This window comes from Methylobacterium sp. ME121 (genome assembly GCF_000974725.1).
GTDB classification, from domain to species: Bacteria; Pseudomonadota; Alphaproteobacteria; order Rhizobiales; family Beijerinckiaceae; genus Methylobacterium; species Methylobacterium radiotolerans.
On sequence record NZ_BBUX01000025.1, the window covers coordinates 1 to 53,443 of the forward strand.

Here is a 53,443-nt window from a genome sequence, read left to right on the forward strand (position 1 = left end):
CGGCACCGCAGGGCGCGGGCGCACCGGAGCGCGCGGCCGCGGCATCACCGCTGAGCCGGCCGGCCGGCGCTCAGGTCTCGTCGCCCGTCGCGCCCGGGGGATCCGCGCGGGCGCGCGCCCAGTCCCGGTCGCGCTGCGCCTGCCGGGCGCGCTGCTCCGCCACGTAGGCGTCCTCGTCGGCGCGTTCCCGCTTCCGGCGGCGGTCGGCGGCCGCCGCGCTCCGCTTGCGCCACGCCTCCGTCTCGGCCTTCTGGCGCAGCAACTCCTCGACCGTGATGGGGGTCACGGGCGCCCTGGGTTGCGCCCAGGGATAGGGCCGCCGCGGCGGAGGCGGGCGGGGCGCCCGGTCGGCGGAGGCCTGCCCGTCACGCCGGAGCGCCTCGGCCGCCTCGGCGAGGGTCATTCCGGCGCCCCGCGCGATGCGCTCGGCGGCGGCCCGGGCGGCCGCCCGCTCGCCCGCCGTGGCGCCCTGGGCGGCGAGCGCGAGGCATTTCTCGAACCGGTCTCGGTCGGCGGGGGTCATGAGCGGCGTCTTACCGCCAAGTCGGCCCGCCTGTCCCGTCGCTCCGATCCGTCAGTGCGGCGGCGCGCCGGCCACCGTGCCGGCGAAGCGGCCGAGCCTCTCGCAAACGATCCGGACGGCGGCCTCCGTGAGGTCTCCCGGCGGTGGCCCGCGGCCCGTGCCGCTACGTCCGGACGCGTCCGCTCCCGCGCGGTCCGATCGCCGGCAGGCCGGTCCCGTCCGGCAGTCCGCCGAGCGCCACGAGGATCCGTCCGAGGAGCGCCCGCGAGTGCCGCGCGCCGTTGCCGATGGTCGCGCGGTCCGGCCGGCCCGGATGGGCCTCGTAGGCCGCGCGCAGCCGGTCGAGCTGCCGCCTGCGCGTCTCGGGATCGCTGGAACCCACGGCCCATCCTCCCGGCGGGCCCTGGCTCGCGGTGCGCCCCCGCGAGCGAGCCTTCGACCATCCCGAGTCGGGGAGTTGGAAAACCGTGTCTGAACGGTCCCTACGACCTTTAGCGCCGGAACGCCTGGACATACGCCGCAGGCTCCCCGACCGTGTGGTCAAGGATACGGGTGCCGTTGTGGTCGGCACCGACCATCAGACAGGGGGTTCCACGCCCCAGGGCCGCGCGTACGGCCCCGCTGGCGTTCTAGTCGCGTCTAGGAACGAAATCCAGCCCGTCGTGCCGCTTCGCGCTCGAGGCTTCGGAAGCCGCCATCGATCAGCAGGGCCAGCGCGGACACGGCGAGGCCGCCCTGCAGCACGTAGGCGGTGTTGCCGGTGAGCAGGCCGGAAATGATCACCTCGCCGAGGGTGCTGGCCGCGACCGTCGAGCCGATGGTCGCCGTCGCCAGCCCGATGACGGCGGCGAGGCGGATCCCCGACAGGATCATCGGCAGCGCCAGGGGCAGCTCGACGCGGACGAGCCGCTGCCGGTCGGTCAGCCCCATGCCGCGCGCGGCCTCCATCAGCGCCGGGTCGAGATCCTCGAGCCCGGTGAGCGCGGTCTCGAAGATCGGCAGGAGTCCGTAGAGGACCAGGGCGATCAGGGTCGGAACCGCCCCGAACCCGAGGATCGGGACGGCCAGGGCCAGGACCGCGACGGGCGGGAAGGTCTGCCCGATGCGGGCCACCGACCGGGCGAACGGCAGCACGTCGCGGCCGGCCGGCCGCGTGGCCGCGACCGCGAGGCCGAGGGCGATCGCGGCCGCGATCGTGGTCGCGGCCGCGACGAGCAGGAGGTGGGTGACGGCGAGCGTCAGCAGCGGCGTCTGGGCGTAGATCGGCGGCGCGTCGCCGGGGGCGAAGGGCCGGAACAGGGGCGCGAACAGGCCCGGAGCGACCAGGAACGCCCCCAGCAGGGCGAGGAGCGCGGCCCGGGCGATCCGCGGGGCGCCGATCACGGCCGGGCACCCCGCGCCGCGAGGGCCTCCCGCGTCACCCGGCCCAGGACGACGCCGTCGCGGCTGACCGGCAGGGCCGGGCGCCGCGACCACAGGCTCTCGGCGAGGGCGGCCCGCACCGTGGTCCCGGCCGGGATGGGCGGGCCCGGCGCCGGGCCGGGCTCGACCAGATCGTCCACGACGCGCAGGGCCATGAGCTGGAAGGCCCGCTCGCCGCTGCCGAGGAGGGCGCCGACGAAGGCGGTGGCGGGTGCGCCGATGAGGTCCGCCGGCGCGGCCTCCTGCACCAGGCGCCCGCCATCCATCACGGCGACCCGGTCGCCGAGATGGAGCGCCTCGGTCATGTCGTGGGTCACCAGCACGATCGTGGTGCCGTAGCGCGCCTGGATCGCCAGCAGATTCGCCTGCGCCCGCCCGCGGATGATCGGATCGAGGGCGCCGAACGGCTCGTCCATGAGCAGGATCGGCGGCTCGGCCGCGAGCGCCCGGGCGACGCCGATCCGCTGCTGCTCGCCGCCGGAGAGCGCCGCCGGCAGGCGGTCCCGGTAGACCGCCGGATCGAGGTTGAACAGGCCGAGAAGCTCGTCGACCCGCGCGGCGATCCGCCGGCGCTCCCAGCCGACGAGCTTCGGGACCACCGCGATGTTCTCCGCGACCGTGCGGTGGGGGAACAGCCCGTGTCCCTGGATGGCGTAGCCGATCCCGCGGCGCAGGAGGTGCGGGGGCACCTCCCGGACGTCCCGGCCCGCGATCCGGATCGTCCCGGCGCTCGGCTCGATCAGGCGGTTGATCATGCGCAGCAGGGTGGTCTTGCCGGATCCCGAGGTGCCGACCACCGTCAGGATCGTCCCGGCCTCGACCCGCAGGGTGACGTCCGCCACGACCGTGCGCCCCTCGAAGACGCGGCTCACCCCGGCGAGATCGATCATGGGGTCCGCTCCGCCGCGCGGCCGCGGCTCAGGTCGATGACGGCGTCGAGCAGCACGGCGGCGCCGGTCGCCAGGGCGACGGTCGGCAGCGCGCCGAGCAGGACGAGGTCGCCCGCATTCTGGCTGATGCCCTGGAAGACGAACACGCCGAGGCCGCCGCCGCCCACGAGGCCCGCGATCACCGCGAGGCCGATATTCTGGACGAGGACGATCCGGATCCCGGTCAGGATCGCCGGGAGGGCGAGGGGCAGGTCCACCTGGAACAGCCGCTGGCGCAGGGTCATGCCGACGCCCCGGGCGGCGTCGCGCACCGGCCCGGGCACGGCGTCGAGGCCCGCGACGGTCGCGGCGGCCACCGGCAGGAGCGCGTAGGCGAACAGCGCCACGAAGGCCGGCGCGGCGCCGATCCCCGCGATGCCGAGGGCCGATGCGCCCGGGACCTCTCGGCCGATCCAGGCCAGGGGCGCGATCAGCATGCCGAACAGGGCCATGGACGGGACGGTCTGCACGACGTTGAGGCCCGTGAGCAGGCCCGCCCGCAGGGGCGGGACCGGGCGCGCCAGCGCGGCCGCCGGGATCCCGATGAGGGCGGCGGCCGCGACCGAGGTGAGGGCGAGGGCGGCGTGGGTCCGCAGCTCCCGGCCGAACGTGTCGGAGCGGCCGGCATATTCCCGCAGGACCGAGAGGTTGTCCCAGAACCCGGTGCGCAGGGCGAGCCCCGTCGCGGCGACCAGCAGGGCCAGCAGGGCGATCCGCGGGATCGGCCCTGGCCGCATCCGCGCCAGCGCGTCGCCGACCGCCAGGGCCGCCGTCCCGGAGGCGAGCCACCAGCCGGCATCCGGCGAGACCCGGCCGTAGCGGTCGCCTGGCGCGGTCAGGTGGTCGGCCGCCCAGCCGGCCGCGAGGCCGAGCAGCAGCAGGGTCGCGGCGGCGGCGGCCAGCCGCAGGGGCGGCGCCGACCGCAGGGCCAGCAGCGGCAGCGCCAGGGCGACGACGCCCCCGAGGAGGAGCGCCGCGCCGGTCGGGAGCGCCGACCACGCCGACAGCGCGGTGCCGGCCGCGATCCGGTTCGGCCGGGTCGTCATCAGCGGCAGGGCGAGCAGGCTCACCCCGAGCACGGCCGCGAAGGCCGCGCCCAGCGGATCGACGCCCGGGCGCGGCCGCCCGGGCGCGGACAGTAATCCCGTCCTCACGCGCCGACGGCGTCCCGGGACGCACAGGTGGACTGAAGCGGGACGGGTGTCATGAGGCGGGTCACCGGCGTCGCGACGCTCTCGGGCGCCCCGCCGCGCATCCTTGCCGACGGAGCCCCGGCTTGTCGACGCGGGATCCCGCGGGCGGCCGACGACCCCGCCCGCGGAGGCGCGGGTCGCGGCGCTGTCCGCGTGACCGGCTCAGCGCGCGAACCCGTTCCGCCGGAGGAAGTCCGCCGCGACCGCGGAGGCCGGCTCGCCGCCGATCTGGACCCGCCCGTTGAGATCCCGGAGCGTGGCCAGATCGAGCCTGCGGAAGATCGGGTCCAGCACCGCGGCGATCTCCGGATGGGCCTTGAGGACCGCGCCGCGGACCACGGGCGCCGGCTGGTAGACCGGCTGGACGCCCTTGTCGTCGTCCAGCATCACGAGGCGCGCGACCGCCATGCTGCCGTCGGTGCCGAACACCATGGCGGCGTTCGTGCCGGAGGTGCCCCGCGCCGCCGCCGCGATCGTGGCGGCCGTGTCGCCCCCGGCCAGGATGACGAGCTGGTCCGGCCGGAGGGTGAAGCCGTAGGCGCGGCCGAAGGCCGGCAGCGCCCCCGGGCTGGTCACGAATTCCGACGAGGCGGCGAGCCTGATCGCGCCGCCGCCCGCCACGTAGCGGCCGAAGTCGCTCATGGTCCTCAGGCCCGCGGCCCGCGCGATCTCCTGGCGCACGGCGATCGCCCAGGTGTTGTTGGCCGAGGCGGGCGTCAGCCAGACGAGGTCGTTGGCCGCGCGATCCAGGTCCCGGGCCGTGCCGTAGGCCGCCTCCGGATCCTTCCAGACCGGGAGATCGGCCTTCCCGAAGAAGAACGCCGCGTTGCCGGTGTATTCCGGGTAGACGTCGATCTGCCCCTCGATCAGGGCCTGCCGGACGATCGCGGTCGCGCCGAGCTGGATCTTGTCGACGGTCGGCAGGCCCCGGGCCTGCAGCGCCTGCAGGATGATGTTGCCCAGCACCCCGCCCTCGGTGTCGAGCTTGGAGGCGACGACGATCCCGCCCGCCGGCGCGCCGGGCGTGGGCGCGCACTGGGCGACCAGCAGCGCGAGTCCTGCCGCGACGAGCCCCGCCCGGATCCGCTTCACCATGGCCTCCGGGTCCGCTCCGGCGCCCGTCAGGTCCGGTCGGGCGCTCGCCTTCATCTAGGGCCGGTCCCGATCGAGTTGAGGCGGAGGCGCGCCGAGCCTGTGCCGCACGTGAGAGGGGGCATGGCGCGACTTTCTCCACCCGGATCGTCGTCCGTCCAGACCGCTGCGACACGATCGGGAGCAGCTCTCGGGCCGGTGCCGCGGCGTGATTCGGTGCTCGAGCCCGGTCGACAGCCTCGCCTCTCGCCCCGGACCGATCCGGCGTCGCGACCCGCGGAACCGCCGGGATGACCGCCGCGCTCGGCGAGTCCAACCGGGGCCGTATCAAATCAACACATTCCCGTTAACGTTGTTTAACCTTTACATGATCCTTCCGCGAACGATCCTGGCGTTGGAGATATAATCTTGAGTACATGCTTCGTGTCGAAAGGAGGGGGGGATATGTCGTATTCGATTCTGGTTCGCGATCTCACCCGCGAGACCGACGGTGCTCCGAAACTTCTGGCCTACGATATTCACGACCGCTCGGCGGCCGAGACTCTCGTGTCGGTGATCGCCACTTCGTACCAGGATCACGGTTTCAATCCAGCGACCCGCGTCCACTGGTTTCGCCACGCGGGCGGGGTGCGCGAGATCTTCACCTGGCCGCGGTCCTGACCGGCGGCGCCCGGGCTCAGGTGCCGCAGAAGGTCCGGTAGCCGACGCCGCCGCCCGCGGGCGCCTCGGCGAAGGCGGCGTGATCCGGCTGGTCGTCGTAGGGGCGGGCCAGCACGGCGAGGAGCGTCGCGAACGGCGCGAAGTCGTCCCGCTCCACGGCGGCCTCGATCATCGCCTCGACCCGGTGGTTGCGCGGGATGAAGGCCGGGTTCACCCCGCGCATCGCGGCGGCGGTCTCGGCCGGGTCGCGGGCCTCCTGCGCCAGCCGCGCGCGCCAGTCGGCCGCCCAGGCATCGTAGCTCGTCGGATCGACGAACCGGTCGCGCACGGTCGCGTCGGCGTCCGGGCGCTCCGCGGCGGCGCAGAGGGCGCGGAACGTCAGGGTGAAGTCGGCCTGGTTCTCGGCCATGCGCTTGAGGAGGTCGCCCGCCAGGGCCGGGTCGCCGTCCCGGGTCTCGGCGAGTCCGAGCTTGCGGGCGAGGCCGCCGTGATAGGCCGCCTCGAAGCGCGGCGCGTAGGTGGCCAGCGCCGCCTCGGCCTCGGCGACCGAGGCATCCTCGGCCTCGGCGAGGAGCGGCAGCAGGGTCTCGGCGAGCCGCGTCAGGTTCCAGAGCGCGATCCGCGGCTGCTGGCCGTAGGCGTAGCGGCCGTTGCGGTCGATGGAGCTGTAGACCGTCCGGGGATCGTAGGCGTCGAGGAACGCGCACGGCCCGTAATCGATCGTCTCGCCGGCGACCGACATGTTGTCGGTGTTCATCACCCCGTGGACGAAGCCGACGTGCAGCCAGCGGGCCACGAGGTCGGCCTGGGCCGCGACGACGCCCTCCAGGAGCGCGCGGTAGGCGTTGGCGGCCCCGGCGGCGTCCGGATGGTGCCGGGCGATGACGTGGTCGGCGAGCGCCCGCAGGCCCTCGACGTCGCCCCGCGCCGCGAAGAACTGGAAGGTGCCGACCCGGATGTGGCTCGCCGCCACGCGGGTCAGGACCGCGCCGGGCAGGAGCGTCTCGCGCACGACCCGCTCGCCGGTCGTCACGGCGGCGAGGGCCCGGGTGGTCGGGATGCCGAGCGCCGCCATGGCCTCGCTGACGAGGTACTCGCGCAGGACCGGGCCGAGCGCCGCCCGCCCGTCGCCCCGCCGGGAGAACGGCGTCGGGCCCGCGCCCTTCAGCTGGATGTCGCGGCGGTGCCCGCTGCGGTCGACGACCTCGCCGAGGAGGACCGCGCGGCCGTCGCCGAGCTGCGGCACGAACTGGCCGAACTGATGCCCGGCATAGGCCGCGGCGATCGGGTCGGCGCCGTCCGGGACGGTGTTGCCCGCGAGCGCCGCGACGCCGTCCGGGCCGGCGAGCCAGTCCGGGTCGAGGCCGAGCTCCTCGGCGAGCGGGCGGTTGAGCCGGACGAGGCGCGGCGCCGCCACCGGCGTCGGCGGCCGGCGCGCGTAGAAGCGCTCCGGCAGGCGGGCGTAGCTGTTGTCGAAGGGGAGTGCCGTCATCGTCGGGATCTATGGAGAGCGGGGTCGGGGGGCAAGCGGCGCCCGTCGGGGGTGCGGGGTCAGACGGTGCAGTCGACGCCCGTGAGGGCCTCGGATACCGACCAGAGCCGCGCGGCGGCGGCGGTGTCGCGGGCCTGCGCGGCGATGTCGGCCCGGGCCGGATGGCCGTGCAGCTCCCAGATCCCGTCGGGACCGTAATAGGCGCCGCCCTCGGCCTCCTGCGCGGTGGCGGCGAAGAGCAGCGGCAGCGCGCCCCGCGCCGCGGGCTGGCCGATCACCGCGAAGATCAGGTGCCCGGCGAGGCGCTGGACGGGGCCGGCCCGGTCGCCGCGGCGGAACACGTCCGTCCGGGCGGCGCCGGGATGGACCGGGATCGCGCGGATCGGCGCCCCCGCCGCCCTCAGGCGGCGGTCGAGTTCGAGCCCGAACATCAGCATCGCGAGCTTCGACTGCCGGTAGGCCTTCTGCGGCCCGTAAGCGCGCCGGAGCTGGAGGTCGTCGAAGTGGATCCGTCCGGGCCGGTGGGCGAGGCTCGCCACCGGGACGATCCGGGAGGTCACCCGCGCGGGCACCAGGGGCAGGAGCAGCCCGGTCAGCGCGAAATGGCCGAGATAGTTGGTGCCGAACTGGCGCTCGAACCCGTCCCCCGTCTCCTCGCGCCGCGGCACGGAGGCGATGCCGGCGTTGAGCAGCAGGATGTCGACGGGCTGCCCGTCCGCGCGGCAGGCCTCGCCGAAGGCGCGCACGGAGGCGAGGCTGGCGGTGTCGAGGCGGCGGAAGGCCAGCCGCGCCTCCGGGTGACGGTGCCGGATCGACGCCATGGCGCGCTGGGCCTTCTCGCCGTCGCGGGCGGCGAGGGTGACCGCGGCGCCCGCCCCCGCGAGGGCGAGGGCGGCCTCGTAGCCGAGCCCGCTGGTCGCGCCGGTGACGATCGCGTGCCGTCCGGCCTGACTCGGCATGTCGCGGGTCGTCCACCGGGTCCGGGTCATCGTCGCGCCTCTCCGCTCCTCGGCTAATCCGCCGGGCGCGGGGTTGTTCGCGGCCGGACCGGCCCTCAGGCGTCGGCGGGCCGGATCGTCTCGATCGCGTCGAGCGCCTCGATCCTCCGGGCGGCCGGACCGCGCGCGGCCGGATCGGCCGTCGGCCCGCGCCGCCGGGCCCGGCAGGCCAGGGCCGCGAGGGCCAGGAGCCCCCCCGCCAGCACGTCCGGCAGGTAGTGGCCGCCCGACCCGAGGGTCGCGACGATCACGGCGGCGTTGAGCAGGGCGGCCAGGGGGCCGAGGAGCGGCACCGGCGCCAGCGCCCAGGCCGTGAGGAGCGCGAGGCAGACGTGGAAGGACGGGAAGGTCGCGAGGCCGCGCAGGTCGCCGAGCGCCAGCGTGTGCAGGGTGCCGGCCCGCAGCCGCGCCACCGGCTCGAGGTGCCAGAGCGCGCCGACCGTCTCCAGGGGCTCGGACGGGACGACCCGCGGGGCGTAGTGGGCGTACGGGCCGAGCGCCGGCAGGAGGGCGGCGAGGCCGATCACGCACAGCAGCGTCGCGGAAAACAGCCGGATGTAGGTCCAGAGCCGGCCGAGCCGGCGGGTCGCGCTCAGCGCGATCACCACGAGCCCGACCTGCGGGCCGCTGGAATGGTAGGCGAGCGCCAGCCACCACGACAGGGTCGGATGCCGCGCCAGGAAGGCCACGTGGCCCGTCCAGTCGAAGCCGAGGGCGGTCTCGATGCGGGCCAAAGCCGGATCGACGAAGGGCAGCCCGATCCCGGCGGCGAGGAAATGCAGGACCGCCACCGGCACCGTGAAGGCGATGAGGAACGCGCTCGCCAGGGCCATGCCCCGCAGGGGCGGATCGGACTTCACCGTGCTCAGGCAGGCCGCGGCGAGCAGCAGGACGAGGACGGCCAAGGCGGCGAGGCCGAAGCCTAGGGGCTCGACGGCCATGCCGGACGCCGCCATCCAGACGGCGTCGACCGCGATGATCGCCAGGGTCAGCGCCCAGAGACGCGGGTCCGGCGCGGCGATGCCGGCGCTGTGCCGGCGCAGCAGGCGCGACCCAGTGCCGGCGGGGCCTCGAACGGGGACGATGGGCTCGCGGCCGGTGTGAACGACCCGGTCTGGACGCATGATCCGGCTCACCTCGCCCGACAGGGCCGATGCTTGGCCGCGACGGGGCTCGGCCGCGACAGGGAGAGGCCCGCCGGCCGCGCAGGCGGACGGGCGAACAGGGTGGGGTTCGCGGGGCGGACGTTACCGGCCGGTCGTGGGGGCGTCCCCGGTGGCCGGGGGCTTGCCGGTGCCGACCTCGCCCTCCGCCGGCGGCACGGCGGACGGATGGGTGACGGCCTCCGTGGCGGTCTTGCCCGGATCCTTCGTGTCGGCTGCCGGCTTCGGCGCGGTCTCGACCGGAGGTGCCGCTCCGGCTCCGGGCCGATCCTGCGCGAGGGCCGCGGCCGGAAGGGCGGCCAACGTGGCGGCGGCGAGGAGAAGGGCGGGGATCGATCGGGTCAAGCTCGGCTCCGTCGGGCGCGGTCGGGCGTTCAACCGGCCCAACGGCTGGCCGCAGGCGTCGTTCCGACGCGCCGACCGGCGGAGGGGCCCACACGGGACGGGCCGGTGTGGCGCGGGCCGGTCCGGGACCGGCCGGGAGGTGACGGGTGGGTCCGGCGAGGCCGTACCCGGTCCCGTCATCTCAGGTCCTGGCGCGGTGGGCGCCGGCAGAGCGCGCGCCGGAGCGCGCGGCCGGGGCTCTCACGCCTCCGCGGTGGCCTTCCGGGTCTTGCGGCTCTTGGTGGCCTTCGTGCCGGTGCCGGTGCCGGCGCCGGCATCCGCCGCGACGGAGTCCGCGGGCTCGCTCCGCTTGGCGGCCGGGCTGCGGCGCTTGTGCCCCAGGCCGGCGTTGCGGGCGAACTCGGCGCGCATCGCCGAGTAGTTGGACGCGGTCGTCGGGTAGTCCGGCGGCAGCCCGTAGCGCTGCCGGTACTGCTCGATCGTCATGCCGTTGCCGGTGAGATGCCGCTTCAGCGTCTTGTACGGCTTGCCGTCGATGAAGCTGATCAGGGCGTCGGGCGTGATCGACTTCTTGATCTGCGCGGGCGTCGCCTTCTTGAATTCCGGCTCGGACGAGCCCGTCGTGTGGCCGAGACCGGCCAGCGCGGCGTGGACGCCGGACAGGAGCGACGGGAGGTCGGGAACCGGAACGGAGTTGTTGGCGACATAAGCCGAAACAATATCGGCAGTCAGCTCGACGAAATCGATCGGGTCCTGATGCGGTGCAGGATTGCTATCTTCCATGGGCGCCTCTCACGTGTGAGTGATTCATGAACGTGGATTCGCTTCTCGACAGTCAAGGCCTTATCTGCACGAAGATAACCCATTATGCCTGTTATCTACCGAATGGAGTGGCGAATACCAACATAGATCAATGGCGCTCTTCGTGCCCGATCTTTCCGCCGCCCCGGGGCCGACCCGCGGGTCGCGGCGCGTTCCGCCGCCGCCCACCGACCGGCCAGCCGCGGGCTCTTCAGGAAGCGTTAACCCTGCCATGGTGACTGGCAGGGTCGCTCCGGCTTTGGGGGTAAGAAGCCGAACGACAGGCGGGCCGAGCCCTGCCCCTCCATGCTCGGCCCGCGCCCTCGCGCCGCGGCGACGCTCAGGCGTTGGCCGTGGTTCCGATCGGTGTGGTGATCGCGCCGCGCGCCCCGGGCGGGACGACGGCCTGCAGGACCCGGGCGGGCCCGGCCGCGTAGTCGGCCCGGTAGCTGCGCTCGAGAGTCATCAGGGTGCGCATCGGCGCCTCGGCCAGGTCGAGGAGGCGGGCGTCGCGCCAGCGAAGCTTGGTGAGGCCGGAGCGGCCGAACCACCGCGGTCTCTCCTCCTCGACGAGCAGGACCAGCTTGCCCGTCCACGTCTTGCGAAACCAGAACCGTCCCGTGAGCTTGGCCGCGCCGAACATGCAGCACCCCGCGTGAGAGCCCCTTCGGGCAACGCGGGTCAAGCTCGGCGGTTTCCACCGGGAGCCCGTCGCCCGGCACCGGACCGGCGCCGCGGCCATGCACCGGCGGCATGGGCGCGGTGACGGCCCGCGGCGCCGCGCGCCGTCCGTGTCCGAGATGGCGGCGGACCGGGCCCGCCGCGACTCAGCCGCAGGTGCGGTCGCCCAGATCGCGGCCGGCCAGGGTGGTGCCGGTCACGGTGCCGCCGGCGCGGTGCCGGTCGGCCAGGATCGCGAGCGGGCGGCCCGCCAGGGCCCCGACGAGGCCGGCGGCGGCCTTGACGAGGAAGTCGTCGAACCGGCCGTGGCGGGTGCCGGTGAGGGTCTGGCCGGCTTCCAGGCCGCCGGCCAGGACGACGGTGCCCGCCAGGATCCAGGGCCAGTGCCGCGGGTAGGCCACCGTCATGAGCAGCCCGGCCACCGCGTAGGCCGCGACGCGCTCGAAGCTGGGATCGGCCGTGACCACCGGGCGGAGGCCGATCGGCACCAGCGTGACCGCGGCGATCAGCGCCACCAGGATCCAGGCCGCGACCCGTATCAGGCCCTGCCACTGCGCGTTCCATCTCAGCATCGCGGAAACGTAACCTCACGGCGACGGCGGCCGCGTACACTGCTGGCGCGCCGCCGGACGTATCATAACAACGGCCGGGGACCGGAACATCTGATCATGCGTGGTACTCTGGTCGTCGCGACCCTCCTCGCCTTCGCGGCGATGCCGGCGGCCATCGCGGCCAACCCGGTCCGGGACGTGCTCTGGGTGGCGCTGCAGGGCTGCGTGCTCGCCAAGAAGGCCACGGGCCGGAGCTTTCCCTGCCTCGCGGTCGACCTCGGCGACGCGGCGCGCCCGGGAACGGCGGTGCTGCGCGCGCCGGGCCAGCCCACCCACACGGTGGTGATGCCCACCGACAGCGTCTCGGGCATCGAGGCCTCCGTGCTCCAGGGGCCTCGGGGAGCGGCCTACTGGCGGGCGGCGCTCGCGGCCCGGCACTACGTGTCGGACGCGCTGCAGGGCCGTCTGCCCGCCTCTGCGGTCGGCCTGGAGGTCAATTCCGTGGGCGGCCGCAGCCAGGATCAGCTGCACATCCACCTCGACTGCATGCGCCGGAGCGTCGTGGCGGCCCTGAAGGCCCACGGCGACGCCGTCGGCGAGAGCTGGGCCCCGTTCCCGGTGCCGCTCGAGGAGGTGTCCTACGTCGCCATGCGGGTCCCGGCGGACGCGATGGCGGCGTTCAACCCGTTCGCCGCGCTGGCCCGCGTGCCCGGCTGGCAGGGCCGGCTGCACGACGCGAGCTTCGCGGCGGTGGAGGCCGATCCCGGGGATCCGCGGGGCGGGATGATTCTGCTGGCGTATCGGGAGCCGGAGGCCAGCGCCGAGTACCTGATGGATCACAGCTGCCGGATGGCCAAGCACGGCCGGTCCGGCTGACCGGCGACCGCGCCGAGCCGCGACCACTGTTGCTGCTACGTTCTATCCCTCCGGGGCGCGAATCGGGCATAGAGCGAGCATGCGCATGCCGGTGCTCAGCTTGTCCGCGATGCTCCTCCTGGCCACCGGACCTGCGGTTGCAGGGCCGGCCGCCGGAGCGACCGATCCGGCCGAGCTGGAGCGCGCCTGGCACCGCTGTCTGCGGGACGCCTCGGGGCATCAGCCGACCGGGCAGAGCCGCGCCGGCGACGAGCGCAACGCCCTCGACGAGTGCAAGACCCGCGAGGATGCCCTGGTGGCGGCCCTGATGTCCGGCTCGCGCCCAGCGGACGCGCGCACCGGCACGGTGTGGTCGCGGACCTGGGCGGCGTTCGTGGAACCGCTCACCGCGTGGTTCGGCGCGCTGCGGCGCTGAGCCCGCCGCGGCTCCGAGCGGACCCCTGAGCGGGCGGTGCGGCGTCAGGCTCCGCCGATGCCGGTCGTCACCGTGCCGGTGCCTCGGCAATCGGAGCACTGCGCGTCGGCGACCTTGCCGGTGCCGCCGCAGGTCCGGCACAGGTTCTCGCCGGTGCCCGGCGTGCCGGGCGGGGCCTCGTCCCCGGGTTTGCGCGGATCCGCCTCGGCCATCGTCTGCCCTCTCCGGACGCCCTGTCCTGACCGGCAAACCGGGCCGGTCCGGCGCTGTTCCCGGTCGCGCGCGCCGCGCCGGCTCGGTGCCATCCGCGGCGTCGCACCGCGCTCGGCCCGGCGAACCGCGGCCCGCTCGGGCCGTTGCTCGACCATGAGCGATCAGACCACCAAACCGCACGCGGATCCCGTCACCGAGGCGCGCCGGCGCGAGATGGCGACCGAGCATCTCCTGTTCGGGACGATGCGGTTCCTGGCGCGGCGGCACCCGGACTTGCTGGACGAACTCGAGGGCAGCCTCGCCCACCTGTGGGATACGGTCGAGGGCGAGGCGCGGGACGATGAGGCCGTGCGCACCATCGCCCGGCGCATCCTCAAGGGGCTGCGGGCCGAGCAGTGATCGGCCCGGCCCGGCTCACCGCTGGGCGGCGTCGGTCACCTTGATGGTCGGGATCATCGCCACGGCCTGGGCGGTCACGCGGTCGAAGGTCTCCCCGGTCAGGCCGCGTTCCGTCGCGAGCTTCCGGATCCGCTCGGCGTGCTGCGAGAGGGTCAGGCCGTAATAGGTCTTCTCTGCCGCCTGTTCGACAGACTCGTTTGCCACGTGTTCACTCCTGTTCATGGTTGGTGAGGCGCGCTGATTTGGGCCAGGACGGCCGCAGCTTCAAGCCCCGGCCGCGGCCGCGGCGCCCCGGCCATGAACCGCGGTCATGACGCGGCCGTATCGACGTCCCGCCCTCGGCGCACCGACACTTCAGCGGCTGCAGCCGATGCAGATGCCGCGGGTGATCGCGTCGTTGCGCTCCTCGACGGCGTCCCGGCGCTCGATGCTGCCGGTTTCGTTCGGGCCGAGGGCGCCGGGATTCGGCACGGTCTGGCCGGTCGCGGCGGTGTGGGGCGCCTTGGCGGTGGTGGCGGGGCCGCCGCCGGTGCCCGTCTGGCTCACGGGATCGGCCCAGGCGGTGACGGAGGCCAGAGTCAGGGCGGCGGCCATGGCGAGAGTCGCGGATCTGCACATGTGAAGCTCCCAGCGCTGCGTGCGTCGGTCTGTGCGAAACTGACGCACGCGCGCGCGAGAAGTTCCCGTCCGCCTCCGTCAGCCATCCGCGCGATCGCCGTCGCGGCGCGAGTCGTTCGGCGAGCGAATGCGGTGGCTCACCTTCGGGCGTAACGGCTAAGCCATTTTGAGAACTGTCTTCGCTTCCGAATTCGCGAATCGTGGTGCCGTAACATTCGGAGGCCTACGTCATGAACCCGACCGTCAAGGCCGTTCTGCTGAACGAGCGGGCCACCGTGCTCTCGGCCATCGCGGCGCGTCAGGGCACCGTCTCCGACCTCCTCGTGCAGATCAACGGCGTCGAGAACGACATCTGGCGCCTGCGCCACCGCCTCATCGATATCGAGGCCTACCTGATCGGGCACCGCGTCGAGCTGCCGGACTCCGCCGACGGGCAGGCCGAGGCCGCGGACGGGACGGAGACCCCGGTTCCGCACACCGCGCTGCCGCAGGCCGCGCCCCGCTCGGTCGAGGTGATCGGCCTGCCGACCTGCAAGCCGCTCGGCGATTTCGTTCGCCCGAAGACGTCCGCGCGGAAGGCCCAGGCGGCGGCCGCGTCCCGCCAGATCGAGACCGCCTGAGGTCGCCCGGGGATCGCGCCCATGCACCGCATCCGCAACGGCCTGCGGCGGAGGTCCGTGCCGCCGGCGCCGGCCCTGCCCGAGAGCCTGACGCGCTTCGTGGCGCCCCCGGTTCCCGAGACCGGCTGGATCACCGCGCCGCTCCGGGACATCGGTCTGGCGCTGCTGGTCGGCCTCGTGGTCGCCCTCGTCGGCGGCCGGATCCTCGAAGCCTGGTAGCCGGTCCTGACTGCATCCCGGCCATGGCCTATGAGGATCTCTGAGGATCCCGAGGGGGTGGACGGATGGGCGACGGCAGCGGCGCGCCGAGCGCGAAGATCGCGGAGGTTCAGCGCCTCGCCACGGCGCTCGCGGCGCGGGTGCGCTACGCGCAGCTGGTGGGCCGGCCGGTCTACGAGGCGCAGATCTCGGCGCTGGTCGGCGCGGCGCGCCTGATGGACGAGGAGCGGGCACCCTGGCCGCCGATGGTGGAGGAGGTGCTGACCGAACTCGCCCGCGCGATCGAGGGAGCCGATCCCGCCGAAGGGGTGGAAGGCGTGGAAGGCGGCGGGGCGGACGGTCCGGAAAAGGACTTCCCCGGAGAGCCTTGAACGCACCGCTGCCGTCGCCGCCCTTGTACCGGTCATCACGCGATCGAGGCAGGGACGCGATGGAGCAGGACACGCCGGGCGACGATCGGACGGCCCGAACGATCGCCGAGAACGTCTACGCCGCCTACTGGCGCCAGGCCGCCGGCGCCGATCATCCGCAGATCGAGCAGACCTGCCTCGCGCGTCTCGCCGAGGCGATCCGGCCCGAGATCCCGGGCGGATCGCCGGGCGCGATCATCGAGGCTGCCAACGCCGTCCTCGACGCGCTGGAGCAGCAGAACCCGAGTCTCCGCGGACCCCGGGTCAGCGCCCTGAACCGGGCGGACGGATCGGTCGCCATGGGCCGCGCCTGAGCCGGCCGGGTCGTCCCGGCTTCAGGCCGGGACGTCCGCGATCCCGCCCTGCGCGGCCGCCGGTCCGTGGCTGGCCGACCGCGCGGTCCCGGCGGTGTTCCGGAGCGGTGCGGGGCCGGAACTTCGCCGCGAGGGGCTGATCGCGCGGCGCGACGCGGATGCCGGGAAGTGGTTCCTGGCGGCCGGGTTCGGCCCGATCGGGCCCGTCGCGCCGCCGCTGTCCGCGGACCTGCCGGCGGGGCCGGGTCCGGATCATGCGGCAGCGGATCGCCGCGGCCTGACGCCGACGGCGGCCATGCTCAGGACGGCGTCCCGAGCCAGCGGAGGGAGCGTCTCAGACGTGCCGCACCGTCCGCGGCGAACCAGAGGCCGTGCGCGAACACGACGCGTTCCGGCGCGAGGCCGACGAGATCCGCGGCCGCCCGCGCGGCGTCGCGCCGCCGGAGCCTGATCACGAGGCGCAGATAGGGCGGCGGCTCGCCGTGCGGCGGCGTCATGCGGGCGAGCCGCAGGAACGGGCGCAGGAGCGCCGGCATCTTCGCGGGCTCCAGGTTGAGGACGAGGTCGGTCAGGATCAGGGTGCGGCTCGCGCCGTGGAAGAACGCGACCTCCCGGAACCCGAACCCGCCCGGCACGACGACCTGGCGCAGGTCCGCCGCCCAATCGGGCGGCGCCGCGTCCTCCAGGATCCGGTCGACGCGCAGGCCGGAGCGGCGGACCTGGCGACGCTCGCGCAGGTTCGGGGCTGCCCAGGTCAGAGCCTCCGGACACTGGGCCTGCCAGTCCTTCAGGTAGGTCCAGTGGGCGATGTTGGGCGCGACCAGATGGCGGATCGGTCCCAGCGCGGCGATCGCGCGGTGCAGGCCCGCGTCGAAGCGCGTGGGCGAGTGCAGCCAGAGCGCTCCGTCCGCGAGGCGGACGACGGTCATCCGGACGGGCAGGGGTATGCCGAGGGCGCGGAGCGGCCCGCTGTCGACGATCCAGACGCCGTCGGCCACCGGCTTGAGCACGTCGAGGGGCGGATAGGTCGCTTCGGGCAAGTCCCGCTCTCTTCCTCGGCCGCGGGCCTGCACGGCCCCGCACCTGTGCAACAGCGGAGCCGCGGCGGGTTTCCCGGATCGATCGCCGCAGGCCCGGTGCGCCTCACGCCCGCGCGCAGTCGGGCCCGACCGGCTCGAGCGGCGGGACCGGGACGGCGCGCAGCAGCGCGATCACGAGGCCGAGGATCGTCAGCACGTCGCAGGTCAATCCGAAGACCGAGCCGACCAGGAGATTGTGCCCGGCCCAGCACAGGGAGGCGCCGAGGAAGAGCTGGCGCATCGTCTGCGGCGCCGCCTGGAGGCGCGCGCCGGTGGCGAGCAGCGAGCCCGTCGCCGCGCAGGCCGAGGGCCACCCGTTCCACGTGGCCGCCGTCAGGCACGCCGCCGCGAGGGTGCTCGCGGCGAAGACGGGCGGGATCCAGCCGCTCCGGCCGGGCGCGCCGACGCAGCGGAGAGAGACGAGGCTCTGCAGCACCGAGATGGCGCACATCGCCGTCCCGGTGAGCGCCCCGAGCGTGAGGTAATGGGCACCGAAGCACGCCGCACAGGCCGCCGAGGCCGCGAGGATCCAGGTCCGCCGCGGCATCACCCCTGCAGTAAAACCCAGGATCAGGCCCAGGGAACCGAACAGATCGAGGTGCGTCGCGGCGGCGGCGGACCAGGAATACAGGTAAGATGCGGCGTTCATCGTGCGCGACCGGCCGGCGCGACGGCGCCGTTTCAGTCGATCGCGCTAGGATCGCGCGGTAATCGGATGGTTAACGCCGTCTCCGGCGCGGATCACGACGCGGCGAGCGTGGCCGCGCTGCCGCACCGCGATCCCGCGCGCCCTGTGAGCACCCCCGAGCATTCGGCCACCGGTCGATCGAGATCACCGTCACCGCCACTCAAGTATTCAATCGATTTATGATCTCCAAATTCGAGGATTAACATACATTAATCGCGGCATGGCTGTGTTCGATCGGGAACAATGCCCGCGAGCTCCGGTTTTCCGGGCATTCAAGTCGGGACGACACCTCGGCCGGTCGGGCGGGGGTGTGCGTGCGCGCCCGATCTCGGTGGTGTGAACCAACGCTCACATGCAGCTTCCCACGAATGACGAGCATCATCCCGTTGCCGCGCGGTTCCGGGACTTCATCCAGCATGCCCCGTTTCCCTGCGTCGGCGCCAAATCCGCCCTCTCGCGCGGTCAGATGAAGATCGTGGTCGCCCGCGACATCACCTCCGATCGGGACGATACCCGCATCTATCCGGCCCTGCTCGCCTTCATCTGTCGGTACCGCGCGCAGCCGAGCCTGTTCCAGAGCTTCGCGGTCCTGTTCGAGGGGCCGCGCACGCTCACGGAGGAGGCCTTCGAGGCGGCGCTGTGGCGCCGGGTCCAGTCGCTCTCCGACACCGACCAGCGCCTCGGTCAGGCCTACGATCCCCGCGTCGCCGCCGACCCGGACGATCCGCATTTCTCGCTGAGCCTCGGCGGCCAGGGGTTCTTCCTGGTCGGGCTGCATCCCGGGGCGAGCCGCCGGGCCCGGCGCTTCGAGACGCCTGCCCTGGTGTTCAACCTGCACGACCAGTTCGAGCGGCTGCGCGCGGCGGGCCGCTACGAGCGCCTGCGCACCGCGATCGTCGACCGCGACGCCGCCTGGACCGGGACGATCAATCCCATGCTCGCCCAGCACGGCGAGAGCTCGGCAGCCCGTCAGTTCAGCGGACGCGCCGTTCCCGACGACTGGGCCTGCCCGTTCCGCCGCGGAGAGGCGCCTCCGACCTGGGACGCCCAGCAGGTCGCCGCCGATCTCGCATCGGGCGCCTTCGTGGTGCGCCAGATGGACAGCTGAGGGCCGACCGATGACGCGTTCCGTTCCGACCGCCGTTCCGTTTCCCGAGGACGAGGAGGCGGTGCTGTCGCTGGGGCGCGCGCTGCGCGAGACCGGCTACAGCTTCACCACGGTGACGCCGGCCACCCACGCGCACGTCAACGCCCGGCCGCGCAACGCCGAGGCCCGGAGCCTGCGCGACGTGTTCGGCTGGAGCCGGCCGTTCCGCGCCGACTTGGTCCCGGAGCCGATCCTGCGCCTGATGCGGGCCGCCGGCGCCGTGATCGAGGACGGCCCGCTGCTGCGGCCGACGCTGCGCTTCTCCAGCCTCGACGGCGAGCTGTTCGCGCATTCCGCGTATCCCCCGAGCGCGGCCGACGCGGTGTTCTTCGGTCCCGACACGATGCGCTTCGCCGCGGCTGTGATCGCGCATCTCGAGGGGCGGTCGCGGCCGGTGCGCCGGGCGGTCGATATCGGCTGCGGCTCGGGCGCGGCCGGGATCTGCGTCGCCAAGAGGGCGCCGGGCGCGGAGGTGGTGCTCGTGGACATCAACCCGGCGGCCATGCGGGCGGCGCGCGTCAACGCCCGGCTCGCCGGGACCGACGGGGTCGACGTCCGCCGCAGCGACATGCTGCGCGACGTCGAGGGCCAGTTCGACCTCATCGTGTCGAACCCGCCCTTCATGATCGACACGGCGGAGCGGGCCTACCGGCACGGCGGCGGTCCCCTCGGGGCCGGGCTGTCGCTCGCGGTGGCCGAGCAGGCGGCCGGGCGGCTCGCGCCCGGCGGCAGCCTCGTGCTGTTCACCGGCGCGGCGATCGTCGACGGGGAGGACCCGTTCCGCGACGCCGTGGCCGACCTCTGCGGCCGGTCCGGACTGGACGGGACCTACCGCGAGTTCGACCCCGACGAGTACGGCGAGGAGCTGGCGACCGACGCCTACGACGCGGTCGAGCGGCTCGCCCTCGTGATCCTGACCGCCACGCGCCCGGCGACCCGGCCATGACCGACAGCTCGACCGACAGCTCGACCGACGCCTCGACCGACGCCTTCCTCCAGGACGCCCTCGCGGGCCTGACCGCCGAGCCGAAGACGCTGCCGGGAAAGTATCTCTGGGACGAGACCGGCTCGGACCTGTTCGACAGGATCTGCCACAGCGCCGATTACTACCCGACCGCGCAGGAGATGACCGTCCTGCCCCAGGCCGCCGCCGACGCGGCGCGCCGGGTGCCGCCGGGCGTGACGGTCGTGGAGTTCGGCAGCGGCGCGAGCCGCAAGATCCGCACGCTCCTCGACGCGCTGCCCGATCCGGCGGCCTACGTGGCGATCGACATCTCGGGGGCGTACCTGGAGGCCGCGATCCGGCGGCTGGCCGCCGATTACCCCGGCATCCCGATGATCCCGGTCTGCGCCGACTACTCGCAGCCGGTGCGGCTGCCGCGCGCGGCGGGGCCGGGCGGCATCCTGGGCTTCTATCCGGGGACGAGCATCGGCAACTTCGATCCGCGCGAGGCCCGGCTGTTCCTGGAGCGCGCGCGCGCGACGCTCGGGCCGAGCCTGTTCCTCGTCGGCGCGGACGGCACCGCCGACCCGGACCGCCTGCAGCGCGCCTACGGGCGCGCCGACGGCCTGATGGCCGCGTTCCACCGCAACATCCTGACGCGGCTGAACCGGGAACTCGGCGCCGACTTCGACCGCGACAATTTCCGGCACGCCGTCCGGATCTGCCCGGACCCGCTGCGGGTGGAGGCCCACCTCGTCGCGACGCGGCCCGCCACCTACCGGTTGGGCGACCGGACGATCGCGTTCGCGGCCGCCGAGAGCATCCGGACAGACATCTCGCACAAGTACCCGGCGGACGCCTTCCGGGCGCTCGCGGTCGAGAGCGGCTGGCAGCCCCGCGCCCTCTGGAAGGGCGAGGGCGGAGACTTCAACCTCCACCTGCTGCAGGCGGAGTCCTGACCCGGCTCGAAGCCCGCGTTCTGACGCGCGCGCCGAGCCGGCATCCGCCGCGGCGGCGAGCGCCCTAGACGGCCTCGATCGGCGCGTGCTTGCCGTCGTGGGCGGAGCCCGATTCCATGCTCCGCGTCTCGCCGGCCCGCCGCTGGTCCCGGGCCGGCGGCGGGTAATCGGTCAGCGGGCGCCAGGGGGCGGCCGGCGTACCGAGGCGCGCGCCGGACGGGCGCATCGACATCCAGATCGCGACGGCCATCCACGGGACGACGAAGAAGACGAAGGCGGCGAGCCCCACGGCGATCCTCCATAGAACGACGATTCCGGGAGAACGCCCGAACGCCGGCCCCGGATCCGACGCTACGGGGCCGGCCGATCCGCGGCCGCCCGGTCGGGGGCCGCGTCGCCGGCCGGCAGGACGAGGTTGCCCAGCGCCACCCGCACCGCCTCGGGCCCCTCGACCCCGCGCATCAGGGCGATCTCCCCGCGCTGCCCGTGGCGGATCGCCTGCGCCATGATCCGCAGGCGGAGATCGGACGCCTCGGCCATCGCGGCGTCGGCCATCCGGATGGCGCCGACGTGGTGGACGGTCATGAGCGCCACGAACTGCGCGTCGAAGGCCTTGCCGGGCATCCCGCGGAGCGCGTCGATCCGGCCGGGCTCCAGCATGCCCGGCATCGACGCTTCTTCCGCCGGCGCGCAGATCTGCGACGCGGCCCCGAACCAACTGCGCCACCACTGATCGAAGACCGCGTTCTCGCCGCTCTGGGCGGCGGCGATTAGGCGGGCGAGGGCCCGGAGATGCGCGTCCTGCGCGCGCTCGGCCCCGAGCCTCGCGAGGTCGATTCCCTGCCGATGGTGCGCCATCATGCGCCGCATGTAAGCCTGGTCGAAGGCCGGGTCGCGGCCCATCCAGGCGATCTCCCGACCCTGCGCGCCGAGGAGCGCCAGCACCCCGAGGAACCCGCCGATCAGCAGCGTGGCGCCGCTCCAGCCGGCCGCGAACCGGCGATGCGGCGATGGGCGCCGCCCGGCGACGGCGTCCCGCAGGTACGGGAACAGCGGGTAGAGCGAGGCCGAGGTGGCGTGGACCAGGAAGCCGATCCAGTAGGGCTGCTCCAGGGGGAAGATCGGCTGCCGGAACGGCAGCAGGGGAACGAGCACGAGCCACTCGGTCGCCGAGGTGAGCAGCGCCCAGGCCGGCGCGACCAGCGCGAGCGTCCAGGGGCCGAGGCGGCCGGTCCAGCGCCCGAGCAGGCCGAAGAACACCACGGCCCAGGAGAAGTCCGCCCACTGGTGGAACAGGATGCCGGCGAGAATCACCGGACCGGACGGATCCACCTGGAGGGCGCCGTCGCGCAGGGGGATCGCGGCGACCACCATCCAGTCGACGGCGGCGTCCCGGCCGATCCGGGCCGCCGTGAGCTGGCTGAACAGCGTCGAGACGGTGCTGCTGAGCAGGCCGAGCAGCATGGCGGCGCGCCAGGTGATCCCGGCCTCGCCCGACCAGAGGCGTCGTAGGTTTCGGCGCACGCGCTGCCCCGCTCGTGATCGCAGTCGCCATACGGGGCCGGATGCGGGCGGGCGACAGCCTATGTTGGAAACACCGCCTCTGTCGTGTCCGGGCGGGGCGCGCGGGACGATCGGGCCTGGAGCCCGGCGCGGTCAGAACCTACAAGGATGGGCCGCTCAGCCGGGCCTCCGGACCTGATCGGCGGCCCCGCCGGGCGCGACCCGCGCGACCCGGTCCGGACACCGTCGCGGCGACGCGCAGCCTGCTGGAGCGAGCAATGGCAGATCTTTCCGGAAAGACGGTCCTGGTCACGGCGGCGGGGCAGGGGATCGGGCGCGCCAGCGCGCTCGCCTTCGCCCGCGCCGGGGCGCGGGTCCACGCCACCGACATCAACGCCGACGCCCTCGCCGCGCTGCGCGCCGACACCCTCAGCACCGCGACCCTCGACGTGCTGGACGGGGACGCGGTCAGGGCCCTGGTCGCGCGCATCGGCGCGGTCGACATCCTGTTCAACTGCGCCGGCACCGTGCACGCCGGCACCATCCTGGAGATGCGCGACGACGAGCTCGACTTCGCCCTCGACCTCAACGTGAAGGCGATGATCCGCACGATCCGGGCTGTCCTGCCCGGGATGCTGGAGCGCCGGGACGGCGCCATCGTCAACATGGCCTCGGTCGCCTCCTCGGTGAAGGGCGTACCCAACCGCTGCGCCTACGGGGTGACGAAGGCGGCGGTGATCGGGCTGACCAAGGCGGTGGCCGCCGACTATGTCGGCCACAACATCCGCTGCAACGCCATCTGCCCCGGCACGGTGGAGAGCCCGTCGCTGCAGGAGCGCATCCGCCAGCAGGGCGACTACGAGCAGACCCGGGCGGCCTTCATCGCGCGCCAGCCGATCGGCCGGCTCGGCACGCTCGAGGAGATCGCCGACCTCGCCGTCTACCTCGCGGGCGCGACCTACACGACCGGCCAGGCCGTCGTGATCGACGGCGGCTGGACGATCTGACCGGGCGGGCTTCAGAACCGCGCGACGAGCCCGACGCCGCCGATCATCAGGGCGCCGCCCAGGACGCGCCACAGGCCGGCCTCGTGGACCTTGAAGCCCACCAGGCCGAAATGGTCGAGCAGGATCGACGTGACGACGCCCGCCGTCACGATCCGCCCGAGGAAGGTGGCGGCCCCGATCCGCTTGGACACGGAGAGCTGCGCCATCGTGAGGCCCGCGCTCATCAGGCCGCCGAGCCACGCCCACCAGGGCACCTGCGCGAGGCGGTCCACCGGCGGCAGCCCGTACTGCCCCGTCACCAGCATGGCGACGGAGATCGCCGCGACGCTGACGACGAGGCTCACCACGCCGGCGAGAAGCGGCCGCGCGAGGGACTTGGCGAGGCCCGCATTCTGGCCCGGTTCGATCGCGGTGGCGACGCCCGCGAGCAGCGCGAAGCCGTAGAGGAAGAGCATGCTGGGATCCTGAGGGTGCGAGGCGTTCGGATCGACCGACCCGTCAGAACGCCGCCACGAGGGCGACGCCCGCGACCATCAGCGCGCCGCCGAGGACGCGCCAGCGCCCGGCGGGGTGGCGCTCGAAGCCCACGAGGCCGCGATGGTCGAGGATGATGGAGCCGACCACGCCCGCCGTGATCACGCAGCCCAGGAACGGCGCCGCGCCGACCTTCTCGGAGATGTAGAGCTGCGCCAGGACGACCGTGGCCCCGAGGATGCCGCCCGGCCACGCCCACCAGGGGACGGGCGTGGCCGCTTCGGCCCGGGTCCGGCCGCGCAGCCGGGCGACGACCATCGCGGCGAGGAAGCAGGCGATCGCGAGGCCGAAGCAGAAGAGGCCCGCGAGCATCGGCTGCCCCGTGACCTTCGCCAGCGTGGCGTTCTGGCCGGGCTCGATGGCGTTCGCGACCCCGGCCACGAGGGCGATGCCGTAGAGGTACCACTTGGACACGGCGGCGCATTCCGGAGGAGGAGAGGTCCGCACCCGGACGGGGCGGTCTGCTGCCAAACCCGCCGCCGCGCCGGGTGACTGCATCACGATGCTCGGTCCGCGGCGGGACAGATCGCCCCAGGGACCGGGCGAGGCCGCCCGGCCGGCGACGGCGCGGGAACGTTTCCGGCCCCTCGCGTGCTGTGCCTTCGGCAGCCCGAGTGGATGATGGACGCCCGCAGCCCGACGATCACGCCGAAGACGCAGGACCGTCAGGCCGAGCTGACCCTGCGGGGGATCGCGCTCGGCGCGGCCATCACCGTCGTGTTCATGGCCGCCAACCTCTACATGGGCCTGAAGACCGGGATGACGTTCTCGTCCTCGATCCCGGCCGCGATGATCTCGATGGGCGCCTTCCGGCTGATGGGCGGCGCCGGCATCCTCGAGAACAACATCGTGCAGACCCAGGCCTCGGCGGCCGGCACCCTGTGCAACGTCATCCTGGCTCTCCCCGGCCTCGTCCTCGTCGGCCACTGGCACGGCTTCCCGTTCTGGCAGACCACGGCGGTCTGCCTGCTGGGTGGTCTGCTCGGCGTCGCCTTCTCGATCCCGCTCCGCCGCGCCCTCGTGTCGGGCAGCGATCTCCCCTATCCCGAGGGCATCGCCGCCGCGGAGGTTCTCAAGACCGGGCACGAGGAGCAGGGCGGCCGCGGCCTGCGCGACCTGCTCGGGGCCGCCGCGGCGGCCGGGACGATCGGGCTCGCCACCACGGGGCTGAAGGTCCTGGGCGAGGGCCTCAACGGCGCGGTCAGCCTCGGCGGCGCGGTGTTCCGCACCGGGACCGGCTTCTCGCTGGCGCTGGTCGGCGTCGGCTACCTCGTGGGCATCGGCGCCTGCCTCGCGCTGCTGACCGGCGTCCTGATCGCCTGGGGGATCGCGGTCCCGATCCTGACCGCCCTGTCGCCCGACCCCGGCAAGTCCGCGGGTGCGGCCGCCGAGGCGGTCTGGTCCGGGCAGGTGCGCCTCATGGGCGCCGGCATCATCGCGGTGGGCGGGCTGTGGACCGTGGGCTCGCTGGCGCGCCCGATCTTCGGAAGCATCCGCGCCGCCCTGTCCGGGAGCGGCGGTCTCGGCAAGGATCACCCGCGCGAGGAGCGCGACCTGCCGATCACCTGGGTCGCCGCCGCGACGCTGGCCCTGTGCGTGCCGCTCGCGATCCTGTTCGCGTACTTCGCCGCGCCGGCCGACCTCGGCGGCCTGATGATCGTGCTGGCGGTGGCCGCGACCCTGTTCACGGTGCTGTTCGGCTTCCTGATGGCGGCGGCCTGCGGCTACCTCGCGGGCCTGCTGGGCTCCTCGTCCAGCCCGATCTCGGGGATCGGCATCCTGACCACGATGGCGACCGCGCTGCTCCTGCCCCTGATCCTGGGGCATTCCGCGGGGCCCGAGGGGGACCGGTTCGTGACCGGCATGGCGCTGCTGCTGACGTCCGTGATCATCACCACCTCGTCGATCGCCAACGACAACCTGCAGGACCTGAAGACCGGGCAGGTGCTGGGCGCCACGCCCTGGCACCAGCAGGTCGCGCTCATCCTCGGCGTCGGGGTCGGCGCCGTGGTGATCGCCCCGCTCCTGTCGCTGCTCTACGAGGCCTACGGCTTCGTCGGCGCGCCCGCGCATGACGGGCAGGACGCGGGGAGCGCCATGCCGGCGCCCCAGGCGGCCCTGATGACCCAGATCGCCAACGGCATCACGCACGGCGAGCTGCCCTGGACCATGGTGCTGATCGGGGCCGGGCTCGGGGTGGTGCTGGTGGCGGCCGAGACCTGGCTGAAGCGGCGCGACCTCACCTTCCCGGCCCTGACGGTCGGGATCGGCATGTACCTGCCGCTCTCGGTGGAGATGACGATCGCGATCGGCGGCGTCCTCGGCTGGATCGCCGAGCGCCGGCTGCGCGCCCGCGTCGGACCGAAGGGGGACGCGAAGGCCGACAAGGCAGTGGGGTACGCCCGCCGGCGGGGCGTGCTCCTCGCCTCCGGATTCCTCGTCGGCGAGAGCTGCATCGGCGTGCTGCTCGCCGGCACCGATCTCCTGGCTGGGCACAGTTCGGCGATCGCCGTCGCCGGCAAGGGCTTCGCGCCCTACGCCACGGGGCTCGGCCTCGCCGTGTTCCTGGCGGGCCTCGCCGTCTACCTGCGGATGGTCTCGACGCCGGCCGCGGCCCAGCGGGGGGCGTGACGGATCCGCCGGGTTCCGGAGCGGGTTCCCCCAGGACGCCGTCGTCCGCGCGGGCGGAGCGAAGCCGCCCGGACGACACGACGCTCACGGATGCCGCGTGTCCCGCGGCGCTTCGCTGCGCCCGCCGCGAGGAGGGCGACGCGCTACCTCGGCATCCGCCACGCTGGAGTTGCGCATGAGAGCGGCTGACACCCGGGAACGGGTCTTCCCCTTGAGCGCGGGCATCCTGTTCGGGCTCGGCCTCGGCGGCTTCTTCGACGGGATCGTGCTGCACCAAGTGCTGCAATGGCACCACATGCTGAGCAGCTGGTACCCGATCGACACGATCCCGAACCTCGAACTGAACACCCGCTGGGACGGCATCTTCCACAGCGCGACCTACGTCTTCGTGGTCCTCGGGCTGTTCATCCTCTGGCGCGCCGCGCACCGCACGCACCTCTACTGGTCCAGCAAGCTGCTCGCCGGGTCGCTCCTGATCGGCTGGGGCCTGTTCAACCTCGTCGAGGGCGTGATCGACCACGAGATCCTCGGCGTGCACCACGTCAACGAGCTGACGCCCCGGGAGCAGTGGCTGTACTGGGACCTCGGCTTCCTGCTCTGGGGCGGGGCGATGCTGGCCGCGGGCCTGGGCCTCGTGCTGGTCGGCCGCGGGGAGGAGGCGTCGGTGGCGCGGTCTCCCGCGTGAGGGCCGCCGGCCCCGGCCTCCGCCCGGTCCTGCCCTGGCTCGCCCTGACGGCCGGCCTGATCCTCGCCACCCTGCCGGCCTGGCGGCCGCTGATCTTCGGGACCGCGCTGACCGTCGAGGATCTTCTCACCCTGCGCTGCCTGTCGCGCTGATCCGCGCGTCCGGCCCGTGCCGGTCAGGCCTCGTCCGCCGCCTCGCCGAGCAGCGTCCGGACGAACCGGCGGGTGCGCGGATCGGCCGGCCGGGCGAAGACGTCCGCGGCCGCGCCCTGCTCGACGACGCGCCCGCCTTCCAGGAACACCACCGTGTCGGCGACGCGCCGCGCGAGGCGCAGGTCGTGGGTCGCCATCAGCATGGTCGTGCCGGCGCCCGCGAGGCCGGCCAGCACGTCCACCACCTCGGCGGCGAGTTCCGGGTCGAGGGCCGAGGTCGGCTCGTCGCAGAGCAGCAGGCGCGGGGAGGGGGCCAGCGCCCGGGCGATCGCCACCCGCTGCTGCTGGCCGCCCGACAGGCTGGCGGGCCAGTCCGCGGCCTTGTGGGCGAGGCCGACGCGCTCCAGCAGCTCCAGCGCGCGCGCCCGGGCCCGGGCCTGCGGCCACTTGGCCACGGTGACGAGCCCCTCGGTGACGTTCTCCATCACCGTCCGGTGGGGGAACAGCTGGAAGTTCTGGAACACCATGCCGGTCTGCCGGCGCACGGCGAGCACGTCCCGCCGCGCCGGCGGGCTGCCGGGCCGGAAGGTGAGGCGGACGTCGCCGAGGGTCAGCGTCCCGGCCTGCGGGACCTCCAGCAGGTTCACGCAGCGCAGGAGCGTCGACTTGCCCGAGCCCGACGGGCCGATCAGCGCCGTGACCCGCCCCTCCGGGACCGCGAGGTCGACGCCCCGCAGGACGGGGTTGTCGCCGAAGCGCTTCTCGATGGCCGACAGGGCGATCACGCGCGGGCCTCCAGGTAGCCGCCGTAGCGCCCGAGGCGCCGCTCCAGCAGCGTCTGGAGCCAGGACAGCAGCGTCGACAGGACGAGGTAGATCAGCGCCACCTCGATGTAGAGGATCAGCGGCTCGTAGGTGACGGCGACGATGCGCTGGGCCGCCTGGAACAGCTCCGGCACCGTGATGGCGGCCGCGAGCGAGGTGTCCTTCACCAGCGCGATGAAGGAGTTCGCCAGCGACGGCACCGCCACCCGCGCCGCCTGGGGCAGGATCGTGCGGCGCAGGGCCTGGACCGGCGTCATCCCGGTGGCGTAGGCCGCCTCCCACTGCCCCTTCGGGATGGAGGCGATGGCGGCGCGGACGATCTCGGACGTGTAGGCGCCGACGTTGAGGGTGAACCCGATCACGGCGGCCGGGAAGGCGTCGATCAGGATGCCGGTGCTCGGCAGGCCGTAGAAGATCACGAACAGCTGCACGAGGAGCGGCGTGCCCCGGAAGATCCACACGTAGAGCCACGCCAACGCCGCCAGCGGCCGGGGCGCGAACAGCCGCACGAGGGCGGTGCCGAGTCCCAGCGCGAGGCCGAGCGCGAAGGCGATGAGCGTCAGCGGCACCGTGAAGCGCAGGCCGGCCGCGAGCAGCGGCCCAAGCGACTGGAGCATGAGGTCGAGCCAGTGCGGCACGGGGCAGCGTCTCCTACCGGGCGGATCGAGCGGCGGGCTGTGCGGGATCGGCGCCCGGGCGGGCGCGCCGCGGACGGGTTACTTGGAGACGTCGGCCCCGAAGTACTTCTGGGCGATCGCCGCGTAGCTGCCGTCGGCCCGGATCGCCTCCAGCGCCTTGTCGATCGCGGCCTTCAGCGCCGGGTTGTTCTTGCGCATGATGATCCCGGAGGCGTCCGCGTCGGCCTGCTCGGCGGCGATCTTCACGGGGGCGTTCGGCTTCTGCTTGTGGAAGTCCAGGAACGACAGGCTGTCGTTGACGGTGGCGTCGGCGCGGCCGGTGAGGACGAGCTGGACCGACTGGTCGAAGCCGTCCGTCCCGACGAGCTCGGCGCCGGACTGCTCGGCGAGGCGCGCGAAGTTGCTGGAGAGGCTCTGGGCGGCCTTCTTGCCCTTGAGATCGGCGAAGGACTTGATGTCGGACCGGTCCGCCCGCGTGATCAGCACGGCCCGCGCCCGGATGTAGGGCTCGGAGAAGTCGAACTTCGCCTGCCGCTCCTTGGTGATGCCGACCTGGTTGATGACCACGTCGTAGCGCTTGCCGTCGAGCCCGGCGATCAGCCCGTCCCACTTGCCCTCGAGGAATTGCGGCGTGACGCCCAGCTGCTCGGCGACCTTGCGGCCGATCTCCACGTCGAAGCCGACGAGCTGCCCGGACGCGTCGTGGAACGTGAAGGGCGCGTAGGTGCCCTCGGTGCCGATGCGCAGGGTCTTGGCGGCGCGAATCGCGTCGAGATCGTCGGCCTTCGCGGGCGCGCTGGCGGCTGCGCCGAGGAGCGCCGCGACGACGAACGCCGCGACGCGGCTGGCAGAGAAAAATCGCATTACAGTAGCTCCGAAAAGAAAACGCTGTTCTCGTGCGGCCGCCGCGCGTGATCTCGGCTGTCGAGGGACAAAGCAAAGAAGAGCTCGGCCGTACAGGAAAGCCGGTGCGCTTGTCGACTGCTCGGTGCGCGCGCCCCGGCCCGCGCCAGGATCGAGGCCGCGTGCTAAGAGGCGCCCGGATCCCGCCCGCGGACACGGTCGTCCGCCGGATGCGCGATCCCGGCAGGAGGATCGCGCATGACTTCGCCCGCCCACGCCTATCGCGGCGTCTTCCCGGTCGCCCCCACGGTCTTCGACGCGTCGGGCGCCCTCGACCTCGACGGGCAGCGCCGGGCCGTCGACTTCATGATCGACGCCGGCAGCCAGGGCCTGTGCATCCTGGCCAACTTCTCCGAGCAGTTCGTCCTCACCGACGACGAGCGCGAGCGGGTGATGCACGCCGTGCTGGAGCACGTCGCCGGCCGCGTGCCGGTGATCGTGACGACGACGCACTTCGCCACGCAGGTCTGCGCCGAGCGCTCGCGCCGCGCCCAGGCGGCCGGCGCCGCGATGGTGATGGTCATGCCGCCCTATCACGGCGCCACGATCCGCGTGCCGGAGCTCGGCATCGTCGACTTCTTCCGCGCGGTCTCGGACGCGATCGCGATCCCGATCATGATCCAGGACGCGCCGGTGGCGGGCACGCCGCTGTCGGCGCCGCTCCTGGCGCGCATGGCCCGGGAGATCGCGAACGTCGCCTACTTCAAGATCGAGACCGCCGGCGCCGCGTCCAAGCTCCGCGAGCTGATCGCGCTGGGCGGCGACGCCGTCGTGGGCCCGTGGGACGGCGAGGAGGCGATCACCCTGATGGCCGACCTCGACGCCGGCGCTACGGGTGCGATGACCGGCGGCGGCTACCCGGACGGCATCCGCCAGATCACCGACGCCTACGCGGCCGGCCGCCGGGAGGAGGCGATGGACGCCTACGCGCGCTGGCTGCCGCTGATCAACTACGAGAACCGGCAGTGCGGCCTGCTCGCCTGCAAGGCGCTGATGGCCGAGGGCGGGGTGATCGCGAGCGAGACCGCGCGGCTGCCGATCCAGCCCCTGCATCCGGCGACGCGGGCCGGCCTGATCGAGCTCGCCCGGCGGAACGACGCGCTGGTCCTGCGCTGGGGGCGCTGAGCCGGCGCGGGCGGGGACCGCACGGCGGCGGAAGAGCCGCCGGACCCCGCCCGGTTCACTGCGCCGCGGCGGCCGGCGCCCGGGTCCCGAGCACGCCCGCGAGCCGGCGCACCGCCTCCCGCGCCAGGTCCGGGCTGATGGCGAAGCACATCCGCACCAGACCCTCGCCCTCCGGCCCGAAGGCGGTGCCCGGCGCCACGCCGACCTTGGCCTCCCGCAGCAGGCGCAGCGCCAGCTCGAGGCTCGGCTCCGCGCCGCCCATCCGGGCCATGAGGTAGAAGGCCCCGTCCGGGGGCGCGACCGTGACGCCCGGCAGGCGCGACAGCCCCTCCACCAGGATCGACCGGGCCTCGGCGCAGCGGTCCACCATCGTGCGGATGAAGCCGTCGCCCTCCTCGAGGGCCGCGATGCAGGCGTGCTGGACGAAGGTCGGGATCGAGGTGGTGCTGTACTGCCCGAGCTTGGCGAAGGTCGGCGCGAGGCCGCGGGGATAGATCACCCAGCCGGCCCGCCAGCCGGTCATCGCCCAGTTCTTCGAGAAGGTGTTGGTCACGATCAGCCGGTCGTCCTCCGTGCAGATCTGCAGGAAGGACGGCGCGATCCGGTTGCCGTAGGTGAAGTGCGCGTAGACCTCGTCCGAGAGGATCCAGAGGCCGCGCTCCCGGGCGAGGTCGCGCAGGGCTCTCATCTCGGCGAGCGGCATGGTCCAGCCCGTCGGGTTCGAGGGCGAGTTCACCATGATCACCCGGGTGCGCGGCGTGATCGCCGCCGCGATGTCGGCGAGCGGCAGCGCGAAGCGCCCGTCCGGCAGGCGGCGGTACGGCACCGTCACGGGCACGCCGCCGGCGATGCGGACCGCCTCGCCGAGATTGGGCCAGGCCGGGGAGGGGATGATCATCTCGTCGCCCGGCTCCAGCAGCACCTGGGCCGCCTGCATGATCGCGTTCATGCCGCCCGCCGTGACGCCGAACCGGTCCGGCGGGATCTCCACGCCCCAGTGGCGGGCGTGGTAGGCGCCGAGCGCCGCGCGCAGCGCCGGCAGCCCCAGCGACGTCGTGTAGCGGGTGTGCCCGGCCAGCATCGCGCGGTGCGCGGCCTCGACGATGAAGGGCGGCGTCGGCAGGTCGCCCTCGCCGATCCACAGCTTGACCACCTCCGGGTCGTCGCGCCCGCGATCCGCCACGAGGCCGATCTGGCTCGTGCCGATGCCGCGGATGCGCGCCGAGAGCGCGGCGGCGAGATCGACGGGCGCGGCGGAGACGGGGGTGTCGGCCATGGGGGCGCGTGCTCTCCTTGCGTCGGGACGCGGCGTCCCGTCGCGCGGCGCGCGTCCAGGGGCCCGCGCGGTCCCGACCTGTAGGGAATGCCGCGACCCTGACGCGTTCGGGCGCGGACGTCCAGACCCCCGATGCCCGGATCGCCGCCGCGCGCCGGCGCGCGGCCCGACGCCGCGCGGGCTCCCGTGTGTTCCGACTTTTCAGATATTTCTGAAATTGCTATAGGACGAGTCGCGCCCAGAGCCGGAGGCCCGACGTGCTCGCCAACCTCGATCCCCTGATCCTCGCCCGCATGCAGTTCGGGTTCACGGTGGCCTTCCACATCGTGTTCCCGGCCTTCTCGATCGGCCTCGCGAGCTTCCTCGCCGTGCTGGAGGGGCTCTGGCTCGCCACCGGCCGCCAGGTCTTCATGGACCTGTTCAAGTACTGGATAAAGATCTTCGCGATCGCCTTCGCGATGGGCGTCGTGTCCGGGCTGGTGATGTCCTACCAGTTCGGCACGAACTGGTCGGTCTTCTCCGACAAGACCGGCCCTGTCCTGGGCCCGATGATGGCCTACGAGGTGCTGTCGGCCTTCTTCCTGGAGGCCGGCTTCCTCGGCGTGATGCTGTTCGGCATGACGAAGGTCGGGCCGCGGCTGCACTTCGCGGCGACGCTGATGGTGGCGTTCGGGACCTTCTTCTCGGCGTTCTGGATCCTGGCGGTGAACTCGTGGATGCAGACGCCGGCGGGCTACGGCACCAACGCCGAGGGCCAGTTCGTGCCGCTGGACTGGTGGGCGATCGTGTTCAACCCGTCCTTCCCGTACCGCCTCGTGCACATGGTGCTCGCCGCCTACCTCACCACCGCGCTGGTGGTGGGCGCGGTCGGCGCGTGGCACCTGCTGCGCGACCGGGCCAACCCGGCCGCCCGGACGATGTTCTCGATGGCGATGTGGATGGCCGCCCTGGTCGCGCCGGTCCAGATCCTCGCGGGCGACGCGCACGGCCTCAACACCCTGGAGCACCAGCCCGCCAAGGTCATGGCCATGGAGGGCCATTTCCGGAGCCACCCGGACGGCGCGCCGCTGGTGCTGTTCGGCCTGCCCGACCAGGAGGCCGGCACGGTGCGCTACGCGGTCGAGATCCCGAAGCTGTCCTCGCTGGTGCTGAAGCACGCCCTCGACGCGCCCCTGAAGGGGCTCGACAGCCTGCCGCGGGCGGAGTGGCCGCCGGTGCCGATCGTGTTCTGGTCGTTCCGCGTCATGGTCGGCCTCGGGATGCTGATGCTGCTCCTGGGCGCCCTGAGCCTCCTCGCCCGCTGGCGCGGCACCCTCTACGCGTGGCGCCCGCTGCACCGCTTCGCGGTGGCCATGGGCCCGGCGGGGTTCGTGGCGGTGCTGGCCGGCTGGATCACCACCGAGGTCGGGCGCCAGCCCTACACGGTCTACGGCCTGCTGCGCACCGCGCAGTCGGCCTCGCCGCTGCACGCGCCGGCGGTGGCGGCCTCGCTCACCGCCTTCGTGCTGATCTACTTCGCGGTCTTCGCCATGGGCACCGGCTACATCCTGCGCCTGATGGGCCAGCCCCCGCACGCCGGCGAGAGCGGGATCGAGCCCGGCGCGCCGATCCGGACGGCGGGCATCACGCCCGCCCCGGCGATCGATCCCGACCGTCACCTCCAGCCGGCCGAGTGAGGGACCCATGGCCTACAGCTTCGACCTCACGGTGGTCTGGGCGCTCGTGATCGCCTTCGCGGTCTTCGCCTACATCGTCATGGACGGGTTCGATCTCGGCATCGGCCTGCTGTTCCCGGTCCTGCGGCCGGGCGAGGAACGGGACACCGCCATGAACTCGGTCGCCCCGGTCTGGGACGGCAACGAGACCTGGCTGGTGCTGGGCGGCGGCGGCCTGTTCGCCGTCTTCCCCCTGGCCTACGCGGTGATCCTGCCGGCGCTCTACGCGCCGATCATCGCGATGCTCCTCGGCCTGATCTTCCGCGGCGTCGCCTTCGAGTTCCGCTGGCGCGATCCCCGCCACCGCGCCGCCTGGGACGTGGCCTTCGCGGGCGGCTCGCTGGTGGCGGCCCTCGCCCAGGGCATCGCGCTGGGCGCGCTGCTGCAGGGCATCGCGGTCGAGGGGCGGGCCTATGCCGGCGGCTGGTGGGACTGGCTCACGCCCTTCAGCCTCCTCGTCGGCGCGAGCCTCGTCGTCGCCTACGCGCTGCTCGGGGCGACGTGGCTGGTGATGCGCACCGAGGGCCTGCTCCAGGCGCGGGCCCGGCGCCTCGCCCTGCGCCTCACCGCGGCGACGGTCGCGGCCATCGCGCTCGTCAGCGCGGTGACGCCGTTCCTCCAGGGCCGCTACTACGAGCGCTGGCTGGCGATGCCGAACGTGCTCGTCACCGCGCAGGTGCCGCTGCTCGTGGCGCTCGCGGCCTTCGCCCTGTGGCGCACCCTGCGGGGCGGCGCCGAGCGGGCGCCCTTCCTGATCGCGCTGGGGCTGTTCGCCCTGACCTTCGCGGGGCTGGGCATCAGCATCTTCCCCGACGTCGTGCCGGGCCGGATCACGATCTGGCAGGCGGCCGCCCCCGAGGCGAGCCAGATTTTCCTGCTCGCCGGCGCGTCGGTGTTGATCCCGATCATCCTGTCCTACACCGCGTACGCGTACTGGGTCTTCCGCGGCAAAGTCGACGCGCACGGATATCACTGATGGCACCCGCAGCAGCACAGCCCCTCTGGAAACGCCTCGCGTGGTTCGCGGGGCTCTGGGCCTCGAGCATCGTCGGCCTCGGCTTCGTCGCGACGGTCCTCCGGTATTGGCTCAAGAGCTGATAAGCCGGGGGGCGCCCGCCTGACCTCTCCCCGCGTCGGATCCCTGCCGTGCAGCTGCCCCCGCTCGTCCAGACCTTCGTGCTGCATTTCGGCGAGATGGGCTCGCGCTGGGGCATCAACCGGACCGTGGGGCAGATCTACGCCCTGCTGTTCGTGGCCGAGCGGCCGCTCAACGCCGACGAGATCGTCGAGCGGCTCGGCGTGTCGCGCTCGAACGTCAGCATGGGCCTGAAGGAGCTCCAGGCCTGGAACCTCGTCCGGCTCCAGCACAGGCCGGGCGACCGGCGCGACTACTTCACGACGCCCGAGGATATCTGGCAGATCGTCCGCACGCTGGTCGAGGAGCGCAAGAAGCGCGAGGTCGACCCGACGCTGACACTCCTGCGCGAGCTCCTGATGCAGGAGCCCGGGACCGAGGAGGAGCGGCACGCCCAGGCGCGGCTCCGGGAGATGCACGACCTCTTCGAGCTGTTCGCCGGATGGTACGCGGACGTGCGCCGCCTCGACACCGAGCGCCTCGTCCAGCTCCTGACTCTCGGCTCGAAGGTCCAGAAGGTGCTGGAGATGAAGGATCGCCTGACCCGCCTGCCGGGCCGGATCGGCGGCCGGTCGGCCAAGCCGGACTGACCCGGCCGCGCGGGGGCGGGCCCCCTCACGCCTCGACGAGCGCGCCCCGGTAGAGGGCGATGAGCGAGACGCCGATATGCTCGATATGGCGCCGCAGGCAGGCGGCCGCCTCGTCGGACTTGCCGGCCTCGCACAGGGCCAGGATCTGCGCGTGCTCCCTGACCGCGCGGGTCGCGTCCTCGGAGGTCGAGATCTGCAGCCGCGTCGGCCGCTCGCAATCCTGCAGGAGCGCGGACACGATCGCCAGGGAGCGCGGCCGGCCGGCGTGCCGGATCAGGTCGAGGTGGAAGCGGCTGTTCAGGTCGCCCCATCGGAGGACCTGGCCGGTCTCCAGCGCCGCGCCGTACTCCTTCGAGAGCGCGTCGAGATCGCGGATGTCGTCGGGGGTCAGGTGCGGTGCCGAGAGCTGGAGCAGCTGCGGCTCGAGCTGAACGCGCAGCTGGAAGATGTCCTCGACCTCCTGGAGCGACAGGCCCGTCACGACCGCCCCGCGATGCGGCACGATCCGCACGAGCTTGCTGGCCTCCAGCTGCAGCAGGGCTTCGCGGACCGGGATGCGGCTGATCCCGAACTCCTCCGCCAGGGCGTCCTGGCGCAGCTGCACCCCCGGCGGCAGATCCCCGTTCAGGATCTGCTCGCGCAGGGAATCCGCGACGGCCGCCGCCACGGTCTTGTGCCGCAGCCGGTCGGGTGCGGGACGTCCAGGGCCCGTGGGGGACATCAGTGCCTCAGGAGAACAGTATACATGTATACAAGGGAGCCTCTTGCCCGGAAAACGCGCGTCTGTCCAATGCCAGATTGTCCCGAATAAACCTGAGGTTAGTTGGGTCGACGAATTGCACGGGGACCGCGAGCCGCGGTTGTCGCCCGGAGCGCCGAGCAGCAAGGACCGCGCCGCGATTCGGACCCGTGCGACGCGCCGATAGCGCAGGCGCAGGACCCCGACACTGATCCAGGTGAGTGACGCGCACGGATCGGGGCCGGCGGCGGGGAGGGCGCCGGCGCGCGGCTCACCGGTCCGCCGGGTCGCGCCGCGGCTGCGGAGCGGCCCAGGGCGCTTGGCCGAGGGCCTGGCCGAGATGGGCGATCAGCGCCGTCACCCGGGCCGGCCTCGGGTCGCCCGGGGGCGTCACGAGGTGCAGGGCGATCGGCGGCGGCGACCAGGCCGGCAGCACCCGCTCGAGGCGCCCGGATTCGAGGTCGTCCCAGATCATGAAGTCGGGCTGCAGGGCGAGGCCGAGCCCGGCCCGCAGCGCCGGCGCCAGCGCCTCGGCGTTGTTCGCCCGCAGCTGGCCCGCCGGCACCACGACGGCCTCCGCGCCGCTCCCGTCCACGAATCGCCAGCGGTCGGGCGTCGGCAGGTAGGCGTAGCCGAGGCAGGTGTGGCGGACGAGGTCGTCCGGGTGCTCGGGCCGGCCGTGGCGGTCGAGATAGGCGGGGGTGGCGACCAGCGAGCGGCGGATCTCGCAGAGACGGCGCGCGCGCAGGGAGGAATCGGGCAGCGCCGCGATGCGCAGCCCGATGTCGAACCCGCCGCCGACGAGGTCGACGACCGCGTCCGACAGGTGGAGATCCACCGACACGGCCGGGTACTCCCGGAAGAAGGCCGGCAGGATCGGCGCCACGTGCATCACCCCGAAGGTCATCGGCGCTGCGAGCCGCACCAGCCCGCGCGGCTCCGCGGCACCGGCCGTGGCGAGGGCTTCCGCGGCCTCGCCCTCGGCCAGGATGCGCGCGGCGCCGTCCTTGGCGGCCTGCCCGGCCTCGGTGAGGGCGAGCTTCCGCGATGTGCGGTTGAACAGGCGGGCACCGATCCGCAGCTCGAGCCGGCTCACCGCCTTCGAGACCGTGGCCTTCGACAGGCCGAGCTCCGCGGCGGCGCGCCCGAATGAGCCGGTCTCCACCACCTTGGCGAACACGGCCCAGGCCTCGAAATCGGGCAGTCTCATCAGCCATTTCCAGAAACGATAGGTTTCCATCGTTTCTATTTTCGCGGCTCATGGCAAGGGGCACATTCCCGTCATCGCAACAGGCCGCCCGTCGCGGCCTTCCGTCGGGAGACATCGCCATGGTTCAGACCGGCCTCCACCACGTCACGGCCTTCTCCGGGCCGGCCCTGCGCAACCTCGACTTCCACACCCGGATCCTCGGGCTGCGGCTGGTGAAGAAGACCGTCAACTTCGACGATCCGGGCACCTACCACCTGTACTACGGCGACGCGGCCGGTCGGCCCGGCACGATCCTGACCTTCTTCCCCGTCGAGCACGCCGCGCCGGGCCGCGTCGGGATCGGCGAGACCCAGGAGACCGCCTTCCGGGTCCCCCGCGCCTCCATCGGCTGGTGGACCCACCGGCTCATCGAGAAGGGCGTCGCCCACGAGCCGCTGGTCCAGGTCTTCGGCGCGCCGACGCTGCGCTTCCGCGACCCGGACGGCATGATGCTCGCGCTGGTGGGCGTGGACGTCGGCGACGCGGAGGGCTGGGCGTCGAGCGAGGTGCCGGCCGAGCACGCGATCCGCGGCCTGCACGGGGTGACCCTCCTCCTCGACAGGGCCGAGCCGACCGCCGCGATCCTCACGGAGGTGCTCGGGCTGGCGGAGGTCGGCCGCGAGGGCAACCTGATCCGCTTCGCGGGAAGCGCCGAGCTCGGCGGTCTCGTCACCCTGCGGGCCGTCGGCGGGTTCCTGCCCGGCCGCCCGGGGGCCGGCTCGGTCCACCACATCGCGTTCCGGGCGGCGGACGACGCCGCGCAGGCCGCGATGGGCCGGGCTCTGGAGGCACGGGGGCTCCACGTCACCGAGCAGCGCGACCGCCAGTACTTCCGCTCGATCTACTTCCGCGAACCCGGCGGCGTGCTGTTCGAGATCGCCACCGACGCGCCCGGCTTCGCGGTGGACGAGCCGATCGAGGCCCTCGGCCAGGCCCTCAAGCTCCCCGCCGGCCTGGAGCCGCACCGGGCCGAGATCGAGGCCGTGCTGCCCAAGGTCGCCTGAGCCGCGACCACCACGCCCGCCCCGCGCCCGCGCGGGGTGGGACCTCTCCCCGCCACCCGTGAGGCCATCATGACCCAGGACACCGCCGGCTTCATCCACCGCTTCGAGCCCGGTCCCGACACCGCGCGTCCGCTGCTGCTCCTCCACGGGACCGGCGGCGACGAGAACGACCTCCTGCCCCTCGGCCGCACGGTCGCGCCGGAGGCCGCCCTGCTCGCGCCCCGCGGCGCCGTCAGCGAGAACGGCATGCCGCGCTTCTTCCGGCGCCTGGCCGAGGGCGTCTTCGACGAGGCGGACCTGCGCCGCCGCACCGGCGACCTCGCGGCCTTCGTGGCGGCCGCCCGGACGCGGTACGGGATCGGGGCGCCCCTGGCGCTGGGCTTCTCGAACGGCGCCAACATCGCCGCGTCGCTGCTGCTGCTCCGGCCCGAGACCCTGGCGGGCGCTGTCCTGCTCCGCCCGATGGTCCCGTTCGCCGAGCCGCCGGTCGCGGATCTCGCCGGCCGGCCGGTCCTGATCCTCTCCGGGGCGATGGACCCGATCGTGCCCGCGGAGAATGCGCGGCGCCTCGCGCAGCAGCTCACCGCGGCCGGAGCCCGCGTCGAGCACCGGATCCTGCCGGTCGGCCACGGCCTGTCGCAGGCCGATATCGGCCTGGCGCTGAACTGGCTTCGCGGCCTCGCACTTCCCGAAGCGGCCTGACTCGGCCGCGCACGACAGGACGGAGCGTTCGACGATGTCCCCGATCTCCTCTTCCAGCGCGACCGCCCTGCTGCCGGTGACCGGCCGGGTCCTGATGAGCGCGATCTTCCTCGTGAGCGGCGCCGGGAAGCTCGCGGCCCCGGCTGCGACGCTCGCCACCATCGAGGCCGCCCACCTGCCGCTGCCGCCTCTCGCCTACGCGGCGGCGACCGGCGTGGAGGTCGTCGGCGGGCTGCTGCTCGTCGCCGGCTACCGCACCCGGCCGGTCGCCCTGGTCCTCGCGCTCTTCGCGGTGGCCACCGCGGTGACCTTCCACGCGGCCCTCGGCGACCAGAACCAGATGTTCCACTTCCTGAAGAACCTCGCCATGGCCGGCGGCTTGCTTCAGGTCGCGGCCTTCGGGGCCGGCCCGCTCAGCCTCGACGCGCGGCAGGGCCGGGCCTGACCGGTCCGGCGATCCGCGCGACCCTTGCCTCTCGCCCTCCACCTTTCGACCCCCGCCCTTCGACCCTCGGGAGACCACGATGCCCTACTTCACCGCGCAGGACGGGACCCAAATCTACTACAAGGACTGGGGCACCGGGCAGCCGGTGGTCTTCAGCCACGGCTGGCCGCTCAACGGCGACGCCTGGGAGGACCAGATGCTGTTCCTCGCGGAGCGCGGGTTCCGGGTCATCGCCCATGACCGGCGCGGGCACGGTCGCTCCGGGCAGCCCTGGTCGGGCAACGACATGGACACCTTCGCGGACGACCTCGCCGGGCTGATCGCCCATCTCGACCTGCGCGACGCGGTGCTGGTCGGCCACTCCACCGGCGGCGGCGAGGTCGCCCGCACCCTCGGGCGGCACGGGACGGCGCGCGTCGCCAAGGCGGTCCTGGTCGGGGCCGTGACGCCCCAGATGGTCCGGACCGACGCGAATCCGGGCGGCCTGCCCCGGGACGTGTTCGACGGGATCCGGGACTCGGTCCTGCGCGACCGGTCGCAGTTCTTCAAGGACCTGAGCGGCCCGTTCTACGGCGCCAACCGTCCCGGCGCCGCGGTCAGCGACGGTATGCGGGACACGTTCTGGATGCAGGGCATGATGGCCGGGCTGCGGAACGTGCACGCCTGCGTGGCGGCCTTCTCGGAGACCGACTTCACCGAGGACCTGACGCGCATCGACGTGCCGACCCTGCTGGTGCACGGCGACGACGACCAGATCGTGCCGATCGACGCCGCGGCGCGCGCCGCCGTCAAGCTCGTGCCCAACGCCGTGCTGAAGGAGTATCCGGGCGCCCCGCACGGCCTGGCCGCCACCCACAAGGACCGGCTGAACGCCGACCTGCTCGCCTTCATCCAAGGTTGAGGAGACCGGCGGCCTTTCCCGCGCCGGCCCGGGCTCCTAAAGCCTGCGACGGGCCGCGCCGCGCGGCCGGTCATCCCGAACCTCCGCACGGATCCCCGCATGCCGACCTCCGCCGCACCGCTCGCCCTCGGGATCATCGGCGCGGGCATCATGGGTGAGCGCCTGCTCGGCGCGATCCACGGGGCTGCGGACTCGCCCGTGCGGGTCGCGGCGATCTGGGACCCGGCCCCGGAGGCCCTGGCCCGGATCGGCGCGGCGTTCCCGGCGGTGCCGCGGGTGGCCGATCCCGCCGCCGTCGTCGCGGCGAGCGACTGCGTCTACGTCGCCTCGCCGCCCGCCTCGCATCTCGGCTACGCCCGCGCCGCCCTGGCGGCCGGCCGGAGCGTCTTCTGCGAGAAGCCGCTGGCCATCGACCGCGCCGACGCCCGCGCCTTCGTGGCGGAGGCGGGGGGCGCGGGCGCGGTCAATTTCCCGTTCGCCTCGTCGCCGGGCGTCGCCACCCTCGAGCGCTGGATCGCGGCCGGCGCGGTCGGCACGCCCCGGACGCTCACCGTGGCGGTGGCCTTCGCCCGCTGGCCCCGCCCGTGGCAGGCCGACGCCGCCCGCTGGCTCGACGCGCGCGGCGAGGGCGGCTTCACCCGCGAGGTGGTCTCGCACTTCCTCTTCCTGGCCCGCCGCCAGCTCGGCCCGCTCGCGGGGCTCGCCGGACGGATCGCCTTCCCGGAGCCGGGCCGGTCCGAGCGCGCGATCGACGTGACGCTCACGGCGGGCGGGATCCCCGTCACCCTGACCGGCCGGGTCGGGGGCGTCGAGGCCGACGACCACAACACGTGGACGCTGGAGGGCGACGCGGGCGCCGTCCGGCTGCGCGACTGGGCCATCGCCGAGCGTCGGGGCGCCGACGGGCGGTTCGAGCCGGAGCCCGACGCGATCCCGAACGAGCGGCTGCGGCCGATCACCCTCCGGCGCCAGCTCGAGGGCGTCGTCCGCATGGCGCGCGGCGAGCCCCACCACCTCGCCACCTTCGCGGAGGCGCTCGACGTGCAGGAGGTCGTCGAGGCTATCCTGGCGCTGTGAGGGCGGAGGCCCTCGGACCCTGTCCGGGTGATGGCTTGGGCCCCGCCGCCCTGGCGGGCAGAGCGAAGCGATCCAGGCGCGCAACCCTCGAAGGGAGCGCGCCCCCCGAGGGCCCGTCCGCCACCCGCGCCGTCAGCTTGGGCACGACCGCGACGATGACGGTACCAGAGGCAGCGTATATGCGCCCGGTCGCTCGGAGTGTGGGGCAAACCCCGTGCAAGGATCCCAGGCGCGGCTGATTGGGAATTGCGATCGCATGCTCCCATGATCGCGGTTCGCTACATCTCACAGAGCTGACCTTACAGACTCGAAGATCGCGCCCGGCAATATTCGGCGAGGAATGCTTTAGAGCTTCTGCGCGCCAACAGTGATGATCTGCGCTGTCGTGCGGCGTGATGCTTGACAAAATACGACTATTGTCCTACCGCCATCTCCGGCAACGTTGCTGTGGTTGCAGCTGAAGTATCAGTGGCGGTCTATCGAGCATGACAGCCCGGCGACTCCAGGCGGGCTCGGAATCTGAAATCGGTCCGGATCAATCATTGGCGGGCGGATGCGATCGTAAGATCGCGAAACGATGCTCGGCTGCAGCGAACATAGCTGTTGTCAAAGGAAACATCAGTCATTTCACGTCTTTGTAGGAGCCGTTGAATGAGTGCTGCCATTTCCTCTCTCACGACATCTCGCCTTCGGACAGTGCCCCTGCCGACTGATCGTTTGGCAGCGCCTTCTCTGGACGAGGTCGAAACAACACAGCTGAAGCAGTCGGCCGATCCGCGATCGACTCTGGCGCTGTCTCCAGCAAGCAGAGAAGCAATATTCCAAGCTGCAAACATACCGTAAAATCCGGGTGACGACCTTCCTCCCAATAATCCAGTCGACAACCCGCCGGAAATCATTCCGAACCCTCCGGACTACCCGGAGCCAACTCCAATGCTTCCCTATGATCCCCCGCCGTATGGTCCGGGGTATCCTGGCGACGAGAATTGAAATAGAGGATTATAAATCTTGGCAGGCGCTCTTCGGGGTGCCTGCCCACAATCGCATTAGGTCATATGAAATATTTCTGCACGATTTTGTCTGTGCTTGTTTGTATCGTAGTATTATTGCATTCAGTTTCGACATCGTATGCGAGCAAAGTATTTGAATATTCACACGTAGGTATATATGAAAAAGATCAATTTGTTTGTCGAGGGCTGAAAATCGGCAACGATATCATAACGGCGGCCCATTGTTTTCGAGGTAGAGAGGGGCTCGGAGTTAGATATTTTGTCGGCAGTCGGGTCGGATTTTCTGAAGTCTCGAGAGTAAAAACTTTGTATTCTCGCTCGCCCATTACTGACATAGCCATATTTCAGGCGAATACCCCTCTCGCGGCCGAAGTCGATGGCGTTATCGCCATCGGGGATGCTGAGCCGATCGAGAATTTCAATGACGAGCAGAGTTTCTCAATCGAATTAAAGACATTTGACGCCAGCGGACATGACGCGCGTTCCCGGATCGTCGAAATTGTGCCGATGCATTACTCGAAGGGATACGATGATGTCGTCCTTCTGTCTCTCGATAAGCAGAGCCGTATCAGTCTTCCTGGTCCGAAAAGCGCCGGATCGATGGCGTTTTCGATCAACATGCATGAGAACATGATCGTCGATCGCTCGGATTTGATATGCCAGGGCCAGTCAGGGTCGCCGGTCTTTGCGCGCAAGAATGGTGTAAAGTATCTTATAGGCATTCTTATTCGCGGGCAGCCGAATGGATACTATAACACCGTTCTGTGCGGAAACGGAGCTTATGCTCTCCGACTTGATGGTGCGGCCGGAGCTTGGATAAGAAAGAATTTGGATCCGACGGACTAGGGTTTGGACTCGTTCTGCACCAGAAGGCGATGACGGCAGCCAGGGCGACGGTTGAGGCGTCGTTGCGGGCGAGCGTGTCGTATCGCGTGGCTATGCGGCGGAAGTCCTTGAGGTAATTGAAGGTTGCCTCGATGCGCCCGCGGTCCCGGTCGTGCCGCTTGTCGTGGTGGATCCTTCTCTTGCTGCCGCGCTTGCACAGGTCAGCGCGCAGCCCGTCGGCGTCGTAGCCCTTGTCGGCGCTCAGGCGGCGGATCCGGCCGGGCGCTTCGGCCAGGACGGCCGGAGCGGCGGTGACGTCGCCGGCGTTGCCGGGCGTCAGCCGGAGGGCGCCGGGCCGGCCGAGGACTGCGGTGATCGCTCCCGTCCCGCCGTCCTCGCGAGCGGAGCGAAGCGATCCCGTCGGCGCGACGCCGGCTGATGTCACCCGGCTCCGGGATCGCTTCGCTGCGCTCGCGAGGACGGTGCGGGTCCGTCACCCGGTCGCCTCAGCCGGATACCCTCTCAGACCTCGAGCAGGTCGATCAGGAACGGGATCAGCGGCGCGTCGGCCGGCGGCATGGCGAGATCGCGCAGCGCCTTCGGCCGGACCCATCTGAGCGCCTGCCCCTCCATCGGGCGCGGCGTGCCGGTCCAGCGCCGGCAGACGTAGAGCGGCATCAGAAGGTGGAAGTCCGGATAGGCGTGGCTGGCGAAGGTGAGCGGCGCGAGACACGGCTCCTCGACCCGGATGCCGAGTTCCTCGGCGAGCTCCCGGATCAGCGTCTGCTCGGGACGCTCGCCGGGCTCGACCTTGCCGCCGGGGAACTCCCAGAGACCGGCGAGCTGCTTGCCCGCCGGGCGCTCGCTCACCAGGACGCGGCCGTCGACGTCGACGAGGGCGACGGCGACCACGAGGAGCAGGCGCAGGGGCGCGGCCGCGGGGGCGCTATCGGGCGCGCTCACTGCGCCACCGCGAAGGTGGCCGAGACCTCGGAGGACATCTGGATCGTGCCCGCCTCGAGGGGCACCCGCCGCCCCTTGGCGGCCATCGGGGCCGCGCGGGCCATCTCCGGCGCCGGGCGGTACGGCGTGGCGGCCGCGGTGCTCAGCGTGCAGAGCGGGCCGAGCTTGGCGCCGACCGCCTCGGCGAGGGACTCGGCCCGGCTGCGGGCGTCCCGGGTCGCCGCCACCTGAAGGGCCGCCTCGCTCTTGTCCGGGTCGCGCAGCCCGAAGCTGACGCCGTCGATGCGGTTGGCGCCGGAGTCGAGGGCCTGCCGGAGCAGGTCGCCGAGGCGGTCCATGTCGGCGAGCCGGACCGTGACGAGGTTGCCGGCGCGGTAGCCGTCGGGCTCCTCGGTGACGGCGCCCCCCGGCCGGGCGACGGGGCGGGTCGCCGCCTGCAGGGTGACGGCGGCGGTGCCGATATCGGCCGGCGGAACTCCGAGGGCGCGGGCCTGCGCCGAGACGCCGGTCACCGCCTTCGAGGCCGCGTCGAGGGCGGCCGCCGCACTCGCCCCGCGCGCCTCGATGCCGACGGTCACCTCGGCGAAGTCCGGCGCCCGCGTCTCCGACGCGCGCCCGACGACGCTGATGTGGCGCTTGCACGCCGCGTCGTCGGCCCGCGCCGCGGTCGCCAGGCCCAGGACGAGGAGGGCGCCGGACAGGAGCGCCCTCACGAGCGGTAATCCCCGTTGATCTCGACGTAGGCCTTGGTCAGGTCGCAGGTCCAGACGCGGGCGGTGCCGTTGCCCAGGCCGAGATCGACCCGGACCGTGATCTCCGGTTCGCGCATCACGGCGCTCGCCGCCGCCTCGCTGTAGTCGGGGTCGCGGGCGCCCTGGACGGCCACCCGCACGTCGCCGAACCAGATCGCGAGCCGGTCGCGGTCGGCGGGCTCGCCGGCCTTGCCCACGGCCATCACCACGCGGCCCCAGTTGGCGTCCTCACCGGCCACCGCGGTCTTCACCAGCGGCGAGTTGGCGATCGACATGGCGATGCGGTGCGCGGAGGCGTCGCTCTCGGCGCCGGTGACCCGCACGGTGACGAACTTGCGCGCGCCCTCGCCGTCCTTGGCGACGAGCTGGGCCAGCTCGATCAGCAGGCCGTCGAGCGCCTCCCGGAAGCCGGCGAGCCGCGCGTCGGCGGGATCGGTGACCGCCGGGTTGCCGGCCCTGGCGGTGGCGAACAGCATCAGCGTGTCGGAGGTGGAGGTGTCGCCGTCCACGGTCACGCAGTTGAAGCTGGTCTTCGTCCCCGCGGACAGGAGCGCCTGCAGCACGTCCTGCGGCAGGGCCGCGTCGGTGAAGACGAAGGACAGCATCGTCGCCATGTCGGGGGCGATCATGCCGGCGCCCTTGGCGATGCCGTTGATCGTCACGCGGACGCCGTCGATCTCGGCCGTGCGGGTGGCGAGCTTCGGGAAGGTGTCGGTGGTCATGATCGCCCGGGCCGCCGCGGTCCAGGCGGCCGGCCCGTCCTCGGCCCGCGCCGCGCAATCCGCGAGCACGCCGGCGAAGCGCTCCGCCGGGAGCGGCTCGCCGATCACGCCGGTCGAGGCGACGTAGACCTCGCGCGCGGTGCAGCCGGCCGCCGCCGCGGCGATCTCGACGGTGCGCGCCACCGCGTCGCGCCCGAGGCGGCCCGTGAAGGCGTTGGCGTTGCCGGAATTGACCACGAGCGCCCGCGCCGACCCGTCCGCCAGGGCGTCGCGGCACCAATCCACCGGCGCCGAGGGGCATTTCGACCGGGTGAACACCCCCGCCGCCCGGGTCCCCGACTCGAGGGCGACGTAGAGCACGTCGGTGCGGCCGCTGTAGCGGATCCCCGCCTGGGCGGTCGCGATTCGCACCCCCGGCAGGGGCGGCAGGTCGGGCATCGCGGTCGGCGCCAGCGGGGAGACGGGAGGGGCTTTCGCGGACGACATCGGCTCGGGCTCCGGCAGCGCGCGGCACAGGTTCCGCGGCGGCCCGGTGTTGCCCGCGCGACCCCTCCGGCGTCAACTCCGTGCCTAGCCTATGGTCAGGCTGCCGGAGTGCATCGCCTTTGTGCAACGGCGGCGCCGAATGCGGCGCGATCACGGCGCCGGGCTTGCGTGGGGATTGCATCCCAGCTTAGCATGCTGCATCGCAAAGCCAGCGCGAAGTCGAGTGCGGAATGCCCCCAGCCGACGTCGAGACTGCCTCGAGCAGCCTTCCCCAGGGCAGCTGCTACCGGATCCAGGTCCTGGTGGTGGGCCGTCACAAGCGCTGGCGCGACGAGGTCTCGACCCAGGTCCGGATGCTGGGCTATCAGGTCACCGCCTGCGACCGCGGCGTCGACGCCATGACGGTTCTGGCCCTGGGTCTCCCGGTCGACGTGATGGTGGTCGACACCGCGCTGCAGGGCGGCCTGTGCTGCGCGCAGCTCGCCGTCGAGTCCCGGGCCCTGCGCCCGGCCCTGCGCATCATCCTCGCCAGCGACCCGGTCGACGCGGTTGGGCCGGACGCGTCGGCCCGCGTGCCGGACGCGCTGCTCGTCCGGCGCGACCAGCTCCAGAACGGGATGGTCGCCACGACCATGCGCGAGGCGCTGGCGAACCGCGCGGCCTGAAGTCCGGCGCGACGGCCCGAGAAGGCTCGCGACGCGGCGCTCGAATCGTGCCCGACGCGACTCACGGCGTCGCCGCGCCTCCGCGCAGGTTCGGGACTGCCGCGATCGGAACTTCCCGCCCGATGTCAGCAACGCGCGCGGCGCCGCGCGGCGATCCAGATGCAGCATCCGCGTGATCCGGTGAGAGGGATCCGCGCGGAGTTCTGACGCGGCTCGGCAGCGGACACGCGCAAGGCGAAGCTGTCGGGCGGCCCGGGACGCGCGGTCAGAACTGGTCCATCGCGGCGAGAACGCCCCGATTGCCGTCTGCGCGCGCGGCCCAGCATCTGCGGCCGCCTCGTCCGGCCGAGATATCAAGTCTATTCTCGGACAGGGACGCCCTCTATCTATAGTACAAGTTGAACTTGATCGAGTGACACGATGTTGTCATGATCGTATCGTCTATCATCCGGCCGAGAAATTGGCTTGTTCTGTGGAAGATACGCCTGTGACAATTGGGATACGCGCGCGCGTCTACGCGGGATTTGCAGTGCTCGTCATGATCACGGGCATCATCGGTGCATTCGCGATCTACCAGCAGGGTGTGATCAGTGACGACCACGCGCTTCAGGAGCGGGTGGAGCGGGGTGCACAATCGGTCCTGCTGATCGACGGTCATGCCGCGCGCCTCATCGGAGCTGCCGAACGGTACCGGCTCCAGCCGGATCCCGATCTGATCGTCGCGATGGAGCAGACCCGGCGGGCGATCGAGCAGACCTGCGACAAGTACTTCTCGCTGGCCATCACGGACGGAGGGCGGAAGCTGTACGACGACATGCGGGAAGCCGCCCGCGCGATGAAGCCGGAGCTGGAGCGCCTCGCGGCCACGGGTGCGAGCCTGCGTGAGGCCAGGGCGAGACTCTACGAGACCGGCAATACCCTCACGGTCCTTCTCGGAAACATGCTCGCGGACGTGCGCGCCCGGGGCGGCGAGGCGATGCTGGCGCGGACCGAGCACATCGAGAATGCGATCCTGCGGTCCCGCATCGCGTCGGCCCGCTTCGTGATCGGCCTGGATCCGCAGGATCGCAGCGCCTTCGAGCAGCGGGCCGAGCAGGCTCTGGCGACCCTGGACGCGTTCAAGGACACGCAGGGCGGCGCGGCCTTCGCGCAGCAGCTCAGGGCCGTCCGCGACGCGCTGATCGCCGCCGCGGCCGGCTTCCGCGCGTACGATCAGGCGGTGGCGTCGGCGAAGGCGACGTTCGAGACCGGGATCAAGCCCCACGCCGACGCGATCGACCGGCTCGGCGTCGCGCTGCGCGACCGGATCGTGGCCGCCGGCGAGCGGATTTCCCGGGACACCGCGCTGGCCGCCTCGCGGGCCCGGTACATCCTGATCGGTCTCGTCGCCGCGGCCCTGCTCCTCGGCGGTGTCCTGGCCCTCGTGCTGGCCCGCAGCATCATCCGGCCGGTCGCCGGCATGACGGAGGCGATGACGCGGCTGGCCGGCGGCGACCTTCAGGTCGCCGTGCCGCACCGCGACGCGCGCGACGAGATGGGCGCGATGGCCAAGGCCGTCGACGTCTTCCGCCAGAACGCCGTCGCCCGGGTCGAGCTGGAGGCGGCGCAGGCCGCCGAGCGGGAGGCCCGCCTGCGCCGGGCCGAGCGGGTCGAGCAGCGGGTCCAGACCTTCCAGCAGAAGATCGCCGCCTCGCTCGACATCGTCACGGCGGCGACCAGCGAGCTCGACGCGACCGCTCAGGCGATGACCCAGGTGGCCGAGAATACCAACAGCCAGGCGATGACGTCGAGCTCGGCCGCCGCGCAGACCTCGGCGAACGTCCAGACCGTCGCGTCGGCCGCCGAGGAGATGGTCTCCTCTCTCCAGGAGATCGAGCGGCAGGTCGTGCGCTCCAACGAGGTGGCCGGTCACGCCGCCCACGAGGCCGAGGCGACCAACGCCGCCATGGCGGGCCTGCGCGCGGCCGCCGAGCAGATCGGCGCCGCCGTGGTCATGATCTCCGGCATCGCGAACCAGACCAACCTGCTGGCCCTCAACGCCACCATCGAGGCGGCGCGGGCCGGCGAGGCGGGGCGCGGATTCGCGGTCGTGGCCTCCGAGGTGAAGGAGCTCGCCGCGCAGACGGCGCGGGCCACCGGGGAGATCGGCGGCCAGATCGCCGCGATCCAGGCGTCCTCCGGGCAGGCCGCGGAGGCGATGGCGCAGATCGCCCGCACGATCGCCGCCGTGAACGAGATCAGCGGCGCCATCGCGGCGACCGTGGTGCAGCAGACGGCGGCGACCGGCGAGATCTCGCGCAATGCCGGCGAGGCCGCGCGGGGCACGGAGGGTGTCTCGGCCAGCGTCGCGCGCGTGCTGGCCGCCGCCCGGGAGGCCGGCAGCGCCGCCGCGCAGGTCCAGAGCGCGGCGTCCGAACTGGCGACCCAGTCCCTGACGGTCAAGCGCGAGGTCGCCAGCTTCCTCAGCGATATCCAGGCCGCGTGAGCGGGCGGCCTAGATCGCGGCGGCGGGATCGGTCTCGTCGCCGTCGCGGCTCCGCCGCTCGCGCGGCCGCCGCTCCAGGAACGAGCGGCCGATGGCGCGCAGCGGCGCCGTGAGCCGGCGGACATCCTCCGCCCGCTCCATGATGCGCTCGCCGTTGCGGATCTCCTTGTCGAGCCGCGCCATCGTCCGGGCCAGGGCCGGATCATCGTCGTCCAGCCAGACCTGGGTCACGCGGGCGAAGGCGATGACCACGCCCTGCAGCTTGAGCTGCCCGAGCGAACCCTCGGTGTCGATCCCGGCCGCCGCCAGCATGTAGCGGTGCGAGTTCAGCATGACGCCGTTCAGCGCCAGCATCGAGAGCGGCTCGCCGCGGAGCGCGTAGGCGATCCGGCGCAGTGCCGGCTTGTAGGGCTCCATGGCGTCGAGGCGGCGCATCAGCACGTCGAACAGCCGCTCCCGGCTCGGCTCCTCCTCCAGGCCCGTGAGGTCGCCCTCCAGAACCTTGCGGTCGATGATGCGGGTCAGGCCGCCGAGGACAGCTCCCTTCGAGGGGAAGAGGTCGCGCAGCTCGGCCAGCGTGAGGCCGGCCTCGCGGGCGATGTCGCTAACCTCGATGTCGTTCCAGGGCTGCTCGGCGGCGAGGCGCATCAGGGCCTCGACGGCGGCCTCCCGGGGCGGCAGCTTCGGCGCACCGCCCTTCGCCCCCGCATCGGCAGCTTCGGCCGCACCGGCCCGGGCGGCCCCCGGCGCGACGCCCTCGGGCGCGACGCTCGCGTGGGCAGCGCTCTCTTGATCGGTGCCCGCCTTGGCGGGGCTCGCGGCCTTGCGGGGCCGCTTGGAGGGGGCTTTGCTGTCGGTCATGAGTCGGTCGCCCGGTCTGATCGGTCGTGTCGCCTCATGTAGGCGGACGGGCCGCGAAGGGCAGGTCCGTCGCGCGGCCATGCCGCACGGACGCCGCCCGATGTCAGCCCCCGCCATCAGCCCGATGTCAGCCGGACAGTTCCCCCGCCCGCCGACGGGCCGCGGCCACGGCCTCCCGCATCAGCGCGCCGAGGCCGTCCGGCCGCATCAGCACCTCGAGGGCCGCCGCGGTCGTGCCGCCGGGCGACGTGACGTTGCGGCGCAACTCCGCCGCCTCGGCCGGGCTGGCATCGAGGAGCGCGCCGGCCCCCGCCACGGTCGCCCGGGCGAGGCTGCGGGCGACCTCAGGTTCCAGGCCGGCCGCGATGCCGGCCTCCGCCAGGGTCTCGGCCAGCAGGAAGACGTAGGCCGGTCCGGAGCCCGAGACCGCCGTCACCGCGTCGATCTGCGCCTCGTCGGTGAGCCACGCCACCGCGCCGTTCGCGGCGAGCAGCGCCTCGGCGGCCGCCCGCTGCGCCGGGGTGACCTCGGGGCTCGCGCAGGCGCCGGTGGCGCCCCGGCCGATGCTCGCCGGGAGGTTGGGCATCGCCCGGACGATCGCGCGCGCCCGCGGCAGCCGGCCGCGGAGATCCGCGACGGTCTTGCCGGCCAGGATCGAGACGAGGAGCGTGTCGCGGCCGATGAGCCGGTCGAGCCCGGGGGCCGCCGTGTCCAGGCCCTGCGGCTTGATCCCCAGGACCAGGACGGCGCCGGGCTCGGGGTCGGTCGGGTTCAGGGCGATGCCCCGCTCGGTGCAGAGATCCACGATCGGGCGCGCGGGCACCGGGTCGACGATGGTGGTGCGGCGCGGGTCGAGGCCCGCGTCCAGCCAGCCCGCCAGCATCGCGCCGCCCATCTTGCCGGCCCCGGCCAGGACCAGGGAGGCGGGCATCCGCGCCGTCGAGGCGCCCGGCCCGGTCACGCCTCGCCTTCGGTCTCGAACAGGACGGCGTCGAGGGCCTCGCGGGCGCTCTTGCCGGCCCAGAGGACGAACTGGAACGCCTGGAAGTAGCGCTCGCAGGCGTCGACCGCCGTCCTCATCATGGTGGCGCATTGCGGATGGGTCGGGACGGCGCCGCCGGTCAGCAGCAGCGCGTGCCGGAACATCACCACGCTGTCGGTCGTCCAGAGGTCGAAGTGGCCGACCCAGAGCTGCTCGTTGATCAGGGCGATGAGGCGCATCACCTCGGTGCGCTGCCGCTCCGGCACCTTGAGGTCGAAGGCGCAGGCGACGTGCAGCGCCTCGACGTCCTCGATCCACGTGAAGGCAACGTTGTAGTCGGTCCAGCGACCGGGGCTCGTGACCGACATCTCGTCGGTCTCGGCCCGGTCGAAGATCCAGTCGCGCAGGGAGGCCAGCCGCTCGACGACGTCGAGCGGATGCTCGTTCCGGTCCGGGTCGTGGAAGTCGACGTTGAGAAGCGGCATGACGATCCAAATGGACGGCCCGGACGAGATCCGGCCCGACGTGGCGGTGACGCGAAACCGGAGCGCGAGAACACTCCGAGAACTTGAACGACCGGCAGATCTAGGCCGGCGGTGATGCGATCGACTGTCGAAGCTCTGCGGACATCGCCCCGCTGCCCCCGAATCACCCTATGCCCGACTATAGACCGGCCGTGACTCGCGACACAAAGTGCAGGTCACATTCAGTGAACAGGAAACCGGATCGTCGACGCCGCTTCCTGTGTAAAAGCCCGCGGCGTTGCCGCGGAGACTCAGACCACCTCGCTCAGGCCCGCGGCGCCCGCTCCGGCGCTGCCGGCTCGCGCCTCCAGGGCCGCCACGCGGGCCGTCAGGGCCTCGTTCTGCGCCTGCAGCTGGGTCACGAGGTCGCGGAGCACGTCGAGCTCCTCGCGCGAGGCGATGTCGAGGTCGCGGACGACGCGCTCGAGCTGCGCCCGGACCACGGTCTCGGCCTCGCGGCGGACGCCCTGGGCGGCGCCGGCGGCGTCGGTCATCAGGCGGGCGAGGTCGTCGAACAGTCGATTGGAGGGGGGCATCGGGGTCTCCCGGATCGGCCGGCTGCCGCGGCGGCCGCCTGACGGCGCGATTCGAGCCGACGAGATAGGAATCTTCGCGATGGGGAGCAACGCCCGGCCCGGTCCGGGACCGGGCAGGGAGGCGGAGCAGGGCCGTCGAGGCCCGCTCCGCCGACGCCATCACATGTGGCGCATCATGCGGCGGTGCATGCGGCGATGCATCATCCGGCGCTCCATCCGGCGGTGCATCATGCGACGCTCCATGCGCCGGTGCATCATGCGGCGCTCCATCGGGGTCAGGCGGACGTGGGTCACCGCGTCGGGGGCCGCGACGGCGCCGGGCATCGCGGGGGCCGCCGAGGCCGGCTGGACGAGGGCGGCGCCGCCGAGGGAGGCCAGCACGGCGAAGGCGAAGGTCAGTTTCCTCACGAGGAGACTCCAGTTCTCTGAAGGCCGGGCTCGGCGCCCGGTTCATCCTCCCGGATGGGAGGTGCGGAGAGTCGTCTCGTGCCGGGGGACGGCACGGCGGGCCTGCGAGGACCCGCCGCCATCAACTTTCGATTTAGAGATTCGTTTCCTCGAACGCCTTCACCCATTCGGCGCAGATGCCCGAGCGGACGATGTCGTTGCGGGTGAACTCCACCACCGGGATCGGCATCATCCGGCTCTTGACCATGTGCATGACGGTGCGCAGGCCCGAGGTCTCGCGGAGATCCGTCTGCGAGACGTCGCCGTTGATGATGACCTGGCAATCGTCGCCGATTCGGGTCAGGAACATCTTGATCTCGTTGATCGTGGTGTTCTGCGCCTCGTCCAGGATCACGAGGCAGTTCTTGAAGGTCCGGCCGCGCATCACCTCGAAGGGGACGATCTCGATGTCGCCGGTCTTCAGGGCGATCTCGAAGGCGGCGGCGCCCATGCGCTCCTTCATGGCCTCGGTGAGCGGGGCGACCCAGGGGGCGATCTTCTCTTCCAGGGTGCCGGGGAAGTAGCCCAGCGACCGGCCCGAGGGCACGTTCGGGCGGGTGATGACGACCTTGGCGATGCGGCGCTGGCGGAGCTGGTCCG

65 protein-coding genes and 1 pseudogene (1 of these 66 cut by a window edge) are annotated in these 53,443 nt (G+C 72.7%); 28 read left to right on the forward strand and 38 right to left on the reverse strand.

The window, feature by feature from the left end; translation table 11 throughout:
- Positions 1-70 precede the first annotated feature (70 nt).
- The 6 genes from ME121_RS16660 to osmF all read right to left on the reverse strand — a co-directional run bounded on the left by ME121_RS16660 (position 71) and on the right by osmF (position 5,162).
- Complete coding sequence (locus ME121_RS16660) at positions 71-523, reverse strand: hypothetical protein (protein WP_024828521.1); 453 nt, start codon at positions 521-523, stop codon at positions 71-73.
- Between the two features lie 163 nt (positions 524-686).
- Positions 687-905 carry a hypothetical protein gene (locus ME121_RS16665; RefSeq protein ID WP_012321797.1) on the reverse strand — a complete coding sequence of 73 codons (219 nt, stop codon included), beginning with the start codon at positions 903-905 and terminating at the stop codon, positions 687-689.
- Between the two features lie 257 nt (positions 906-1,162).
- Positions 1,163-1,906, reverse strand: a complete 744-nt coding sequence (locus ME121_RS16670; protein WP_012321798.1) for an ABC transporter permease — start codon at positions 1,904-1,906, stop codon at positions 1,163-1,165.
- A complete protein-coding gene (locus tag ME121_RS16675; RefSeq protein ID WP_059409219.1) occupies positions 1,903-2,835 on the reverse strand; it encodes an ABC transporter ATP-binding protein in 933 nt (310 codons plus the stop codon). The genes ME121_RS16670 and ME121_RS16675 overlap by 4 nt, the downstream gene beginning before the upstream one ends.
- Positions 2,832-4,028 carry an ABC transporter permease gene (locus ME121_RS16680; protein ID WP_059409221.1) on the reverse strand — a complete coding sequence of 399 codons (1,197 nt, stop codon included), beginning with the start codon at positions 4,026-4,028 and terminating at the stop codon, positions 2,832-2,834. The genes ME121_RS16675 and ME121_RS16680 overlap by 4 nt, the downstream gene beginning before the upstream one ends.
- Positions 4,029-4,229: 201 nt before the next feature.
- Positions 4,230-5,162, reverse strand: a complete 933-nt coding sequence (gene osmF / locus ME121_RS16685; protein ID WP_089231585.1) for a glycine betaine ABC transporter substrate-binding protein OsmF — start codon at positions 5,160-5,162, stop codon at positions 4,230-4,232.
- A gap of 441 nt (positions 5,163-5,603) precedes the next feature.
- Between osmF and ME121_RS16690 the strand changes: the two genes are divergently transcribed.
- Positions 5,604-5,819 (forward strand): hypothetical protein, encoded by a 216-nt coding sequence (locus ME121_RS16690; RefSeq protein WP_024828518.1) that lies wholly within the window; start codon positions 5,604-5,606, stop codon positions 5,817-5,819.
- 16 nt (positions 5,820-5,835) lie between these two features.
- On the opposite strand, the gene ME121_RS16695 is transcribed toward ME121_RS16690, so the two are convergent.
- The 7 genes from ME121_RS16695 to ME121_RS16725 all read right to left on the reverse strand — a co-directional run bounded on the left by ME121_RS16695 (position 5,836) and on the right by ME121_RS16725 (position 11,871).
- The gene (locus ME121_RS16695; RefSeq protein ID WP_059409222.1) at positions 5,836-7,311 is read right to left on the reverse strand and encodes a protein adenylyltransferase SelO; all 1,476 of its coding nucleotides are present in this window, start codon (positions 7,309-7,311) and stop codon (positions 5,836-5,838) included.
- Positions 7,312-7,370: 59 nt separating this feature from the next.
- Positions 7,371-8,300, reverse strand: a complete 930-nt coding sequence (locus ME121_RS16700; protein ID WP_012321804.1) for an oxidoreductase — start codon at positions 8,298-8,300, stop codon at positions 7,371-7,373.
- A 65-nt stretch (positions 8,301-8,365) separates the two neighbouring features.
- Positions 8,366-9,433 (reverse strand): phosphatase PAP2 family protein, encoded by a 1,068-nt coding sequence (locus tag ME121_RS16705; protein ID WP_059409223.1) that lies wholly within the window; start codon positions 9,431-9,433, stop codon positions 8,366-8,368.
- A gap of 123 nt (positions 9,434-9,556) precedes the next feature.
- Positions 9,557-9,817, reverse strand: a complete 261-nt coding sequence (locus tag ME121_RS16710) for a hypothetical protein (RefSeq protein WP_024828515.1) — start codon at positions 9,815-9,817, stop codon at positions 9,557-9,559.
- Positions 9,818-10,057: 240 nt separating this feature from the next.
- Positions 10,058-10,600, reverse strand: coding sequence for a Ros/MucR family transcriptional regulator (locus ME121_RS16715; RefSeq protein WP_012321807.1), 543 nt, complete (start codon positions 10,598-10,600; stop codon positions 10,058-10,060).
- A 358-nt stretch (positions 10,601-10,958) separates the two neighbouring features.
- Positions 10,959-11,261, reverse strand: a complete 303-nt coding sequence (locus ME121_RS16720) for a hypothetical protein (RefSeq protein ID WP_059409224.1) — start codon at positions 11,259-11,261, stop codon at positions 10,959-10,961.
- Positions 11,262-11,445: 184 nt separating this feature from the next.
- Entirely contained in the window at positions 11,446-11,871 is a 426-nt protein-coding gene (locus tag ME121_RS16725; protein WP_059409225.1) for a hypothetical protein, read from the reverse strand.
- Positions 11,872-11,967: 96 nt separating this feature from the next.
- Between ME121_RS16725 and ME121_RS16730 the strand changes: the two genes are divergently transcribed.
- On the forward strand, positions 11,968-12,726 hold the full coding sequence (locus ME121_RS16730) for a CDP-diacylglycerol diphosphatase (protein WP_059409227.1): 759 nt from the start codon (positions 11,968-11,970) through the stop codon (positions 12,724-12,726).
- Positions 12,727-12,811: 85 nt separating this feature from the next.
- Positions 12,812-13,141: a hypothetical protein gene (locus ME121_RS16735; RefSeq protein WP_244413132.1), complete on the forward strand. Its 330-nt coding sequence runs from the start codon at positions 12,812-12,814 to the stop codon at positions 13,139-13,141.
- 44 nt (positions 13,142-13,185) lie between these two features.
- Here the strand turns inward: ME121_RS16735 and ME121_RS33715 are convergent, their stop codons facing one another.
- A complete protein-coding gene (locus tag ME121_RS33715) occupies positions 13,186-13,353 on the reverse strand; it encodes a hypothetical protein (RefSeq protein WP_012321812.1) in 168 nt (55 codons plus the stop codon).
- 154 nt (positions 13,354-13,507) lie between these two features.
- On the opposite strand from ME121_RS33715, the gene ME121_RS16740 reads away from it, so the two are divergent.
- Positions 13,508-13,753: a hypothetical protein gene (locus tag ME121_RS16740; RefSeq protein WP_012321813.1), complete on the forward strand. Its 246-nt coding sequence runs from the start codon at positions 13,508-13,510 to the stop codon at positions 13,751-13,753.
- A 15-nt stretch (positions 13,754-13,768) separates the two neighbouring features.
- On the opposite strand, the gene ME121_RS16745 is transcribed toward ME121_RS16740, so the two are convergent.
- Positions 13,769-13,957 (reverse strand): hypothetical protein, encoded by a 189-nt coding sequence (locus tag ME121_RS16745; protein ID WP_012321814.1) that lies wholly within the window; start codon positions 13,955-13,957, stop codon positions 13,769-13,771.
- A gap of 150 nt (positions 13,958-14,107) precedes the next feature.
- Positions 14,108-14,371 carry a hypothetical protein gene (locus ME121_RS16750; protein WP_012321815.1) on the reverse strand — a complete coding sequence of 88 codons (264 nt, stop codon included), beginning with the start codon at positions 14,369-14,371 and terminating at the stop codon, positions 14,108-14,110.
- 230 nt (positions 14,372-14,601) lie between these two features.
- On the opposite strand from ME121_RS16750, the gene ME121_RS16755 reads away from it, so the two are divergent.
- From ME121_RS16755 to ME121_RS16770, 4 genes are all read left to right on the forward strand, one after another.
- Complete coding sequence (locus ME121_RS16755; RefSeq protein ID WP_012321816.1) at positions 14,602-14,991, forward strand: hypothetical protein; 390 nt, start codon at positions 14,602-14,604, stop codon at positions 14,989-14,991.
- Positions 14,992-15,012: 21 nt separating this feature from the next.
- A complete protein-coding gene (locus ME121_RS16760; protein ID WP_012321817.1) occupies positions 15,013-15,210 on the forward strand; it encodes a hypothetical protein in 198 nt (65 codons plus the stop codon).
- A gap of 65 nt (positions 15,211-15,275) precedes the next feature.
- Positions 15,276-15,581, forward strand: coding sequence for a hypothetical protein (locus ME121_RS16765; protein WP_024828511.1), 306 nt, complete (start codon positions 15,276-15,278; stop codon positions 15,579-15,581).
- Positions 15,582-15,640: 59 nt separating this feature from the next.
- Positions 15,641-15,934 (forward strand): hypothetical protein, encoded by a 294-nt coding sequence (locus ME121_RS16770; protein ID WP_012321819.1) that lies wholly within the window; start codon positions 15,641-15,643, stop codon positions 15,932-15,934.
- Positions 15,935-16,233: 299 nt separating this feature from the next.
- Here the strand turns inward: ME121_RS16770 and ME121_RS16775 are convergent, their stop codons facing one another.
- The gene (locus tag ME121_RS16775) at positions 16,234-16,974 is read right to left on the reverse strand and encodes a DUF4336 domain-containing protein (RefSeq protein WP_029360732.1); all 741 of its coding nucleotides are present in this window, start codon (positions 16,972-16,974) and stop codon (positions 16,234-16,236) included.
- Between the two features lie 103 nt (positions 16,975-17,077).
- On the reverse strand, positions 17,078-17,662 hold the full coding sequence (locus ME121_RS16780; RefSeq protein WP_012321821.1) for a YgjV family protein: 585 nt from the start codon (positions 17,660-17,662) through the stop codon (positions 17,078-17,080).
- Between the two features lie 391 nt (positions 17,663-18,053).
- Here ME121_RS16780 and gntA point away from each other — a divergent pair, with 391 nt between their 5' ends.
- The 3 genes from gntA to egtD are packed head-to-tail and all read left to right on the forward strand — an operon-like array spanning position 18,054 to position 20,750.
- Entirely contained in the window at positions 18,054-18,809 is a 756-nt protein-coding gene (gene gntA, locus ME121_RS16785) for a guanitoxin biosynthesis heme-dependent pre-guanitoxin N-hydroxylase GntA (protein ID WP_024828508.1), read from the forward strand.
- Positions 18,810-18,819: 10 nt separating this feature from the next.
- Positions 18,820-19,794, forward strand: a complete 975-nt coding sequence (locus tag ME121_RS16790) for a methyltransferase (protein ID WP_059409228.1) — start codon at positions 18,820-18,822, stop codon at positions 19,792-19,794.
- Positions 19,791-20,750: an L-histidine N(alpha)-methyltransferase gene (gene egtD, locus ME121_RS16795; RefSeq protein WP_059409230.1), complete on the forward strand. Its 960-nt coding sequence runs from the start codon at positions 19,791-19,793 to the stop codon at positions 20,748-20,750. The genes ME121_RS16790 and egtD overlap by 4 nt, the downstream gene beginning before the upstream one ends.
- 64 nt (positions 20,751-20,814) lie before the next feature.
- Here egtD and ME121_RS16800 read toward each other — a convergent pair whose 3' ends face one another.
- Together ME121_RS16800 and ME121_RS16805 are read right to left on the reverse strand one after the other, a co-directional pair.
- Positions 20,815-21,039: a hypothetical protein gene (locus tag ME121_RS16800; RefSeq protein ID WP_012321825.1), complete on the reverse strand. Its 225-nt coding sequence runs from the start codon at positions 21,037-21,039 to the stop codon at positions 20,815-20,817.
- A gap of 62 nt (positions 21,040-21,101) precedes the next feature.
- Entirely contained in the window at positions 21,102-22,274 is a 1,173-nt protein-coding gene (locus tag ME121_RS16805; RefSeq protein ID WP_043374294.1) for a DUF305 domain-containing protein, read from the reverse strand.
- Positions 22,275-22,531: 257 nt separating this feature from the next.
- On the opposite strand from ME121_RS16805, the gene ME121_RS16810 reads away from it, so the two are divergent.
- The gene (locus tag ME121_RS16810) at positions 22,532-23,260 is read left to right on the forward strand and encodes an SDR family oxidoreductase (protein WP_059409231.1); all 729 of its coding nucleotides are present in this window, start codon (positions 22,532-22,534) and stop codon (positions 23,258-23,260) included.
- An 11-nt stretch (positions 23,261-23,271) separates the two neighbouring features.
- On the opposite strand, the gene ME121_RS16815 is transcribed toward ME121_RS16810, so the two are convergent.
- Both ME121_RS16815 and ME121_RS16820 read right to left on the reverse strand, forming a co-directional pair.
- Positions 23,272-23,715, reverse strand: coding sequence for a DMT family transporter (locus ME121_RS16815; protein ID WP_059409233.1), 444 nt, complete (start codon positions 23,713-23,715; stop codon positions 23,272-23,274).
- A 43-nt stretch (positions 23,716-23,758) separates the two neighbouring features.
- Entirely contained in the window at positions 23,759-24,208 is a 450-nt protein-coding gene (locus ME121_RS16820) for a DMT family transporter (RefSeq protein WP_024828504.1), read from the reverse strand.
- 207 nt (positions 24,209-24,415) lie between these two features.
- Here ME121_RS16820 and ME121_RS16825 point away from each other — a divergent pair, with 207 nt between their 5' ends.
- The 3 genes from ME121_RS16825 (at position 24,416) to ME121_RS33720 (ending at position 27,262) form a co-directional block, all read left to right on the forward strand.
- Positions 24,416-26,425: an OPT family oligopeptide transporter gene (locus ME121_RS16825; RefSeq protein ID WP_012321830.1), complete on the forward strand. Its 2,010-nt coding sequence runs from the start codon at positions 24,416-24,418 to the stop codon at positions 26,423-26,425.
- A gap of 175 nt (positions 26,426-26,600) precedes the next feature.
- Positions 26,601-27,110 (forward strand): DUF2243 domain-containing protein, encoded by a 510-nt coding sequence (locus ME121_RS16830; RefSeq protein ID WP_024828502.1) that lies wholly within the window; start codon positions 26,601-26,603, stop codon positions 27,108-27,110.
- On the forward strand, positions 27,107-27,262 hold the full coding sequence (locus ME121_RS33720) for a hypothetical protein (RefSeq protein WP_012321832.1): 156 nt from the start codon (positions 27,107-27,109) through the stop codon (positions 27,260-27,262). Before ME121_RS16830 ends, ME121_RS33720 begins: the two co-directional genes overlap by 4 nt.
- 23 nt (positions 27,263-27,285) lie before the next feature.
- On the opposite strand, the gene ME121_RS16835 is transcribed toward ME121_RS33720, so the two are convergent.
- The 3 genes from ME121_RS16835 to ME121_RS16845 all read right to left on the reverse strand — a co-directional run bounded on the left by ME121_RS16835 (position 27,286) and on the right by ME121_RS16845 (position 29,588).
- Complete coding sequence (locus tag ME121_RS16835) at positions 27,286-28,047, reverse strand: amino acid ABC transporter ATP-binding protein (RefSeq protein ID WP_012321833.1); 762 nt, start codon at positions 28,045-28,047, stop codon at positions 27,286-27,288.
- The gene (locus tag ME121_RS16840) at positions 28,044-28,724 is read right to left on the reverse strand and encodes an amino acid ABC transporter permease (RefSeq protein ID WP_012321834.1); all 681 of its coding nucleotides are present in this window, start codon (positions 28,722-28,724) and stop codon (positions 28,044-28,046) included. Before ME121_RS16840 ends, ME121_RS16835 begins: the two co-directional genes overlap by 4 nt.
- A 78-nt stretch (positions 28,725-28,802) precedes the next feature.
- Entirely contained in the window at positions 28,803-29,588 is a 786-nt protein-coding gene (locus ME121_RS16845; protein ID WP_012321835.1) for an amino acid ABC transporter substrate-binding protein, read from the reverse strand.
- A gap of 237 nt (positions 29,589-29,825) precedes the next feature.
- Between ME121_RS16845 and ME121_RS16850 the strand changes: the two genes are divergently transcribed.
- Positions 29,826-30,752: a dihydrodipicolinate synthase family protein gene (locus ME121_RS16850; protein WP_012321836.1), complete on the forward strand. Its 927-nt coding sequence runs from the start codon at positions 29,826-29,828 to the stop codon at positions 30,750-30,752.
- A 55-nt stretch (positions 30,753-30,807) separates the two neighbouring features.
- On the opposite strand, the gene ME121_RS16855 is transcribed toward ME121_RS16850, so the two are convergent.
- Positions 30,808-32,028 carry a pyridoxal phosphate-dependent aminotransferase gene (locus ME121_RS16855; protein WP_058607822.1) on the reverse strand — a complete coding sequence of 407 codons (1,221 nt, stop codon included), beginning with the start codon at positions 32,026-32,028 and terminating at the stop codon, positions 30,808-30,810.
- 257 nt (positions 32,029-32,285) lie between these two features.
- Between ME121_RS16855 and ME121_RS16860 the strand changes: the two genes are divergently transcribed.
- From ME121_RS16860 to ME121_RS16875, 4 genes are read left to right on the forward strand one after another with little or no spacing between them, the layout of a single operon-like run.
- Positions 32,286-33,704 (forward strand): cytochrome ubiquinol oxidase subunit I, encoded by a 1,419-nt coding sequence (locus ME121_RS16860; RefSeq protein ID WP_024828499.1) that lies wholly within the window; start codon positions 32,286-32,288, stop codon positions 33,702-33,704.
- Positions 33,705-33,711: 7 nt separating this feature from the next.
- Positions 33,712-34,719 carry a cytochrome d ubiquinol oxidase subunit II gene (cydB, locus tag ME121_RS16865; RefSeq protein WP_012321839.1) on the forward strand — a complete coding sequence of 336 codons (1,008 nt, stop codon included), beginning with the start codon at positions 33,712-33,714 and terminating at the stop codon, positions 34,717-34,719.
- On the forward strand, positions 34,719-34,841 hold the full coding sequence (locus tag ME121_RS16870) for a DUF2474 family protein (protein ID WP_012321840.1): 123 nt from the start codon (positions 34,719-34,721) through the stop codon (positions 34,839-34,841). Before cydB ends, ME121_RS16870 begins: the two co-directional genes overlap by 1 nt.
- Before the next feature lie 48 nt (positions 34,842-34,889).
- On the forward strand, positions 34,890-35,468 hold the full coding sequence (locus ME121_RS16875) for a GbsR/MarR family transcriptional regulator (protein ID WP_012321841.1): 579 nt from the start codon (positions 34,890-34,892) through the stop codon (positions 35,466-35,468).
- 25 nt (positions 35,469-35,493) lie between these two features.
- Here ME121_RS16875 and ME121_RS16880 read toward each other — a convergent pair whose 3' ends face one another.
- Together ME121_RS16880 and ME121_RS16885 are read right to left on the reverse strand one after the other, a co-directional pair.
- On the reverse strand, positions 35,494-36,189 hold the full coding sequence (locus ME121_RS16880) for a GntR family transcriptional regulator (RefSeq protein WP_024828498.1): 696 nt from the start codon (positions 36,187-36,189) through the stop codon (positions 35,494-35,496).
- A gap of 289 nt (positions 36,190-36,478) precedes the next feature.
- Positions 36,479-37,417, reverse strand: a complete 939-nt coding sequence (locus ME121_RS16885) for a LysR family transcriptional regulator (RefSeq protein WP_041372840.1) — start codon at positions 37,415-37,417, stop codon at positions 36,479-36,481.
- 119 nt (positions 37,418-37,536) lie between these two features.
- Here ME121_RS16885 and ME121_RS16890 point away from each other — a divergent pair, with 119 nt between their 5' ends.
- The 6 genes from ME121_RS16890 (at position 37,537) to ME121_RS33725 (ending at position 43,441) form a co-directional block, all read left to right on the forward strand.
- Positions 37,537-38,460 carry a ring-cleaving dioxygenase gene (locus ME121_RS16890; RefSeq protein ID WP_029359865.1) on the forward strand — a complete coding sequence of 308 codons (924 nt, stop codon included), beginning with the start codon at positions 37,537-37,539 and terminating at the stop codon, positions 38,458-38,460.
- A gap of 69 nt (positions 38,461-38,529) precedes the next feature.
- Positions 38,530-39,162, forward strand: a complete 633-nt coding sequence (locus tag ME121_RS16895) for an alpha/beta hydrolase (protein ID WP_012321845.1) — start codon at positions 38,530-38,532, stop codon at positions 39,160-39,162.
- A gap of 34 nt (positions 39,163-39,196) precedes the next feature.
- Positions 39,197-39,607 (forward strand): DoxX family protein, encoded by a 411-nt coding sequence (locus tag ME121_RS16900; RefSeq protein ID WP_012321846.1) that lies wholly within the window; start codon positions 39,197-39,199, stop codon positions 39,605-39,607.
- A 79-nt stretch (positions 39,608-39,686) separates the two neighbouring features.
- Positions 39,687-40,508, forward strand: coding sequence for an alpha/beta fold hydrolase (locus tag ME121_RS16905; RefSeq protein ID WP_012321847.1), 822 nt, complete (start codon positions 39,687-39,689; stop codon positions 40,506-40,508).
- 99 nt (positions 40,509-40,607) lie between these two features.
- On the forward strand, positions 40,608-41,585 hold the full coding sequence (locus ME121_RS16910; RefSeq protein ID WP_058608368.1) for a Gfo/Idh/MocA family protein: 978 nt from the start codon (positions 40,608-40,610) through the stop codon (positions 41,583-41,585).
- 1,055 nt (positions 41,586-42,640) lie between these two features.
- Positions 42,641-43,441, forward strand: coding sequence for a trypsin-like serine protease (locus ME121_RS33725; RefSeq protein ID WP_012321849.1), 801 nt, complete (start codon positions 42,641-42,643; stop codon positions 43,439-43,441).
- Between the two features lie 16 nt (positions 43,442-43,457).
- Here ME121_RS33725 and ME121_RS33730 read toward each other — a convergent pair.
- From ME121_RS33730 to argJ, 4 genes and pseudogenes are all read right to left on the reverse strand, one after another.
- Positions 43,458-43,799, reverse strand: a pseudogene (locus ME121_RS33730) (transposase); the annotation flags it as partial.
- 143 nt (positions 43,800-43,942) lie between these two features.
- Positions 43,943-44,383, reverse strand: a complete 441-nt coding sequence (locus ME121_RS16915; protein ID WP_012321850.1) for a (deoxy)nucleoside triphosphate pyrophosphohydrolase — start codon at positions 44,381-44,383, stop codon at positions 43,943-43,945.
- Entirely contained in the window at positions 44,380-45,096 is a 717-nt protein-coding gene (locus tag ME121_RS16920; protein ID WP_059409234.1) for an SIMPL domain-containing protein, read from the reverse strand. The genes ME121_RS16915 and ME121_RS16920 overlap by 4 nt, the downstream gene beginning before the upstream one ends.
- Complete coding sequence (argJ, locus tag ME121_RS16925) at positions 45,093-46,343, reverse strand: bifunctional glutamate N-acetyltransferase/amino-acid acetyltransferase ArgJ (protein WP_059409236.1); 1,251 nt, start codon at positions 46,341-46,343, stop codon at positions 45,093-45,095. Before argJ ends, ME121_RS16920 begins: the two co-directional genes overlap by 4 nt.
- Positions 46,344-46,573: 230 nt before the next feature.
- Between argJ and ME121_RS16930 the strand changes: the two genes are divergently transcribed.
- The gene (locus ME121_RS16930; protein ID WP_012321853.1) at positions 46,574-47,008 is read left to right on the forward strand and encodes a response regulator; all 435 of its coding nucleotides are present in this window, start codon (positions 46,574-46,576) and stop codon (positions 47,006-47,008) included.
- 538 nt (positions 47,009-47,546) lie between these two features.
- Positions 47,547-49,493 carry a methyl-accepting chemotaxis protein gene (locus tag ME121_RS16935; protein ID WP_012321854.1) on the forward strand — a complete coding sequence of 649 codons (1,947 nt, stop codon included), beginning with the start codon at positions 47,547-47,549 and terminating at the stop codon, positions 49,491-49,493.
- 9 nt (positions 49,494-49,502) lie between these two features.
- On the opposite strand, the gene ME121_RS16940 is transcribed toward ME121_RS16935, so the two are convergent.
- From ME121_RS16940 to ME121_RS16965, 6 genes are all read right to left on the reverse strand, one after another.
- Positions 49,503-50,354, reverse strand: coding sequence for a hypothetical protein (locus ME121_RS16940; protein ID WP_012321855.1), 852 nt, complete (start codon positions 50,352-50,354; stop codon positions 49,503-49,505).
- A gap of 127 nt (positions 50,355-50,481) precedes the next feature.
- Positions 50,482-51,285, reverse strand: a complete 804-nt coding sequence (proC, locus tag ME121_RS16945; RefSeq protein WP_041372842.1) for a pyrroline-5-carboxylate reductase — start codon at positions 51,283-51,285, stop codon at positions 50,482-50,484.
- Between the two features lie 26 nt (positions 51,286-51,311).
- Entirely contained in the window at positions 51,312-51,821 is a 510-nt protein-coding gene (locus ME121_RS16950) for a type III secretion system chaperone family protein (RefSeq protein WP_012321857.1), read from the reverse strand.
- Positions 51,822-52,111: 290 nt separating this feature from the next.
- The gene (locus ME121_RS16955) at positions 52,112-52,396 is read right to left on the reverse strand and encodes an accessory factor UbiK family protein (RefSeq protein WP_012321858.1); all 285 of its coding nucleotides are present in this window, start codon (positions 52,394-52,396) and stop codon (positions 52,112-52,114) included.
- Between the two features lie 159 nt (positions 52,397-52,555).
- Positions 52,556-52,804: a hypothetical protein gene (locus ME121_RS16960; protein ID WP_012321859.1), complete on the reverse strand. Its 249-nt coding sequence runs from the start codon at positions 52,802-52,804 to the stop codon at positions 52,556-52,558.
- 133 nt (positions 52,805-52,937) lie between these two features.
- On the reverse strand, positions 52,938-53,443 hold the 3' portion of the coding sequence (locus ME121_RS16965; protein ID WP_012321860.1) for a PhoH family protein. It continues 211 nt past the right edge of the window; 506 of the gene's 717 nt are visible here — the last part of the coding sequence; the start codon falls outside the window, past its right edge; the stop codon is at positions 52,938-52,940.

Coding starts and splice junctions, on each gene's coding strand:
- ME121_RS16660 (WP_024828521.1), bottom strand. CDS start 523: ATGACCCCCGCCGACCGAGACCGGTTCGAGAAATGCCTCGCGCTCGCC.
- ME121_RS16675 (WP_059409219.1), bottom strand. CDS start 2,835: ATGATCGATCTCGCCGGGGTGAGCCGCGTCTTCGAGGGGCGCACGGTC.
- osmF (WP_089231585.1), bottom strand. CDS start 5,162: ATGGTGAAGCGGATCCGGGCGGGGCTCGTCGCGGCAGGACTCGCGCTG.
- ME121_RS16690 (WP_024828518.1), top strand. CDS start 5,604: ATGTCGTATTCGATTCTGGTTCGCGATCTCACCCGCGAGACCGACGGT.
- ME121_RS16695 (WP_059409222.1), bottom strand. CDS start 7,311: ATGACGGCACTCCCCTTCGACAACAGCTACGCCCGCCTGCCGGAGCGC.
- ME121_RS16700 (WP_012321804.1), bottom strand. CDS start 8,300: ATGACCCGGACCCGGTGGACGACCCGCGACATGCCGAGTCAGGCCGGA.
- ME121_RS16705 (WP_059409223.1), bottom strand. CDS start 9,433: ATGCGTCCAGACCGGGTCGTTCACACCGGCCGCGAGCCCATCGTCCCC.
- ME121_RS16715 (WP_012321807.1), bottom strand. CDS start 10,600: ATGGAAGATAGCAATCCTGCACCGCATCAGGACCCGATCGATTTCGTC.
- ME121_RS16720 (WP_059409224.1), bottom strand. CDS start 11,261: ATGTTCGGCGCGGCCAAGCTCACGGGACGGTTCTGGTTTCGCAAGACG.
- ME121_RS16725 (WP_059409225.1), bottom strand. CDS start 11,871: ATGCTGAGATGGAACGCGCAGTGGCAGGGCCTGATACGGGTCGCGGCC.
- ME121_RS16730 (WP_059409227.1), top strand. CDS start 11,968: ATGCGTGGTACTCTGGTCGTCGCGACCCTCCTCGCCTTCGCGGCGATG.
- ME121_RS16735 (WP_244413132.1), top strand. CDS start 12,812: ATGCCGGTGCTCAGCTTGTCCGCGATGCTCCTCCTGGCCACCGGACCT.
- ME121_RS33715 (WP_012321812.1), bottom strand. CDS start 13,353: ATGGCCGAGGCGGATCCGCGCAAACCCGGGGACGAGGCCCCGCCCGGC.
- ME121_RS16740 (WP_012321813.1), top strand. CDS start 13,508: ATGAGCGATCAGACCACCAAACCGCACGCGGATCCCGTCACCGAGGCG.
- ME121_RS16750 (WP_012321815.1), bottom strand. CDS start 14,371: ATGTGCAGATCCGCGACTCTCGCCATGGCCGCCGCCCTGACTCTGGCC.
- ME121_RS16755 (WP_012321816.1), top strand. CDS start 14,602: ATGAACCCGACCGTCAAGGCCGTTCTGCTGAACGAGCGGGCCACCGTG.
- ME121_RS16760 (WP_012321817.1), top strand. CDS start 15,013: ATGCACCGCATCCGCAACGGCCTGCGGCGGAGGTCCGTGCCGCCGGCG.
- ME121_RS16765 (WP_024828511.1), top strand. CDS start 15,276: ATGGGCGACGGCAGCGGCGCGCCGAGCGCGAAGATCGCGGAGGTTCAG.
- ME121_RS16770 (WP_012321819.1), top strand. CDS start 15,641: ATGGAGCAGGACACGCCGGGCGACGATCGGACGGCCCGAACGATCGCC.
- ME121_RS16780 (WP_012321821.1), bottom strand. CDS start 17,662: ATGAACGCCGCATCTTACCTGTATTCCTGGTCCGCCGCCGCCGCGACG.
- gntA (WP_024828508.1), top strand. CDS start 18,054: ATGCAGCTTCCCACGAATGACGAGCATCATCCCGTTGCCGCGCGGTTC.
- ME121_RS16790 (WP_059409228.1), top strand. CDS start 18,820: ATGACGCGTTCCGTTCCGACCGCCGTTCCGTTTCCCGAGGACGAGGAG.
- egtD (WP_059409230.1), top strand. CDS start 19,791: ATGACCGACAGCTCGACCGACAGCTCGACCGACGCCTCGACCGACGCC.
- ME121_RS16810 (WP_059409231.1), top strand. CDS start 22,532: ATGGCAGATCTTTCCGGAAAGACGGTCCTGGTCACGGCGGCGGGGCAG.
- ME121_RS16815 (WP_059409233.1), bottom strand. CDS start 23,715: ATGCTCTTCCTCTACGGCTTCGCGCTGCTCGCGGGCGTCGCCACCGCG.
- ME121_RS16825 (WP_012321830.1), top strand. CDS start 24,416: ATGGACGCCCGCAGCCCGACGATCACGCCGAAGACGCAGGACCGTCAG.
- ME121_RS16830 (WP_024828502.1), top strand. CDS start 26,601: ATGAGAGCGGCTGACACCCGGGAACGGGTCTTCCCCTTGAGCGCGGGC.
- ME121_RS16845 (WP_012321835.1), bottom strand. CDS start 29,588: ATGCGATTTTTCTCTGCCAGCCGCGTCGCGGCGTTCGTCGTCGCGGCG.
- ME121_RS16850 (WP_012321836.1), top strand. CDS start 29,826: ATGACTTCGCCCGCCCACGCCTATCGCGGCGTCTTCCCGGTCGCCCCC.
- ME121_RS16855 (WP_058607822.1), bottom strand. CDS start 32,028: ATGGCCGACACCCCCGTCTCCGCCGCGCCCGTCGATCTCGCCGCCGCG.
- cydB (WP_012321839.1), top strand. CDS start 33,712: ATGGCCTACAGCTTCGACCTCACGGTGGTCTGGGCGCTCGTGATCGCC.
- ME121_RS16870 (WP_012321840.1), top strand. CDS start 34,719: ATGGCACCCGCAGCAGCACAGCCCCTCTGGAAACGCCTCGCGTGGTTC.
- ME121_RS16880 (WP_024828498.1), bottom strand. CDS start 36,189: ATGTCCCCCACGGGCCCTGGACGTCCCGCACCCGACCGGCTGCGGCAC.
- ME121_RS16885 (WP_041372840.1), bottom strand. CDS start 37,417: ATGAGACTGCCCGATTTCGAGGCCTGGGCCGTGTTCGCCAAGGTGGTG.
- ME121_RS16890 (WP_029359865.1), top strand. CDS start 37,537: ATGGTTCAGACCGGCCTCCACCACGTCACGGCCTTCTCCGGGCCGGCC.
- ME121_RS16895 (WP_012321845.1), top strand. CDS start 38,530: ATGACCCAGGACACCGCCGGCTTCATCCACCGCTTCGAGCCCGGTCCC.
- ME121_RS16900 (WP_012321846.1), top strand. CDS start 39,197: ATGTCCCCGATCTCCTCTTCCAGCGCGACCGCCCTGCTGCCGGTGACC.
- ME121_RS16905 (WP_012321847.1), top strand. CDS start 39,687: ATGCCCTACTTCACCGCGCAGGACGGGACCCAAATCTACTACAAGGAC.
- ME121_RS16910 (WP_058608368.1), top strand. CDS start 40,608: ATGCCGACCTCCGCCGCACCGCTCGCCCTCGGGATCATCGGCGCGGGC.
- ME121_RS33725 (WP_012321849.1), top strand. CDS start 42,641: ATGAAATATTTCTGCACGATTTTGTCTGTGCTTGTTTGTATCGTAGTA.
- argJ (WP_059409236.1), bottom strand. CDS start 46,343: ATGTCGTCCGCGAAAGCCCCTCCCGTCTCCCCGCTGGCGCCGACCGCG.
- ME121_RS16930 (WP_012321853.1), top strand. CDS start 46,574: ATGCCCCCAGCCGACGTCGAGACTGCCTCGAGCAGCCTTCCCCAGGGC.
- ME121_RS16935 (WP_012321854.1), top strand. CDS start 47,547: ATGATCACGGGCATCATCGGTGCATTCGCGATCTACCAGCAGGGTGTG.
- ME121_RS16940 (WP_012321855.1), bottom strand. CDS start 50,354: ATGACCGACAGCAAAGCCCCCTCCAAGCGGCCCCGCAAGGCCGCGAGC.
- proC (WP_041372842.1), bottom strand. CDS start 51,285: ATGCCCGCCTCCCTGGTCCTGGCCGGGGCCGGCAAGATGGGCGGCGCG.
- ME121_RS16950 (WP_012321857.1), bottom strand. CDS start 51,821: ATGCCGCTTCTCAACGTCGACTTCCACGACCCGGACCGGAACGAGCAT.
- ME121_RS16955 (WP_012321858.1), bottom strand. CDS start 52,396: ATGCCCCCCTCCAATCGACTGTTCGACGACCTCGCCCGCCTGATGACC.